Source organism: Halalkalibacter akibai JCM 9157, assembly GCF_000513135.1.
In the GTDB taxonomy this organism is placed as follows: domain Bacteria; phylum Bacillota; class Bacilli; order Bacillales; family Bacillaceae_D; genus Halalkalibacter; species Halalkalibacter akibai.
Genome location: NZ_BAUV01000029.1, coordinates 1 through 53,865 on the forward strand (window position 1 = coordinate 1; position 53,865 = coordinate 53,865).

General features: G+C 36.0%; 51 protein-coding genes and 2 pseudogenes. 36 read left to right on the forward strand and 17 right to left on the reverse strand.

What is annotated here, in order from left to right; genetic code table 11:
- Nucleotides 1-150 precede the first annotated feature (150 nt).
- The gene (locus JCM9157_RS14895) at nt 151-330 is read left to right on the forward strand and encodes a hypothetical protein (RefSeq protein WP_035665883.1); all 180 of its coding nucleotides are present in this window, start codon (nt 151-153) and stop codon (nt 328-330) included.
- Nucleotides 331-417: 87 nt separating this feature from the next.
- Here the strand turns inward: JCM9157_RS14895 and JCM9157_RS14900 are convergent, their stop codons facing one another.
- The 6 genes from JCM9157_RS14900 to JCM9157_RS14915 form a co-directional block, all read right to left on the reverse strand.
- On the reverse strand, nt 418-1,269 hold the full coding sequence (locus JCM9157_RS14900; protein WP_081734200.1) for a glycosyltransferase family 2 protein: 852 nt from the start codon (nt 1,267-1,269) through the stop codon (nt 418-420).
- A complete protein-coding gene (locus JCM9157_RS23510) occupies nt 1,158-1,442 on the reverse strand; it encodes a glycosyltransferase family 2 protein (RefSeq protein WP_052013177.1) in 285 nt (94 codons plus the stop codon). Before JCM9157_RS23510 ends, JCM9157_RS14900 begins: the two co-directional genes overlap by 112 nt.
- Before the next feature lie 322 nt (nt 1,443-1,764).
- Entirely contained in the window at nt 1,765-1,923 is a 159-nt protein-coding gene (locus JCM9157_RS24695; protein ID WP_156321500.1) for a hypothetical protein, read from the reverse strand.
- A gap of 136 nt (nt 1,924-2,059) precedes the next feature.
- Nucleotides 2,060-2,368 carry a protein YxiS gene (yxiS, locus tag JCM9157_RS14905; protein ID WP_035665885.1) on the reverse strand — a complete coding sequence of 103 codons (309 nt, stop codon included), beginning with the start codon at nt 2,366-2,368 and terminating at the stop codon, nt 2,060-2,062.
- Nucleotides 2,308-3,069, reverse strand: a complete 762-nt coding sequence (locus tag JCM9157_RS14910) for a hypothetical protein (protein ID WP_035665887.1) — start codon at nt 3,067-3,069, stop codon at nt 2,308-2,310. Before JCM9157_RS14910 ends, yxiS begins: the two co-directional genes overlap by 61 nt.
- 15 nt (nt 3,070-3,084) lie before the next feature.
- A complete protein-coding gene (locus JCM9157_RS14915) occupies nt 3,085-4,467 on the reverse strand; it encodes a hypothetical protein (RefSeq protein WP_052013178.1) in 1,383 nt (460 codons plus the stop codon).
- 164 nt (nt 4,468-4,631) lie between these two features.
- Here JCM9157_RS14915 and JCM9157_RS14920 point away from each other — a divergent pair, with 164 nt between their 5' ends.
- A complete protein-coding gene (locus JCM9157_RS14920) occupies nt 4,632-5,201 on the forward strand; it encodes a nitroreductase family protein (RefSeq protein WP_035665892.1) in 570 nt (189 codons plus the stop codon).
- A gap of 50 nt (nt 5,202-5,251) precedes the next feature.
- Here JCM9157_RS14920 and JCM9157_RS14925 read toward each other — a convergent pair whose 3' ends face one another.
- Nucleotides 5,252-5,896, reverse strand: a complete 645-nt coding sequence (locus JCM9157_RS14925) for a M50 family metallopeptidase (protein WP_035665895.1) — start codon at nt 5,894-5,896, stop codon at nt 5,252-5,254.
- A gap of 128 nt (nt 5,897-6,024) precedes the next feature.
- Here JCM9157_RS14925 and JCM9157_RS14930 point away from each other — a divergent pair, with 128 nt between their 5' ends.
- From JCM9157_RS14930 to JCM9157_RS25440, 7 genes and pseudogenes are all read left to right on the forward strand, one after another.
- Nucleotides 6,025-7,314: a LysM peptidoglycan-binding domain-containing protein gene (locus JCM9157_RS14930; RefSeq protein WP_035665897.1), complete on the forward strand. Its 1,290-nt coding sequence runs from the start codon at nt 6,025-6,027 to the stop codon at nt 7,312-7,314.
- A gap of 154 nt (nt 7,315-7,468) precedes the next feature.
- Nucleotides 7,469-8,914 carry a cardiolipin synthase gene (gene cls / locus JCM9157_RS14935; RefSeq protein ID WP_035665900.1) on the forward strand — a complete coding sequence of 482 codons (1,446 nt, stop codon included), beginning with the start codon at nt 7,469-7,471 and terminating at the stop codon, nt 8,912-8,914.
- Nucleotides 8,915-8,949: 35 nt separating this feature from the next.
- Nucleotides 8,950-10,353, forward strand: coding sequence for a sigma-54 interaction domain-containing protein (locus JCM9157_RS14940; protein ID WP_035665901.1), 1,404 nt, complete (start codon nt 8,950-8,952; stop codon nt 10,351-10,353).
- A 16-nt stretch (nt 10,354-10,369) separates the two neighbouring features.
- Nucleotides 10,370-11,227 (forward strand): putative beta-lysine N-acetyltransferase, encoded by an 858-nt coding sequence (ablB, locus tag JCM9157_RS14945; RefSeq protein ID WP_035665904.1) that lies wholly within the window; start codon nt 10,370-10,372, stop codon nt 11,225-11,227.
- A 280-nt stretch (nt 11,228-11,507) separates the two neighbouring features.
- Nucleotides 11,508-12,512, forward strand: a pseudogene (locus JCM9157_RS14950) (KamA family radical SAM protein); the annotation flags it as partial.
- A gap of 90 nt (nt 12,513-12,602) precedes the next feature.
- Nucleotides 12,603-13,322, forward strand: a complete 720-nt coding sequence (locus tag JCM9157_RS25435; protein ID WP_235715026.1) for a recombinase family protein — start codon at nt 12,603-12,605, stop codon at nt 13,320-13,322.
- A gap of 46 nt (nt 13,323-13,368) precedes the next feature.
- The gene (locus tag JCM9157_RS25440) at nt 13,369-14,169 is read left to right on the forward strand and encodes a recombinase zinc ribbon domain-containing protein (RefSeq protein ID WP_235715027.1); all 801 of its coding nucleotides are present in this window, start codon (nt 13,369-13,371) and stop codon (nt 14,167-14,169) included.
- 23 nt (nt 14,170-14,192) lie between these two features.
- Here JCM9157_RS25440 and JCM9157_RS14960 read toward each other — a convergent pair whose 3' ends face one another.
- The gene (locus tag JCM9157_RS14960; RefSeq protein ID WP_052013179.1) at nt 14,193-14,435 is read right to left on the reverse strand and encodes a LexA family protein; all 243 of its coding nucleotides are present in this window, start codon (nt 14,433-14,435) and stop codon (nt 14,193-14,195) included.
- A gap of 341 nt (nt 14,436-14,776) precedes the next feature.
- Here JCM9157_RS14960 and JCM9157_RS14965 point away from each other — a divergent pair, with 341 nt between their 5' ends.
- The 3 genes from JCM9157_RS14965 (at nt 14,777) to JCM9157_RS14975 (ending at nt 17,415) form a co-directional block, all read left to right on the forward strand.
- Nucleotides 14,777-16,216, forward strand: coding sequence for an aminotransferase-like domain-containing protein (locus tag JCM9157_RS14965; protein WP_035665906.1), 1,440 nt, complete (start codon nt 14,777-14,779; stop codon nt 16,214-16,216).
- Nucleotides 16,217-16,642: 426 nt separating this feature from the next.
- Nucleotides 16,643-16,831, forward strand: coding sequence for a hypothetical protein (locus JCM9157_RS14970; RefSeq protein WP_035665908.1), 189 nt, complete (start codon nt 16,643-16,645; stop codon nt 16,829-16,831).
- A gap of 50 nt (nt 16,832-16,881) precedes the next feature.
- Nucleotides 16,882-17,415, forward strand: coding sequence for an MEDS domain-containing protein (locus JCM9157_RS14975; RefSeq protein WP_035665910.1), 534 nt, complete (start codon nt 16,882-16,884; stop codon nt 17,413-17,415).
- Between the two features lie 241 nt (nt 17,416-17,656).
- Here JCM9157_RS14975 and JCM9157_RS14980 read toward each other — a convergent pair.
- Nucleotides 17,657-19,205 (reverse strand): annotated as a pseudogene (locus JCM9157_RS14980) (IS3 family transposase).
- Between the two features lie 170 nt (nt 19,206-19,375).
- Between JCM9157_RS14980 and JCM9157_RS23515 the strand changes: the two are divergent.
- Nucleotides 19,376-19,912: a histidine kinase dimerization/phospho-acceptor domain-containing protein gene (locus JCM9157_RS23515; RefSeq protein ID WP_052013180.1), complete on the forward strand. Its 537-nt coding sequence runs from the start codon at nt 19,376-19,378 to the stop codon at nt 19,910-19,912.
- Between the two features lie 99 nt (nt 19,913-20,011).
- On the forward strand, nt 20,012-20,395 hold the full coding sequence (locus JCM9157_RS23520) for an ATP-binding protein (RefSeq protein ID WP_052013181.1): 384 nt from the start codon (nt 20,012-20,014) through the stop codon (nt 20,393-20,395).
- A 477-nt stretch (nt 20,396-20,872) separates the two neighbouring features.
- Here JCM9157_RS23520 and JCM9157_RS14995 read toward each other — a convergent pair whose 3' ends face one another.
- The 3 genes from JCM9157_RS14995 to JCM9157_RS15005 are packed head-to-tail and all read right to left on the reverse strand — an operon-like array spanning nt 20,873 to nt 24,462.
- Nucleotides 20,873-21,976, reverse strand: a complete 1,104-nt coding sequence (locus JCM9157_RS14995) for a Ger(x)C family spore germination protein (protein ID WP_035665913.1) — start codon at nt 21,974-21,976, stop codon at nt 20,873-20,875.
- Nucleotides 21,969-23,045, reverse strand: a complete 1,077-nt coding sequence (locus tag JCM9157_RS15000) for a GerAB/ArcD/ProY family transporter (RefSeq protein ID WP_035665914.1) — start codon at nt 23,043-23,045, stop codon at nt 21,969-21,971. Before JCM9157_RS15000 ends, JCM9157_RS14995 begins: the two co-directional genes overlap by 8 nt.
- 34 nt (nt 23,046-23,079) lie before the next feature.
- Nucleotides 23,080-24,462 (reverse strand): spore germination protein, encoded by a 1,383-nt coding sequence (locus JCM9157_RS15005; RefSeq protein ID WP_158318626.1) that lies wholly within the window; start codon nt 24,460-24,462, stop codon nt 23,080-23,082.
- A 717-nt stretch (nt 24,463-25,179) separates the two neighbouring features.
- Here JCM9157_RS15005 and JCM9157_RS15010 point away from each other — a divergent pair.
- The 15 genes from JCM9157_RS15010 (at nt 25,180) to JCM9157_RS15075 (ending at nt 44,355) form a co-directional block, all read left to right on the forward strand.
- The gene (locus tag JCM9157_RS15010) at nt 25,180-28,119 is read left to right on the forward strand and encodes a substrate-binding domain-containing protein (RefSeq protein WP_035665920.1); all 2,940 of its coding nucleotides are present in this window, start codon (nt 25,180-25,182) and stop codon (nt 28,117-28,119) included.
- A gap of 162 nt (nt 28,120-28,281) precedes the next feature.
- Nucleotides 28,282-29,004 carry a LytR/AlgR family response regulator transcription factor gene (locus JCM9157_RS15015; RefSeq protein WP_035665923.1) on the forward strand — a complete coding sequence of 241 codons (723 nt, stop codon included), beginning with the start codon at nt 28,282-28,284 and terminating at the stop codon, nt 29,002-29,004.
- A 298-nt stretch (nt 29,005-29,302) separates the two neighbouring features.
- A complete protein-coding gene (locus JCM9157_RS15020) occupies nt 29,303-30,307 on the forward strand; it encodes a LacI family DNA-binding transcriptional regulator (protein WP_035665927.1) in 1,005 nt (334 codons plus the stop codon).
- Nucleotides 30,308-30,529: 222 nt separating this feature from the next.
- Nucleotides 30,530-31,339, forward strand: coding sequence for a sugar phosphate isomerase/epimerase family protein (locus JCM9157_RS15025; RefSeq protein WP_035665930.1), 810 nt, complete (start codon nt 30,530-30,532; stop codon nt 31,337-31,339).
- 27 nt (nt 31,340-31,366) lie between these two features.
- On the forward strand, nt 31,367-32,209 hold the full coding sequence (locus JCM9157_RS15030; protein ID WP_369384758.1) for a substrate-binding domain-containing protein: 843 nt from the start codon (nt 31,367-31,369) through the stop codon (nt 32,207-32,209).
- Nucleotides 32,185-32,556 (forward strand): type 1 periplasmic-binding domain-containing protein, encoded by a 372-nt coding sequence (locus tag JCM9157_RS26110; RefSeq protein WP_369384759.1) that lies wholly within the window; start codon nt 32,185-32,187, stop codon nt 32,554-32,556. The genes JCM9157_RS15030 and JCM9157_RS26110 overlap by 25 nt, the downstream gene beginning before the upstream one ends.
- Nucleotides 32,557-32,583: 27 nt before the next feature.
- Complete coding sequence (locus JCM9157_RS15035; RefSeq protein WP_035665933.1) at nt 32,584-33,768, forward strand: levoglucosan dehydrogenase; 1,185 nt, start codon at nt 32,584-32,586, stop codon at nt 33,766-33,768.
- 50 nt (nt 33,769-33,818) lie between these two features.
- Nucleotides 33,819-35,315, forward strand: coding sequence for a sugar ABC transporter ATP-binding protein (locus JCM9157_RS15040; protein ID WP_035665935.1), 1,497 nt, complete (start codon nt 33,819-33,821; stop codon nt 35,313-35,315).
- A complete protein-coding gene (locus JCM9157_RS15045) occupies nt 35,296-36,270 on the forward strand; it encodes an ABC transporter permease (protein WP_035665939.1) in 975 nt (324 codons plus the stop codon). The genes JCM9157_RS15040 and JCM9157_RS15045 overlap by 20 nt, the downstream gene beginning before the upstream one ends.
- Nucleotides 36,271-36,306: 36 nt before the next feature.
- Nucleotides 36,307-37,485, forward strand: a complete 1,179-nt coding sequence (locus JCM9157_RS15050) for a Gfo/Idh/MocA family protein (RefSeq protein ID WP_035665943.1) — start codon at nt 36,307-36,309, stop codon at nt 37,483-37,485.
- Nucleotides 37,482-38,453: a sugar phosphate isomerase/epimerase family protein gene (locus JCM9157_RS15055; RefSeq protein WP_035665946.1), complete on the forward strand. Its 972-nt coding sequence runs from the start codon at nt 37,482-37,484 to the stop codon at nt 38,451-38,453. Before JCM9157_RS15050 ends, JCM9157_RS15055 begins: the two co-directional genes overlap by 4 nt.
- A gap of 69 nt (nt 38,454-38,522) precedes the next feature.
- Nucleotides 38,523-39,245: a LytR/AlgR family response regulator transcription factor gene (locus JCM9157_RS15060; protein ID WP_035665948.1), complete on the forward strand. Its 723-nt coding sequence runs from the start codon at nt 38,523-38,525 to the stop codon at nt 39,243-39,245.
- A gap of 802 nt (nt 39,246-40,047) precedes the next feature.
- A complete protein-coding gene (locus JCM9157_RS15065) occupies nt 40,048-40,950 on the forward strand; it encodes an alpha/beta fold hydrolase (protein ID WP_035665953.1) in 903 nt (300 codons plus the stop codon).
- 282 nt (nt 40,951-41,232) lie between these two features.
- Nucleotides 41,233-42,456, forward strand: coding sequence for a substrate-binding domain-containing protein (locus JCM9157_RS15070; RefSeq protein WP_035665954.1), 1,224 nt, complete (start codon nt 41,233-41,235; stop codon nt 42,454-42,456).
- Nucleotides 42,457-43,923: 1,467 nt separating this feature from the next.
- Nucleotides 43,924-44,355 carry a cell wall hydrolase gene (locus JCM9157_RS15075; RefSeq protein WP_035665956.1) on the forward strand — a complete coding sequence of 144 codons (432 nt, stop codon included), beginning with the start codon at nt 43,924-43,926 and terminating at the stop codon, nt 44,353-44,355.
- Nucleotides 44,356-44,596: 241 nt separating this feature from the next.
- On the opposite strand, the gene JCM9157_RS15080 is transcribed toward JCM9157_RS15075, so the two are convergent.
- The 3 genes from JCM9157_RS15080 to JCM9157_RS15090 are packed head-to-tail and all read right to left on the reverse strand — an operon-like array spanning nt 44,597 to nt 46,340.
- Nucleotides 44,597-45,733: a zinc-dependent alcohol dehydrogenase gene (locus tag JCM9157_RS15080; RefSeq protein ID WP_035665965.1), complete on the reverse strand. Its 1,137-nt coding sequence runs from the start codon at nt 45,731-45,733 to the stop codon at nt 44,597-44,599.
- A gap of 25 nt (nt 45,734-45,758) precedes the next feature.
- Nucleotides 45,759-46,118 carry a spore coat protein gene (locus tag JCM9157_RS15085; protein ID WP_035665967.1) on the reverse strand — a complete coding sequence of 120 codons (360 nt, stop codon included), beginning with the start codon at nt 46,116-46,118 and terminating at the stop codon, nt 45,759-45,761.
- A 15-nt stretch (nt 46,119-46,133) separates the two neighbouring features.
- Complete coding sequence (locus tag JCM9157_RS15090) at nt 46,134-46,340, reverse strand: hypothetical protein (protein ID WP_035665970.1); 207 nt, start codon at nt 46,338-46,340, stop codon at nt 46,134-46,136.
- A 165-nt stretch (nt 46,341-46,505) separates the two neighbouring features.
- On the opposite strand from JCM9157_RS15090, the gene JCM9157_RS15095 reads away from it, so the two are divergent.
- From JCM9157_RS15095 to JCM9157_RS25445, 5 genes are all read left to right on the forward strand, one after another.
- The gene (locus JCM9157_RS15095; RefSeq protein ID WP_035665973.1) at nt 46,506-46,712 is read left to right on the forward strand and encodes a hypothetical protein; all 207 of its coding nucleotides are present in this window, start codon (nt 46,506-46,508) and stop codon (nt 46,710-46,712) included.
- On the forward strand, nt 46,709-47,005 hold the full coding sequence (locus tag JCM9157_RS15100) for a spore coat protein (protein WP_035665975.1): 297 nt from the start codon (nt 46,709-46,711) through the stop codon (nt 47,003-47,005). The genes JCM9157_RS15095 and JCM9157_RS15100 overlap by 4 nt, the downstream gene beginning before the upstream one ends.
- 787 nt (nt 47,006-47,792) lie before the next feature.
- The gene (locus JCM9157_RS24445) at nt 47,793-47,993 is read left to right on the forward strand and encodes a hypothetical protein (RefSeq protein WP_148296888.1); all 201 of its coding nucleotides are present in this window, start codon (nt 47,793-47,795) and stop codon (nt 47,991-47,993) included.
- An 89-nt stretch (nt 47,994-48,082) separates the two neighbouring features.
- On the forward strand, nt 48,083-48,235 hold the full coding sequence (locus tag JCM9157_RS24450) for an SOS response-associated peptidase family protein (protein ID WP_158318627.1): 153 nt from the start codon (nt 48,083-48,085) through the stop codon (nt 48,233-48,235).
- Between the two features lie 160 nt (nt 48,236-48,395).
- Nucleotides 48,396-48,524 (forward strand): SOS response-associated peptidase, encoded by a 129-nt coding sequence (locus JCM9157_RS25445; RefSeq protein WP_148296890.1) that lies wholly within the window; start codon nt 48,396-48,398, stop codon nt 48,522-48,524.
- 245 nt (nt 48,525-48,769) lie between these two features.
- On the opposite strand, the gene JCM9157_RS15110 is transcribed toward JCM9157_RS25445, so the two are convergent.
- Nucleotides 48,770-49,210 carry an Rrf2 family transcriptional regulator gene (locus JCM9157_RS15110; RefSeq protein ID WP_035665977.1) on the reverse strand — a complete coding sequence of 147 codons (441 nt, stop codon included), beginning with the start codon at nt 49,208-49,210 and terminating at the stop codon, nt 48,770-48,772.
- Nucleotides 49,211-49,404: 194 nt separating this feature from the next.
- On the opposite strand from JCM9157_RS15110, the gene JCM9157_RS15115 reads away from it, so the two are divergent.
- Together JCM9157_RS15115 and JCM9157_RS15120 are read left to right on the forward strand one after the other, a co-directional pair.
- Entirely contained in the window at nt 49,405-50,268 is an 864-nt protein-coding gene (locus tag JCM9157_RS15115) for an SDR family oxidoreductase (RefSeq protein WP_035665979.1), read from the forward strand.
- A 1,789-nt stretch (nt 50,269-52,057) separates the two neighbouring features.
- Nucleotides 52,058-52,384, forward strand: coding sequence for a hypothetical protein (locus JCM9157_RS15120; RefSeq protein WP_235715030.1), 327 nt, complete (start codon nt 52,058-52,060; stop codon nt 52,382-52,384).
- A gap of 114 nt (nt 52,385-52,498) precedes the next feature.
- Here JCM9157_RS15120 and JCM9157_RS15125 read toward each other — a convergent pair whose 3' ends face one another.
- Complete coding sequence (locus JCM9157_RS15125; protein WP_235715028.1) at nt 52,499-53,554, reverse strand: C40 family peptidase; 1,056 nt, start codon at nt 53,552-53,554, stop codon at nt 52,499-52,501.
- Nucleotides 53,555-53,865: the final 311 nt, after the last annotated feature.

The window sequence follows — 53,865 nt, forward strand, 5'->3', positions numbered from 1 at the left end:
TTTTTTGTGTGTAAGACAATTACGAATAAACATTAGTACCACTCCATCCTAAATGTTCGTATCTTTCTATATAATTATAAATAAATATTGGAAGAAATAGTATGATAAGTTTCATTGATTTGTTATATTTTTTATGAGGGGGCCAAAAAGATGTCAGCTGAGCGAGTATTAATTCTGATCGGTTTTTTCTTCGTTAACGGTATGTTGATAGGCAGCTTATTTACAGGCAGGGATTATATTATTGAAGTGATCCTATTTTCTTTATTACTCAATGTACTTTTTATAGGTTTGTTATTTTTCTCGAGAAAAAGATCGCTTCAGAATAGTTAACGATGAAAACAAAGCAGCTTAATAAAAGGCTAGATAGTAAGTTGAGTCCTACACCTATCTAGCCTTCTTTATGAGGAAGAGTTATCCCTATTGATAATAAAATTCTTTTGCTAATGATTTCCATTCTTGATTCATATTCTTATATTTTTTCTTTTTTCCTTTCTTTTTTAATTTATCAAGTGACCTTAAATGATCCTTGTAAAGAGCAATGTTGTCATATGCAGGACAAAAAGAGAAAAGATTTAATTCAGGATCGGAAAACCCAAATTTTTCAAACATATATTTTAAGTTTTCATTATTTCCATCGGCTTCCGATTGTGCTTTTGGATGCTCCTGGTGATACCCCACTCTTTCGCGCATGCTAACAAAAGAAACGCCTTCAAGATGAAGACGGTATCCTAGTTCCCAATCTTCAAGTCCATATTTCTTAAAACGCTCATCAAACCAGCCAACCTTATCTAGATTTCTCCTCTTAACCGATACGCATCTTGTTACAAACAATAACCAGGGTGCATAAGTGGTTTCTTCATATTCTTTAATCGTTCTCTCATCCACTTTTTCCTGAAAAATGAAATCTTCAATCTTATTAAAATCCTCAGTTAATTGCTTTGGGGTTAATAGTGTTTTGATTTGGCTCTCATCACCCCAGTATTCATTTTTCCATAAGCCTTTATCATAAAGAGTGTGGTATAAAAGACTTCTTTGTTCTAGCGTAAATTGAGGATAATATTGTGTGAAGACCATGTTCCACGAGTTTGGTATACCCGAAACAACGGAATCCGGATGCTTCGTATGATACTTTTCTAAAATTTTTAAAAAAGTGGGGATCACAATAAAGTCAGCATCACAGAAAATAATAAATTGACCTTTTGATTTTGCAATTCCTTGATTTCTAGCGTAAGATCTCCCTCCCTTTTTCCTGTTGAGATATAAAGCAATCGGTAGGATGCTTGGAATTGATCAATTGCTTCTCGGGTTTGATCATCTGAACCATCGTCTACTACAATGACTTCAAATTGATCATGGTCGAACGATTGTAAGTTAAAAGCTGTCAAAGTCATTATTAATTGTTCAGCCCGATTATGAGTTGGTATAACGATACTAAATTTCATTTAAGATTAGACCCCTCCAATATAATAGACAAGGCCACTGAAAAACCCCTTGAAAGTTGACTCAAGGAAGCAGCAATGGCTCTACACGTTGCGCGCCTGCTATGAAAAACTACTCATAGCAAGCTTAGCTTAAGAGCTTGCAACGGTTCCTCTCATTGCTTAGAATCCACTGAGAAAAGGTGAAAAACACACCTTTTTCAGTGGCCTTATAATAGACTAATGATTCTTTTTATACAGTATGCAAGGCCTATTATATTTGAATGAGTATTTGTCCATTAAAATCGAGGATTCTCTTATGGATATGGAGTATTTGAATTTAAAGTTATATTAAAAAAGACAAGGCAATGATGAAGATGGATGCTTGAAATAAAAGGTCTAATAGGTTATTAGTCCATCTTCTATTCAGCATTTGTATGAATACATAACCAGAGCGAATAACAATAATAACTAACGCAATCTTAATTAATAGTGTAGGGATCATTTTATTATCCTCCTCCATTAAGGTAATTTATTGTATGTTGTCTTTAACTTGGCTTATTCCGAAATACAGAATAATAAAAAGAGGATGGTTCAAAGAGGTTCTTCGTTAACCTTTTGAAACATCCTTTAGTATATTTTTATTTGTTTTTTATTTCTCGATTTTTTACTAATTCAGTTACGACGAACGCCAAATCTTCATTGCCGAATAATGATAAAACCCCTAGTAATGTTTCGTCTGCAATATGTTCAGATTCATTTTTGGATACAGTTAAATCAAGTGCATATGTTAGTGCTTTGTTGGCTGATTGATGAGGATACGCTTGATTGTATAGTTCAACTGGGTCTAGGTCATTATTGATACACCATTGTGCAAATACTAAAATCATCATCTCCTCATCTTTCTGATAATTAGCGATGATTTGTTGTTCCATTTCTTTTTTATCCATTTTATTCTCCTATCTTCTGACATTAATTTTGTTAGTTGTTTGAAAAAAGCTTCGTTATATTTGGTGATAACATGCATTCTTGCTTTTTGAAGGGGAATCTGTGTTTTACATGAACGAGATCTACACTGCACCTCTAGTTGATCAACATTAACTAAATATTTTCTTCGTTTCTTACAAGTCGGACAAGTCGCACTTATTAATTGTACAGAAGCGCCTTTTGCAAATTCGCCTTCGGTTACGTCTTTTGTTTCTTTTGTAAGTTCTTGAAACAAAAGAGCATTTGTAGCTGCTTGACTAGTACGTTTCACGAGTGTATCTAGGGTTAAGATCGGTTTAGGATTTCGTACAGGTCGTTTCTTTACAATTATTTTATCAAATTCGTCTATTTCTAGTAGCCCATATCCATTCGGGACTTCTTCCGTAGCTAGAAGTCCAGGTGGAGTCATGATGTAAGCATAATGGGCGATGTGGTGATATCCATAATTAGCATGAAGTACTTCATCACGAAGAAAGTCAGCACGGGTAGCTTTGACCTCAATAATTCTTGCTTCTTTACGCTTGATGTTAATGCCGAGGGCATCTGCTTTTAGTCGTTTACGCCGAACAAATAACTTCACTTCGTTAGCGCATAAATCTGTCATTTTCTCTTTTAACCAGTATAGTGATTGTTTCTTAAGGTGTTTGTGAATATGACTTTCCATTGATACAGTTCCTTCCTATAGCCATCCAATTAAGTGAAATCCGTATAAAATTGCTGGTAGTATGATAGCTAATAAACAAACGAATATAATATTCTGTTTTACGATAACTTTTGTCGACTGTTCCATAAGTTTTGAAGCCATAAGTACTTGACCAGAAAACGGTGATAGTTGTGTCGAGACGGTCCAAGATACAAGTAAGATTAAAGCTAAATACTCCGGGCTCACTCCGAATAAATCAGGTGTTAAAGAACTACCTATACCAATAACAATAATGACCGGATGAATTCCCACCTGAGCTAAAATGGTAGCAAGCACAACAAGTAATAAGCTTAGTAAGTAAATTGAGCCGAACGAAGATTGAAATAAAAATAAAGATAACATGGTTCCAACTTCAGTTTGAGACATGGCTAATCCTAAAAAACCAGCACTAATAAAAACTGCTAGCTCATTTTTCAATCGAGTAAACGAATTCAATACTTGTTCAGTGACATCCTGGACAAATGAAGTGAGAATTCCTGTTACGGTTGCCCAGAGGAAAGGTAACATGATAGCCAACAATGATACAATAGTTAACATTTTTACAGTTAACATTATATCTAGTATAAAAGATAATCCAACTAGAGCAACAGTAAATAGTAAAAAAGGCTTTAGTGACATGCTAAAATCACTATTTTCCGGTCTATATTCTTTTTGCTCCTTGATTTGATCGTCAGGGAATGAAATGTACTTAAACATACACGCAGAAATGATCAAATAAACAAGTGCTAATACTAAACCAAATCCACTTATATCAAACCAAGAAACATTGAATAGTACTAATACTAAACCGACATTGACAAAATATGGTGACCATAGCATTGAAACCGCAAAACCACGCATAATCATTAAGGTTATTTTTTTGTCTTGGTAAGTTGAAAAACTCTCCTCAATGATCCGTTTTACAATTGCCATTGAACCAAAATTTAATAATATTCCGATGGTTGCAGTTAAAGCGAAGCTGAATGAATATGGATGCTGACCAATCGACCGATGTCTCTTCTGGACAAACTGTTTTAGAGCAGTTAAATAGCCAGCAGTTGACATGAATGTACCAATAAGTGGAATAAGAAGAAACAAAGAGAGTAAGTTGATATTTTCGCCAAAGCCTAATACAGCCGTTAAGAAACTAGCATTCTCATAATTAAGACAGATAAACCCAATGATTAGAAGGATTAGAATAATAACACGATTAATCGTCGTTAAAAAAAAGAAGGCACAAACGAGCAGAATAGCAGCCAACAAACTATATATGATTTGAAGTGTTAAACTAGGAATAAACAACTCAATTAAGTATAAAACAGTTGTTAAGTAACAAATAACACCTAAAATTTTAGTGAACATTTTAATCGTCTCGGTCATCTCCTTTGACCTTGAATTTAAACAATGGTTACATTTTACTGTGAATATTAAGGTAGAGTAAAGGAAAATAACTTCTTATTTGTCTAGAAAGCACAGAAGTAGGCAGACTTACATAGAATAAAAGCAGAATCGAACTCTAGTAATCTATGAGGGGAGTTATCAAGTTGGAGCTGTATGAGGCATTATTATCTAGGAGAAGTATTGGAATTGTCAAAGAAGACCCAGTACGAAAAGAAATAATTGAAAGAATATTGCAGGTTGGAACATTTGCCCCTAATCATTTTAGAACTGAACCATGGAGATTCTTTGTTTTAGAAGGAGATGCGCGTAAGAGGTTAGGTGATGTCTTTGAAGAAATAACTACTCTGGAATTAGAGGATATCACGACTGAGGAGAGCAAAAAGAAACTTGAAAAAGTAAAACAGAACCCATTAAGAGCTCCAGTTATTATTGCGGTTGCAGTTGAGCCTCAATTAAAAAAGAATGTTATTGAAATAGAAGAATATGCTTCTGTACACGCAGCCGTGCAAAATATGTTACTTGCGGCTCACGACCTTGGGTTAGGAGCTATTTGGAGAACGGGTGCTCTATGCTATCACGAGAAAACAAAAGAGTTCTTTCACTTATCTAGCAATAGTCAACTTGTTGGTTTTATTTACATCGGATACCCGAGCAAAAACCTTCCAAAAGCTAAAAAGACATCCTTTGAACATAAAACTACCTGGCTTAATTAACATAATTCCCCCTCGGACCTTGTAAATGGGTAAGGGGGATGCATAGAAAATCAAATAAAAAACAATATGACATAGTAAGTGGCAGCAAAAGATTGAATTAAAAAGACGGCTCCCCAGACAAAGCTAGGAATAAAGGTTAACTTTTGTAATACGTTTGCATCATTTGATTGATTCGTGGAAGAGAGACTCAAAAAGCAAATAATGAAAGATGATATCATCGATTGAATTAAAATAATACTTGATAATATATAAGTAATCATCTCTTTAATGAAAGACAATTGATAGTAAATCAAAAAGGCAGATGCAATAACATAACCTAGCAACCAGCTTAGACCGAATGCATTGCGGACCCATAAAAGTAAATTAATAAGGGCTAAAGCAAAAAAAAGATAAAATAAAATTAACACGTGGCCATTGGCGATTAAATAAAATGCTAATAATGCGAATAGAGAAGAGAATGTATAGCCAGCGTAAGCAACGATAATAGAGCTAAACCTAGATCTAGAGCCCGTCGTAGCTATACCATCCGTGGTTGAATACAAGGAAATGGAATAGACTTTTCCGCTCGTTGCTAATGCTGCAAGTGCGTGCCCTGTTTCATGAATTAATGTGTGGATAGTACCAAAAAAAGATCGTACATAAGGAATGAAAGAGATAATAATGGCTATAGCAAGATATTTATACATAAACTCCATTTGACAACCTCCTAACACCATCATATCCACTTTCATGAAATGTTACTACCTCGAACCTTTTAGAATAGGACAAATTAAATATTCATACAGTGAAGGGAATAAAGTTTCACATGAAATGAGGGGATCGTTTGCAAATCCATATTGTTCAATCTGGAGACTCTCTTTGGAACATAGCGCATACTTATCAGTCATCTGTTGCAAACATCATTCAAGCTAACGACATACCAGATCCGAATAGACTCGTTGTCGGTCAGGCTCTGGTTATTCCAATATGGGGTGAATTTTACTGGGTTCAACCCGGGGATAGCTTATGGGCTATTGGACAAAGATATGAAATAAACTATTTAACTTTAGCTGAAATTAATCAAATTGATGCTAATCAACCGTTGCGTGTTGGCCTTAGAATATACATTCCTCCAAGACAAAGAAGAAGGGCTGAAACGAACGCCTATATAGAACCTAGAGGAACGACTGTCAGTCAATCATTGCTTAATGAAGCGAGAGCTGTTGGACCTTTCCTAACCTATTTAGCGCCTTTTAGCTATGAGGCTAGAAGGGATGGTTCATTACAGGCACAACCATTAACGGGGATTCCGGAAGTTGCACAAGCTAGTGGTGCTTCCCTTATGATGGTGGTGACCAACTTAGAAGGAGGGCAATTCAGCGGAGACCTTGGCAGAGATATACTTCAAAGTACTGCCGTACAAGAGCTATTGTTAAACAACATTATCGCAGAAACGCGGAGAGTCGGGCGCTTCACAGATGTTCATTTTGATTTTGAATTTCTTCCGGGTGATCAACGACAAGCTTATAATGCGTTTTTAAGACGGGCAGTAGAGAGACTAAGAGCGGAGGGTCTGTTGATCTCAAGTGCTCTCGCACCAAAAACTAGAGCGGATCAACCTGGTCAGTGGTATGAAGCGCACGATTACCGAGCGCATGGAGAAATTGTGGATTTTGTTGTTCTAATGACATATGAATGGGGGTATTCTGGTGGGCCTCCGATGGCCGTTTCACCAATAGGTCCAGTTGAGCAAGTGATTCAATATGCACTCACAGAGATGCCCGCTTCTAAGATTATGATGGGACAAAATTTATATGGATATGATTGGACTTTGCCCTTTGTTCCGGGCGGTCAGTATGCAAGAGCGGTTAGTCCGCAATTAGCTATTGAAATTGCAAGGGATTATAATGTTTCAATTCAATATGATCAACAGGCACAAGCTCCACACTTTGATTATGTAGATGAACAAGGCAGGTCTCACAAAGTATGGTTTGAGGATGCAAGGTCTATTCAGGCCAAATTTGATTTAATTAAAAGGCTAGGACTTCGTGGAGTGAGTTATTGGAAGCTCGGTTTGCCATTCCCACAAAATTGGCTGTTAATTCAAGAGAATTTCGAAGTAATAAAAAGATAAGCGAGAATGAGGCTGATGAAAAAGAGCTACCATGATTAATGGTGTAAATAGCTTCTTTTACGATCAGCCTTTTTTTGTGAACATTTGTCAATAAACGGAAACGTGTTATCCTAGTCATAGATGTAAAACAGTCTAAAAGTGGAGGATTTATAAAATGAGCATTACGACAGTCATCATATCCATTGTTTTTATTTTAAATACAGCACTAATTTTAACGATTATTTTTCTTGAAAGACGAAATGTAAATTCAATTTGGACTTGGGCACTGGTTTTGACTCTTCTTCCAGTTGTTGGCTTTCTCTTGTATATTATTTTCGGCCGTAATTTAAGTAGATCTAAATTATTTAGGTGGGATAAAGAAAGTTATGAACTAGTCAAAAAGGTAGTATCGAATCAAATAAACCAATTAAATGATCACTCATACAAGATGGAAGACCCTGTTATTTCGAAGTATAGAGATTTTATTTTAATGAATCTTAGCCATAGCGCTTCATTATTAACAGAAAATAATCAAGTAACGGTTTATACAAAAGGAGCAGACAAGTTTGATTCTTTACTTTCTGACATTAAACAGGCCAAATCCCACATACATATCTTATATTACATTATTCGTGATGATGAATTAGGAAATAAAATTGCTGATGCATTAGCTAGTAAAGCCAAAGAAGGGGTTGAAGTCCGACTTTTATATGATGACCTAGGTTCAAGAAGGCTTAGTAAAACATTCATTGAAAAGGTTAAATCAGCTGGTGGAGAAATAGAAGCTTTCTTCCCTTCAAGAATCCCATTTATTAATCTGACCCTTAACTTTAGGAACCATCGCAAACTAGTAGTGATAGATGGCGAAACAGGTTATATTGGTGGGTTTAATGTAGGTGATGAGTACTTAGGTTTGAACCAACGTTTTGGTTATTGGCGAGATACTCATTTGAAAATTAAAGGAGAAGCAGTAAATCATATACAAACGCGATTTATTCAAGATTGGAACCAAGCGTCTAAGAAAGAAATAACCATTAAAGAATATCTATATCCCTTCACCAAGCAATACGGGAAATTTGGTATCCAAATTGTATCAAGTGGTCCCGACTCTCAACTAGAACAAATAAAAAAAGCTTATATTAAGATGATATTAAAGGCAAAAAAGTATGTTTACATTCAAACTCCTTATTTTATTCCTGATGAAAGTTTATTAGATGCATTAAAGATTGCTTGTTTTTCTGGGTTGGATGTCCGGATCATGATACCTAACAAACCTGATCACCCATTTGTTTACTGGGCTACTTATTCAAACATTGGAGAACTGTTGAAAATTGGTGCAAAAATCTATATTTATGATAATGGTTTTTTACATTGTAAAACGATCGTAGCTGATGATGAAATTGCTTCTATTGGAACAGCTAACATTGATGTACGTAGCTTTAGGCTTAATTTTGAAGTGAACGCATTTCTTTATTCAAGCAAAGACGTTAAGCCATTAACTGAAATATTTCATGAAGATATGAAACATTCGCGAGAGCTTACTAAAGAGGACTATAACAAACGTTCTTTAAAAATTCGCTTTAAAGAATCGGTCTCAAGATTGTTATCACCCATTTTGTAGAAGGTATATCCACTTTGTTTTGTAAGGGGGATGTTATGTTCTTTAAGCCTTTTGAAACGAAGCCGATGCTAGAAGCAATCCTAGGATCTATAGATGAAGCTATCCACGTTATTAACGCCGAAGGAATAACTATTTATTATAATCTGGTTGCCGCGAAGAATGACGGAATAGAAATAGAAGATGTATTAGGGAAACACGTGTTAGATGTGTTTCCTTCATTAAATAAACATTCAAGCACGCTTTTAAAGGTAATCGAAAATGGGAAGCCGATTTATCAACAATCTCAGTCTTACCAAAACATAAAAGGTCAATTGATTGAAACTGTAAATACTACGCTACCGATTCGAGTGGGTTCAAACATCATTGGGGCTGTTGAAATTGCAAAAGATCTTACAACAATCAAAAACCTTTCTCATAGTCTCCTTGATTTACAAGAAAAAGTGAATCTTCAAAGAACAAAGCCCGTTAAAATGACGGGGGCTAAATACGACTTTGATGATATCGTGACACAATCTCATTCAATGAAAAAAATAAAAGAGTTGGCTAGAAAAGCAGCTCGTACATCTTCTCCCATTATGATTTACGGGGAAACTGGCACTGGAAAGGAACTACTCATTCAATCTATCCACAATTCGTCTGGTCGTCGAAATGAACCTTTCATAGCTCAGAATTGTGCAACTCTACCTACTTCTTTACTAGAGAGTACGTTATTTGGAACGAAAAAAGGCAGTTTTACAGGCTCACTCGATCGACCAGGCTTATTTGAGTTAGCGCATAGAGGGACATTATTTCTAGACGAGATAAATTCAATGTCAGTTGATTTTCAATCAAAACTACTACGTGTACTTGAAGATGGAATCATAAACAGAGTGGGTGGTATTGATTCATATTTAGTAGACGTGAGAGTCATAGTTGCTATGAATGAACATCCGCTAACATGTATTGAGAAACAACAACTAAGAACAGATCTATATTATCGCTTGAACGTCATTTTCATTGAAATACCACCACTTAGAAATAGAAAAGAAGATATCCCAGTATTAATTAAGCATTTTATTAAGAGATTTAACTATAAATTTGAGAAGTTAGTAACTGAAATAGAAGAAGAAGCAGTTCAGGTTCTATTAGATTATAATTGGCCTGGAAATATAAGAGAATTAGAACATGCGGTTGAGTACGCAATGAATATGGTAGATCAAGATATAATTACGCTGGATTTGTTGCCTCATTATCTTCGTGATAAAAACGAGAAAAAATCTATTAACCCTCGCACATTCACTTCGTTAAGGGAAACTGTAGAGAAAACGGAGAAGCATTTAATTACGAAAAGTTTACTTCAGACCGATTTTAATATTCTACATGCTGCCAAATTACTAAATATACCTAGACAAACACTTCAATATAAAATGAAAAAATATCAAATAAGTAATGCAGAGTAAGAAAGGAGTGTAATATATGCTTCCTAGATCCGAAACAAAAACGATATCCACCTCGCAATTTTGTGTTCAACTATATTTAGATTATTTCAACAAACGATTAAAGGTTACTAACTATAGTGGATGTCTGGATAAAATGCTTGTAAATATACAAGATCTAATTGATGATAAACGGTTCACAAAAATTATTATTCATAGCAAACAAAAAGATATAATAAAATTCTTATCTGAAGGTTATTCTTTTGAAGCTATATTTAGTGGTTTTTTCAATGGGAGTGATAACTATGTGTTAGCTTTTTATAAGACTAACGAACGTAGAAGTAGTGTCAACTGGGTAAAAGAAGATCAGATTATAAAAGATGTTGTTTCTAAGGGACGTGACTACCAGTTATCTGCAGTACCATCCGCTTACCATTTTAGACGAGCGAATGTAAGAGATGCTAGACAGCTAGCTGAATTATATGCAAAAGTGTTTGATGTTTATCCTACTCCTATGAATGACTGGAATTATGTTTCAAAAGTATTAGAAGGCGATACTATTTTCTTTATTGTGGAAACAGAACATAAAATAGTAAGTGCAGCTTCAGCAGATATTGATCGGGAATTTGGAAATGCTGAGTTAACAGATTGTGCTACTTTACCTGAACATAGAAAATACGGCTTAATCAAAAGGTTATTAATTCGGTTAGAAGATGAGTTAAGGCAGGAGCATATTTACAATGCGTATTCAATTGCAAGAGCGTTATCATTCGGGATGAATGCCGCTTTCTATCAATTGAATTATTCTTACAGAGGAAGATTAATAAACAATTGTTACATTTATGATAAGCTTGAAGATATGAATGTCTGGGTAAAGGATTTGTCGAAGTCGACGTGATGCCTAATATTCAGCAGTTCCTGCTGGGATTTTGGCACGTATTAACCGATTTGTATATACGTTTAGGAAAGAACTGCCCAATAATAGGCAGTTCTTTCGTTTATCTTATGGAAAGCTGTTTTCGTAAAGACTGTTGCTCTTGAAAATGGTTTTTGCCTCCACGTGGAAAACGAGGCTGTAGTGGAATAAGACGATCATGATCATAAATTGTTTTTAAGCAAAATGAAAATGGCACGGAAATTGCATTGTCTTTTTCAAGCAGGTTAAAGGAGGTTCTAACATGAAAATGGATTTATATAAACCAAACAGACATTGGAAGGATATTGAATTATGGAAAGATGTTACTGAGGAACAGTGGAATGATTGGATATGGCAACTAACCAATACGATTCGGACGTTAGAGGATTTGAAAAAGGTTATTAATTTAACTCCAGAGGAAGAGGAAGGGGTTCTAATATCAACCAAAACAATTCCTTTAAATATTACACCTTATTATGCTTCACTCATGAATCCAAATGATCCAAGATGTCCAATTAGAATGCAATCAGTTCCTATTGGAAAAGAAATCCATAAAACAAAATATGATATGGAAGATCCCCTTGAGGAAGACGAAGATTCTCCTGTTCCAGGACTAACGCATCGTTATCCAGATCGCGTATTGTTTTTGGTTACAAACCAATGTTCCATGTATTGTCGTTATTGTACCCGTCGTCGTTTTTCCGGACAAATTGGAATGGGGGTACCAAAAAAACAATTAGACGCCGCTATTAATTATATTAGGATGACACCGAAAGTTCGAGACGTTCTCCTTTCTGGAGGTGACGGATTATTAATTAATGACAAGATACTTGAATATATATTAAAGAACCTTCGAGAAATACCACATGTTGAAATTATAAGAATTGGCACGAGAGCCCCTGTTGTTTTTCCGCAGCGGATCACTGAAAACCTATGCAATATATTGAAAAAGTATCATCCCGTTTGGTTAAATACTCACTTTAATACTTCGATTGAAATCACAGAGGAATCAAAAAAAGCTTGTGAGATGTTAGTGAATTCAGGTGTACCTGTTGGAAATCAAGCGGTTATTTTAGCTGGTATCAATGACAGTTTAGCGATTATGAAGAAGCTAAATTTAGATCTTGTGAAAATTAGAGTCCGTCCATATTACATTTATCAATGCGACTTGTCTGAGGGAATCGGTCATTTCCGTGCTCCTATTTCAAAAGGGTTGGAAATTATCGAAGGGTTACGTGGTCATACGTCTGGTTATAGCGTACCTACATCATTTCTTATTAAGAGTAAAACCTTCAACTGCTATTCTATTACTAAATTAACGATGTAACCTCTGAAATAGAAAGGAATTGATGGTCGAATGTCAGCTTCTTCAAAGGATATCCGACACGTTGCGATGTATCTTCGTATTTCACAAGAAAAAAAGTCTGAAAATTTCGAAACCCTCGCAAATCACCGAAATCTTCTTAAAGAGTTTGCTACAAATAATGGTTACACGTTTGAAACATTTGAAGAAGTTCTATCAGGAGGAGCCTCCGAACTTGGCCAAAGACCCCAATTGCAGAAGTTATTAAATGAGGTTGAAAAATTCGATGCGATCTTAGTTGTTGAATTATCTCGTCTATCAAGAAATGGGCTAATCTCTGAAACAGTTCTCCAATATTGTAAGGACTATGATAAGCCAATTATCACCCCAGATAAAGTATACGACTTGGCCAATAGTGATAATGATGTTCTCACGTTTCGATTTGGGTCCCTAATTGCATCACAGGAACATGCCTTAATTGGAAAGCGCTCGAAATACAATAAAATACAAATGGCTAGAGCTGGTTTACATATTTCAGGCAGCATTCCTTTTGGTTACGTGCGAAGTTCAACAACGAAAAAACTAGAAATCAATGAAGAGGAAGCTAAAACCGTCCGATATATTTACAGCCTTCATACGCAAGGATTAGGCAGTTTTAGAATTAGAGACATCTTAAATATGGAAGGTTATAAATCTGCTACAGGAAAACACTTTAATTTGCCATCTATTAAACGCATTCTTAGAAATCCCGTTTATAAGATGGACCGTTTTTAACGATAGGAAGAAAGTAAAAAAGAATGGTAAATTTGTTCATGAAATTATGGAGACAATTATATGTAAAGATGCTCATCCTGCAATTGTAAGTGAGAGAGTTTGGGATGTAGCGAATAAAGATAGAGAAGAAAGAGCAGAAAAGTCAGTAATTTCTCGTGAAAAGCCGGCAGTGAAAACAGGTGTAACCATGTTAAAGGATTTAATTTATTGTTCAGAATGCGGAAAGAAGATGACGATTCGAAAAGATAATAAATTAAAAATGCATACCATTAAGAAGTGTGAGTATTTAAAAGAGTCTGGTGAAAAATGCATTAACGCCGGTATCAAGCTTGAACATGTAGAGAGGAATGTCATGTTGCATCTTCGGCAGTACAAAGTAGAATTAAAGCAATTTTTAGAAACATTAGATGATGGGGCAGGCTCTATGTTAGAAGCAGATCAAAAGCAAAGATTGATTAGACTAGAAAATGAAATTAAACAAGTGGAAGAGCAAAATAAAAATCTCATTGAACTGGCCTTAACAGGGATTTTTACACATGATGAATTAAAAGAAAAAAAACAGGGATTAACGCAAAAACTAGTATATCTTGAGAAACAGCATGAAAATCTTCTCTATGACATGAATAATATGTCGGTGGAAGATAAGCAGATTCAAATTGAAGGAACTCTCTCAAAAATTGAAACTATCGAAATTAAAAACAACCCTGAGATATTAAATCATACGTTGAAAACAATGATCAAAAAAATTTATTATTCCCGTGTTATCCCAAAAGAACTTTTAGTAAGATCTACAAGATGTGAGGAGCGAAAGAACTATCCATTTGAGCTCATGATAGAATATTTTTAAAATCATAAAGGTACAGGTTATGCTTACATTGGAGTAAACATAACCTGTACGACTTTACCATAAATACGTGCATTTCCTTCTTGGACCAACATCGGTCCACATTTGGTGTTGTCTGGATAAAGAACCACATCACTATTATTAGATTTCTTGACGCGCATTAGAGTATCATCTTCTCCTTCGATGCCTACAACTGCAATCTCTCCAGATTCTATCTCGGTTTGTTTCTGTACGAGTACACGGTCGCCCTTGCATAGATGACGGATCATGAAGCTAGCACTTAAAGCCATTTCTGTTCGATACCAAATGTAACTAGGCTTCAACTGGAGGTTCGTATGAATTATATAAGAGGAATCAATGCCTTTATATGATCAGCAGGAGACGAATCCGTTAAGCTCATCTGGGATTGCTCTATTGGGTATGCCCTTATGCACATACGCAATAAAGCAGGATGGCCAATAGTTTTTGCCGTGGCTGAACTTGGTTAAAAAAACAAAATATGGACACAGTTGACGAAAAGGCTTGTCTAAAGTAAATGTTATTCTTAATTTATTAAAGGGATCAAAATGAATAAGATACTTTTAATAAAAATGAACAAGGGTGATAAAAAATGGACTGGAAACCAGATAGAAATGATAAAAAACCAATATATAAACAAATAGTTGAGTATATTGACCAAGGGATTTCCTCAGGCTTGTTTCCAGCAGACAGTCTATTACCTTCGGAACGTATTCTAGCAAAAGAATTAGGTGTAAATCGTAGTACGGTTGTGTCAGCTTATGAGGAGCTACAGGCCCTTGGAATCGTTGAACGTAAAAAGGGTAGTGGCACTAGGGTTAGTACAGATATATGGGGGGGATCCCATAAGCGTGTACCGAATTGGGGCCGCTATGTAGAAGATGGTTCGTTCTTACCAAATCTTCCGTTAGTCCAGAAAATACGTACAGAAATTCAAAATAATAACTTAGTGAACTTAGCAAGTGGGGAATTATCAGCTGATATGATGCCGACAGAGGCTTTCCAGAATATATTTTCAAGTCAACCCTTTTTAGAGAGCCTTGGTTACGACCATCCCCTGGGGAACAAAGCTCTTAGGCATACTATAGTATCTCATATAAGAGAATATAAAAAGATTGACACTGACGCATCATCAATTCTTATTACATCGGGTGCACAGCAGGCTCTACATTTAATAGTAGAGTGTTTACTTAAACCAGGTGATGCTGTTGCAATTGAGGATCCATCTTACTGTTATTCTCTCCCTTTATTCCAATCAGCTGGATTACGAACTTTTCTTCTGCCAGTTGATAAACAAGGTGCTAATCCTGAAGATTTATTGGCATTGCATAAAAAACATCGTATTCGAATGGTTTTTTTAAATCCAGATTATCAAAATCCTACAGGGTCTGTTATGAGTATTTCAAGACGTAAGAAATTTCTCGAATTATCAACGGAATTAGGTATCCCTATTATTGAGGATGATCCGTATAGCCTTACTTCATATAACGGTGAAGTGAATCCTACTCTTAAATCCTTGGATACAAACGGAAATGTTTTATACGTCAGTTCTTTATCTAAGATTGTTGCATCAGGACTTCGAATTGGTTGGATTATAGGACCACCACAGGTTATCCAACGCCTTGCAGATGCAAAACAGCAAGTCGATTTTGGTCATAGTATTTTCCCTCAATGGATCGCAAATGAATTTTTAGGATCTGAATATATTCATTCACATATAAAATTGATTCGTACACAACTAAAACTTCGAAGAGATGAGATTGTATTAAGTTTAGAAGAGATCATGGGGAATCAAATTGAATATTTGAATCCTGCAGGAGGAATTCATTTATGGTGTAAAATTGATCCGTCGATAAATAAACACAAATTACTTGAAGAATCGATTAGGAATGGAGTGGCTTTCGTCCCTGGAGCCATTTTAGGTTCCCAAAAAGGTTATGTCCGCTTTACTTTCGGACGAGGGGAAATAGGTTTAATCCGTCAAGGAGTTATAAGATTCGCTGAAGCATATTGTACGGTTAAGAAGGACTAATATACACAAAGAGTTAAATGAAAATAAATATGGAATATGTGTCAAAAATAACTATATTTAGAAAGATATATATAAAGTTGTGAAACTAGAGGTTTTTAGAACGCTGGAATTATTTTAATTCTAGCGTTTTATTATGTGGTGATGCTAATGCTCTTTTACATGTGACAAGTAAAGGTAGAAACAATACGACTGAATGAGCCTGCAAGACATTTACCTAGAGGTATAGTTTCGGAAGCCTCTCCGATGATATCGATTAAAAAAGTGATGAATAAAAAACGATAATAAATAACGTTATTAAAACAAATTTTGTTACACGTTACAAAAATGAAAAAGTGGATGAGGAAATTAGTTGCGAAGTGGATGGTCTCAACTTTACAAATAGTAGGTAAACTTAAGTGTCATAACAAAGACTTACAGGGAGGAAATATGACTTATTTAATCATTCTAGTGGCAATTGTTTGTCTTGTGGCACTAGTCATTACATTATCACTTACAAAAGCAGAAGACACAAATTACAGTAGCGACCGTAGTATTAATAATCAACTAATTATGTATATTATACTAATTCCAGTTATTGCTCTTCTTTTAGTTCTTGGTTGGGTGTTTTTATTCTAATTAACTAGAACGTTATAGTAGAAATTTAAATAGAATTAGGAGAAGGTAGCATGAATGAATTTCAAACAATTAGTCATTTGACAAATGATCCTTCTTTTGTAAAAAAAGGCTCTCATATTCTCTATATGTATAATGAGCTTGATAAATATATAGAAAATACTGTTCAATTTATCTATGAAGGTTTAAAACAAGGTTCAATTATATTGTTAATTGAATCAGTAGAAATATTTAGAAGAATTAAGGATCGGCTACTAATGATAGGTGTTGAGGATGACGATTCTAATAAAGTGAAATTCTTTACAACAGATGAGTTCTATTTTAATGGTGAAGAGTTTGATGTTAAAAAAGCTGGATCAATCCTAATAGAAAAATTCCAGCCATATTTAGACAAAGGGTATGCAATTCGGACTTGGGGAAAAGTCCCGTTACCAGATCAAGGCTCTGGATTAAAGCAAATTATAACTTACGAATGTGAGTGTGAAGATTTTATTTTTAATAAAAACATTACCTCTGTTTGTAGCTATCATGATTTATCTACACCTGCATGTTTACAAAATGAACTATTAAAAACACATACACATTGATGACAGTTGATCTGTATTGTTTGTCCCCCTTTTATAATCAAAAGAATCATCAAGCTCCTTCAGATGCGGTGTTTGTCAATATAGTTGTCGTATTTAGTTACTTTAGTGATTCAAAAAATGTCTTCAATCCCCGAGTTCAGTCAAGGCTACCGCGCTGCGCTTGCTGGCCTAGTGATTTGAATCGAAAGAAAACCACGTTTTCGATTCAAATCACTAGGGACATGGGAATAGTAAGATTTTCTCAATGCTTTTGCCCCTCATCTCGCATTGGATTGAGCGCAACTTGTCCCTTTGGTGTCCAATTCCCTTGCGCTTCGTGCCCAACGCTCTGGATGCTTTGCCTTTGCTACTTCGTATACATCTTTTCGCTTTTCTAATATGGCAACGTGTTCTCCTGTATGATACTGTACAGGCGTCACAAAATTCAGCCCGCTATGCAGGTGAACCTCGTTGTACCAATGGACAAATTGCTGTGCCCATTGTCTCGCTTCCTCGAGTGATGCAAAACCTTTATGTGGAAAGTCTGGTCGGTATTTTAGTGTCCGAAACATCGCTTCTGAGTAAGGATTATCATTACTCACACGTAGTCTTGAAAAGGAGCTCTGGATGCCTAATTTCTCTAGTAAACTCAAGAAAGTCTCTGCTTTCATCGGGCTCCCATTATCTGAATGCAACACAAGCGGGCCCCTTGGATTTTCTCATTGATCACAGCTCTTTTCACAAGGGTTTCCGCATGTTTTGCCTCTTCTGTTTCCCAAACTTCCCAACCAACTGCCTTTCTACTAAATAAATCGAGAATTAAATAAAGCCGATAATAGAGACCTTTTACAGGCCCGCCAAGCCAAGTGATATCCCATGTCCATACCTGGTTTGGCAATCGTGCCAGGTGACTCTCAGGAATTCTTCGTTCTGGCTTTTGACTACGACCACGGTGATGTTGCATTTTTTCTTCACGTAACACCCGATAAAATGTGGATTCTGATGCAATGTACGTTCCTTTGTCCGCAAGCTTTGGAACAATTTGTGTAGGGGGCAAATCGGCGTATTCTTCCTGTTTGACAACCGTCAATATTTCCTCTTTTTCTTCCTCAGATATCTTATTTTTCGGAACGGGTCTTTTCGCAAGTGGACGCTGATCGACCTTCACATCACCGTCTGCCACCCACCGCTCGTATGTTCGAATGCTGATATGAAGTTCCTCGCAAGCCTTCGCTAATCGAGCACCGTTTTGATTGGCTTCTTGGATGAGTTCGACAGCTAATGTGCGATTTGACGGGCTAATCATTCTTCCTCGTCGTCCCCCCAAATCGCTTGGGCCTTTTTTCGCAAAAGTAATAACGCCGCCGCTTCTGCTAGTGCTTTTCTTTCTTTTGTAAATCTTTTTCTAATTGTTTGGCGCGCTTCTGTTCTTCCTTTAATGCACCATTCAACTGTTTGGCTTGGTCAAATGCCTGACCATTTGCCTTAAGGCATACACTCTTCCACGCTTCAATCTGTTCACGATACAAACCTTTCTTTCGACAATACTCCACTAAGTCGACCTCATTCATGGCGAACGTCTCCATCACGATTAAAAACTTATCTTGGCTACTCCATTTATGACTTGTCTGCCCATTCCCTGGTGTGGCTACTCCAGCTGCACGAGCCTCCTTACGCCACTTGTACAACGTCACTTCTGTGATGTTTTCTTCTTTGGCAATTTGTTTCACTGATTCATTATTTGGTGGCATCATGCGCTTCACAATGGCTTCTTTTTGTTCCTTTGAATACCGTACTCTATTTCCTGTCATATCGATCGACCTCCGTGTTATTTACTTAAGTATAACACTAAAGCATCCTACGACATTTATCCTAACAGAGGGGGGATGAAAAAGTAGAAAAACTTAAAAGAATCGAAAGAGAAAACGTAGAACTCAAACAAAAAAATAGTAATTTAGCTTTGGAGAATAACCTTGTTAGGATGAAAAATGAGTATTTTAAACAAAGTGAAAATAAAGTTAGAAAAATAATAAATAAACTTCAGATACCTATTATCATTCGACTGGATACGTACGTACTTTTGGCAAATGAGATCGCTCAAAAGCAATTTATGGTGAATGAAAAGGAGCCTGTTCTTCAATTATTTTTTGAAAAGTTTGATCAAAACTTTAGGGATTCTCCTGATAATAATCAGAAGGAGTTTCATTTTACTACTAATGACAAAAAGAAGTTTTACTTAGTAAACTCTATTAAAGTTTCCTTTGAAGAAGAGAAAGCAATCTTGCATTCATTTGTTGATATTACTCATGAGAAGGAAAACGAGCAATTAATTGTACGTTCGGAAAAGATGAATATAGCAGGTGAACTTGCTGCAAGTATTGCACATGAACTTCGAAATCCATTGACTGCCATTAAGGGCTTTTTCAAAATATTAAAAGAGAGTGAAGATAACGGCCAAGAACTGTATTACAGGGTTATTGAAGATGAACTTTCTAGAATCGAACAAATCTCAAGTTAATTATTAACATTAGCAAAGCCCCATTCTGATAACAAGAAAAGCCATAACATTGTTAATCTTATAGAGGAAGTTAGATTATTATTAACGTCCCAAGCAAATATGAAGTGCATTGAAATCATAATAACAAGTACGAATACAGAAATAGATATTAATTGTGAATCCACTAAAATCAAGCAAGTTTTTATAAACTTAATTAAAAATGCAATTGATGCAATGGAGAATAACGGAGAGATAAGGATAATAATAGATAAAGTGAGTGATCATATACAAGTTCGAGTTATTGACCAAGGGGCAGGTATTCCTCAAGAATTATTAATGAAAATAGGGGAACCATTTTATACTACAAAAGAAAAAGGGACAGGTCTTGGTCTTATGGTTTGCTATCAAATAATTGAAAAACATGAAGGTACAATACATGTAGATAGTAAGGTTGGAGTTGGGACGACATTTACCATTACTTTTCCTATACCAAAAGCAACTTAACATCCATACGATTTGTAAGTGTTTGTTTAATGAAATTCATTTGCAACGCAGATCAATCATACTAGTTAAGAATATATATTTAAACGCGATCACTAAAGTGGTCGTTTTTTCATATTTGACTCTTGCTGTGCAATAATAAAGAGCTAAAGCATTACATTAATATGTAGAAAAGATAAATTATATGGGGTAACAAGCCCAATTGCTGTGCATAGTCCAGGAGTTTAAGTTTTAAAATAAGAGTTTGCAAGATATGAACAAAATTATGTAATGACACAAGACACAAGACACTCAAAAAGAGGGTTGCTATCCATGCACTTTCAATAAATTGAACTATTAAGAATACAATTGCAGTACAACGATTCTGAGGCGACCACCTTTGGTGTGGGCATCTCTACAGACTAAGGGAGTGACTAGATATAAGTGTAATTATTGGTTAATTTATTAAATAGTTATTTGTTTTTTGCATTTTTAAAATACTTATTTACTAAATAATCCAATATCTGAAATATCAACTGTTATCTTAGGGTGAATCTCAATATTTGAGATTGATTCTGGCCAATTTAAATTTTCCCATTCCTCAAATGGTAGGTCGTTCCGTATATATTGCCCAATTCCTAGATTATCGATTTTGTGTTCTTGCATAATAGAAATAATTGAGTCGACTTCGTTAGCAATATAGGCTGCAATCTCTTTTTCTAATTTATGTATCTCTACTTCTTTAAATAAATCTTTATCACCTTGATACTCTAATAAATATCCACCAAATTTAATATCTACTGTCACATCGATTTTCTTTGGATTGTCAGTATTCACTGAAATCTTTCTTTTGTTCGTAAGAGTACTAAATAAAGCTTTTTGATTATTGAGTTTTATACTTAGATCTCCTTGTTTAAAATCTCCTAGCATTAAAAAAAGGATACGTGATTGAAAGGGGTCCAAATTCGTTATATACTTATCGTTTCTTAGCAGGGCTACTCCGTCCGTAATCATACCTGCTTCCCCTATTGATATTATTGGAGCTATAGGGGCAACTCCGTCATCTAAAAGATCTTTAACAAATCGTTGTAAATTAATTTCTGGAATCGTATTCAATTTTGATTCTTTATCCAACAATGAATTAATTGCATTGTCCAATTCTGGAAAGTAGGGATACTTTTTTGTCAATAAATCATGCGCTCGACCATCAACAATAGAGATCTTGACTCTTGTTCCTATATTAGGATCTCTTTTAAGAGTATCAATTACATCCCAAAAACCTTCATTAGCAAGTTCTTTACCGATTAAAACACTGCGAAGTTGTCCTGAAACTAGATGCTTATCTGTCTGTCTCGAAAGAAGCATTCTAGCTTCCTTACTCGTTTCAGAAGTAGATGAAATTGTCTGTCTTGGTAATCCTTCTTTATGGTATAGAGGGTATGATACAGTCACTAGTAATAGTTTCTCTTCATCCGCCTCAGACTCAGCTCTGTCATATCCAATTGTATGAATTAAGCCCAATTCTTCTATTATTTGTTCGTCTTGACATCCCATCATAAGCAGGATAGAACAAACGTATAATAAGATGATCATTTTCTTATCCATAACTTTTTCTCCTTTTGGAAAGTAAATAGGTAAAAAGAAACAATGGGAGAGCGATAGAAATGAGCGTTTGAACAAACGCCATATTAGTCAACCAATAATCAATTTCAAATCTAGTTACAAACGGGTATGTACTACAGAATCCAATTACCGCTAAAACAATAGGGATATAATAAGGTTGAATAGATTTATTAACACGTGACAACATTTGTATTGAAACATATAAGTACATAGTAGATGTAACAAGTATTTTCATGAGAAAGAACAAAAAGTATAAGCTATCCAACCGTTCAATAAATGGCAACTGAAGATACCGTAATAAATGGATTAATGGGTACACTGTATGTGTTAGTTGCTCAAAGCTATTAGTTCCGTAGCAAAGTAAAGTGACGGCTAAGTATATAAATGTTGTATATAAATTACCTAAATAAATATATTTCATTACCTTAGGTGATTTCTCAGCATGGTGCCAGAAGAACATCATAAGCTCGAAACCTAAAAACGCTGAATAGATCTCGAGACTTCCTGTTAACAAGTCACCTTTATATTGAAAAATGTATGAAGTAAGACGAACAAATTCAAATTCTGGTATAAAGAACACTAACATCAGAACCATCCATATCGTTAAAAAAAATAAAAAAGTGGTCATTCTTACAATGCTTTGAATACCGCTTGTGACCAAATAGTAAATAAGAATGGTTATGATCAGCATTAACAAATGGATATTCGTTAATGGATAGTATAGAAATTTAACAAGATAAGCGTATTTTTTGGCGATCATAAAAGCTAGCAGTGTCCAAAACAAACTAAGTAGAATGTAAACCATGTTATATAGTTGTTTAGGTAGCATTTCTTCTATTAGTGTGTAGATCGAAATTCCATGACTCCAATTGTAAATGAAATGGATAACAAATAGGATGACAAATACAGCCATGGCTATGATTAAAATCGCTAGCCAACCATTTGTACCAAAGGTTTCAGCAGTAACTCGCGGTAAACTAAATAAGATAAGCCCAGATTGAGTCATATAAACTAAGAAAAAAAAGAATATCGGATGGAATCGTTCAGACATACACTAACTCCCTACACTTATTTGATGTATTCCTTTATTTATCGTTCGTTTGACTTGGTTTATTATTCAACGCTCTTAGTGGCACTCGTATAAATGTATCTCTCCAATCTGAAAATGGAGCTTTTGGTATTACGAAAGAAGTATCAAAGCTTGTTCTTCTTGACAGATGAATAAGAAATATAATTAATCCAGTAATTAGACCAAAGTTTCCTAACAGTCCAGCTAATAATATAAGTCCAAACCTAGCCATTCGGAGGGAAGCGCTCATAATAACATGAGGAATAACATAGGAAGCCATCGCGGAGATAGCAACGATTACAATAAGAATGTTACTTGTAAATCCTGCTTGGACAGAGGCTGTACCAATAACGATGCCCCCTACGATTCCAATTGTTTGGCCTATTTTAGTCGGTAATCTAGCGCCTGCTTCCCGAAGTAACTCTACAATAAATTCTATAATGATGGCTTCGTAGATGGGAGGGAAAGGCACCTTCGAACGTGACTCTAACAAGCTCTTTAGCAAATCAACAGGTATCATTTCGTAATGAAACGAGACGAGTGCTACATACAAGGCAGTTAAATTTGTCATTATTATTAGTGCGATGAAACGTAAAACTCGGGAAAAAGTCCCAAAAACCCAACCTCGGTTATAATCATCTGGTGACTGAAAAAATTCCCAAAATGTTGTTGGAGCTGTGAAGGCATAAGGGCTACCGTCGAATAACCCAATCACTTTTCCTTCTAATAATTTAGATGCGGCGACATCGGGACGCTCAGTTGTCAATAACTGTGGAAATAAAGAATAAGGATTGTCATCGATATGTTCCAATAGCATATGGATATCTTGAACACCGGTAATCTTTAAGTGTTTAATTTTTTCTCCTACTTGCTTAATCACATCTCTAGGAGCTAATCCCTCAATATAGACAAGATTGATTTTAGTATTTGTTAGAGAGCCGACCTGAAGATCAACTACTTTCAATTTCTCTGATTGAATACGTCTTCTTATACAGGATAAATTTATTTCGATTGATTCAACAAAAGCTTCTCTTGGTCCAACAATACTTGTCTCAATTTCAGCTGCTGTCACGGCACGTGTTTTTGGGACATAAATATCTATTAAGTAAGACTGGTTTTTTTTATGAAATATAGCTGCTTTACCTGCTAGTATTCCTTTTATGACCTTACTTGAATCATCACAACTTTGATATTGAGAACGACCTAATAAATGAATAACCTCGTCCTTTTTTATTTGGGCTATAGGTGTTAAGACGTCTTGGTCAAGTTCTTCTGTACCTACTAAGTGACCGATATACAGTATATTGATATCCAGTTCAGGAAACGACCTTTTAACAAGATCATCACAATTAGTTAGTTTTTTTAACACTTCATCATACATATATTTTTGATTATTCATTGTAATCATCTTTTCTTCTTTGAATTTAATATTTCTCCTAGTCTTCCCAATTTGTAATGTAATAATTTATTGGTATTAATATATTGTTAAAGGAAATAAAGAATGAAAAAGTGTTAATACAATTTATAAATAAAGGAATTGGACTATCAGAAGAAAGACAAAAAAAGTTATTCCAACCTTTTTATGCAACCAAAGAAAAGGGAACAGGAAACGAATTATAGATATTCATCAAGGTGCAATTGAAATTAAAAGTAAGTCAGGAGTAGGTACACTCCAAAAATCATTAATTGATTTGAATGAAATAGTCCCTCGTAAATGTTATGTAAGACTTTTATAAGATTTATTTACTTAAAGTAAAGGGTGGACATTTGGTAAGAAAAAAGACTTCCTAACCTTGACGGCTAGTAGGGAGAACTCATAAAATAATGAAACATCACATCAATCCTTAAAACGAAGTGTTGTATAAGGGCTAGATTGTGAGGCGGATTCGTCGGAATGTAAGGAAGGAATAAATTGGATTAGCTGTCTAGTATAGTAGATCATTATTTAAAACCTGATAACCCTTGTTCAGAACAGTGATGGGGTTAATGGAACTCAAGGAATTTTAATCAGCAATTTTTTATACAGATTAGGTTTACTTATATATTATTTTCAAAAAGAATAAAAGCACAGATAATTTTGTGCGGCCTCTAACACCGTAGATTAGGAGGGAAATGAATGTCTGACTCTATCTCTAATACGACGCCAGTAAGTGTTACTAAAAGGGGACTGGTTTGTAAATTCACCAAAAGAAAGAACACCTTTATTTTTACGTATTGTGATGGTCTTTTGCTCTACAATTGGGGATTTAACCAAGAAGATGTGAATGGAAAGAAACTAGAAGATATATTACCTAGCAAATTGTCCGGTATAATAAACAAGTATTGCTACCAGGCTTGGAAAGGTCAATTTATTCAATATGAAACAAAATTACAAGGCAAAGATTACGCAGCTTTTTTAGCACCTTTATTTAATAATGGTGAGATAGTCGAAGTTATATGCACTTTCATCCAAAGTAACAAACCATCTATAGAAGATGAGCAAGTCTATACAAACTCATTATATGAAGACGTTCTTCAAACGATGTCAGAAGCAGTTATCATAATTGAAAAAGATGGTAAAATCACCGCTTTAAATGATAACTTTCAAAAAATGATCGGCTTAAAAGGTGATTATACATATGGGTGGACGGAAGTAGAATATGTAGCAGAGGATGGATCCCATTTACCTTATTCTGAACTACCTGGAGTAAAGACACTAGAGAAGGGCATTTCCTTCCATAACTCGATTGTTGGAGTAAAGGACAACAAAAATAATCAAATTAAATGGCTTTCAGTTAACTCAAAACCTCTTACAATACGTGATCATAGTGATCGCGCCTCACTTGTAAGTATTTCTGATATTACAGAAAGAAAAGAAATGGAGAACACCTACATACAAGCAAAAGAAGAGGCTGTAAAAGCAAATAGTGCTAAATCGGACTTTCTTTCTAAAATGAGTCATGAATTGCGCACACCGTTAAATGGGATTTTTGGTTTTGCGCAGTTATTAGAACTTGATGACTCTTTAAATGACCAACAACGGGATTATGTGCAAGAGATCTTAAAAGGGGGAGGTCATTTATTAAATTTAATTAATGAAGTATTAGATTTATCGAGAATTGAAACTGGTAAAATAAAAATTTCGATAGAAGAGGTCCCTCTTTTAAACATTATTGATGAATGTATCAATATAGTTGAACCACTCGCTAAAAAGAATAATATTCATATTCAAAAACAACTAGATTCACAGCGTGAAATGGTCGTTCTAGCTGATCCTGTTCGACTGAGGCAAATACTCCTTAACCTTTTAGAAAATGCCATTAAATATAATCTTCAAAATGGAAACATCATGATCAACAGTTATTTGGAAGGAGACAGTCAATTTGTTCATATTGTTGATACGGGTGTTGGTTTTTCAGTTGAAGAATATCACAAAATATTTGTTCCGTTTTACCGAGTGGAAGGTGCAAAGGAAGAGGGAACAGGAATTGGTTTGGCTATAGTTAAGCAGCTTGTGCAACAAATGGGCGGCGAAATAAGTGTAAGAAGTAAAAAGGGACAAGGCAGTGACTTTTGTTTTAGCCTGCCTGTCCCCAAAGATTTAAAGCCTGTTATACGCTGGGAAGACGAAGTAGAATTGGTTAAGAAAGTAGAGGGAAGGTCAGAACACTATCGATTATTATATATTGAAGATAATGAATCTAATCTGAACTTAGTCAAAAACATTATTAAATCTCATCCTTCCTATACACTGTTAACAGCTAACAACGGGAAAAAAGGGATAGAAAAGGCTGCTTTAGAAAAAGTAGATCTAATATTGCTTGATCTAAATCTCCCGGATATGAGTGGTTATGCAGTGTTTGATATATTAAAAGCAAAGGAACAAACAAAAGGGATCGCTGTTATTGCTGTTAGTGCAAATGCGATGCCTAAAGATATTCAACATACTTTGGACAAGGGGTTTGATAACTATTTGTCAAAACCAATTCATGTTAAAGATTTTTTGAATACTGTAAATGAGACATTAAACAATACGATTACACAAAATATTCCGCATCATAGGATATTAAGTACAGGCCCGTATGGAGAAGAGGCTGTTTCTGCAAAGACGCTTCAATTAACTTTAACAGAGCTAAAAAAAATTAAGGAAAAGAAGTATAGGGCGGCTATATCAATGCACTATGCTGACAATGATTGGTCAAAGTCTCAAATTGCAGGTATAACTTCAACTTTTGAGAAAATGGGGGTTGAGGTAATTGCTGTAACGGATGCACAATTTAAATGGGAAAAGCAAGTTGAAGACATTGAGACCATTTTGATTGAAAAGCCAGATATCATTGTAAGTATTCCAGTAGACCCAATCTTTACCGCAAGTGTTTATAAAAAGGCTGCTAATGCAGGCGTAAAGCTAGTATTTATGGACAATGTTCCAAAGGGGCTAGAGCATGTTAAAGATTATGTTAGCATCGTATCTGCTGATAACTTTGGCAATGGTATAGAGGCAGCTCATATTATGGGTCAAGAATTAGGAGGAAAAGGGAAGGTTGGCATGATCAATTACAATGCTGATTTGTTTGCAACAAATCAAAGAACAGAAGGTTTTGTAGAGACGATTAAGCAGAGATTTCCCAGTATTGAAATAGTCGCACGTGCAGGTATCACTGAACCAAGCGATGGAGAAAAAGTGGCTGTTGATATGATTAGAAAAAACCCTGACATGAATGGAATGTTCGTTGTATGGGATGTACCTGCAAAAGGAGCTATGAAGTCAAATGAAGCTGTAGGAAAAAGTGATTTGGTCATCACGACGATTGACTTAGGCTTTAATGCTGCACTAGAAATAGCTAAGGATGGAAGCATAAAAGGAGTGGGTGCCCAGCTTCCATATCAACAAGGTGTTGCAGAAGCAATATTGGCAGGGTATGCACTTCTTAAAAAACAAACACCACCTTATGTGGCTGTTCCAGCTCTAAGAGTAACAAAAGAAAATCTTTTAGACGCTTGGAGGCTTGTTTACAATGAGGATGCTCCCGAACTTATTCAACGTACATTAAAATATGCCAAGTATCTAGAGTAATTAGTACAATTAATAGGAGAAGTATAAATAACATGGAACGCTCTTCCTTATTTACTAAAATAAATACTGCGATTAATATATAGAAAAAATCTTTTTTCATAGTTTTCCTTATAACGTTCATAAAAAGTAATAGGTTAATTTTCTATTGGAGGGTACTTACAAATGAAAATATTGATTGCTGAGGATGATGAGGCTTCAAGAAAACTATTAAAGTGCTTTATCGAAATGCTTCCACAGTTTCAAGTTATTGCTGAAGCAGCTGATGGAGAAGAATTAATCCGCTCTGTCATGGAGAACAAACCAGATATTGCCTTAGTTGATATTGATATGCCTTTATTGAATGGACTAGAAGCAGTTAAATCCTGCAAAAAGCTATTTCCCTCATTAGAAGTTATTTTTACAACAGGACATGATCAATATGCTTTAGAAGCTTTTGACGTCAGCGCTGTTGATTATATTGTTAAACCGATCAAAAGGGATAGACTGTATACAGCTTTAGAAAGAGTGGAAAAAAGGTTATATCAAAGCGGAATAACAAGTGAAAATGCTTCAAAAAATAAAGATATCATGATAAAAAGAAACAATCAAATTACTTTTCTTGCACCTGAAGAGATTCTATTTATTGAAAAATTGGACAGGAAAACGGTTATTCATACGAACGATCAAAAATATGAAACAAATGAGCCATTAGTGACTTACGAAAACGTTCTAGGGCCCCGTTTTATGACAACACATAGGTCTTATCTTATAAATCTAGATCAATTAACAAGAGTAGAAACAGCTGGTCGAATGTATAAGGCTTATTTCAAAAACTATCACGAAACAGCAAGGGTTTCAAAGCAAAAATTAGTAGAATTACAACATTCAAAATCTGTATCTAATTAGAAATGAAATCCCAAGTGGCTATGTGCGCAAAATTTATGGAGATAGACGAGAGGGTCAGCCTCTAACTTAAGAGAACATACGGTAGACTAGCAAGCCCGTAATCGACAAAAGTTGATTACGGGCTTTAAAATTCTCATAATTTGTGATTATTTTGTCTGACTGAGTGAAATTCGTGTCTGAATTAAAAGTAAGCGCTACCGAAATTGATAAAATGGTGCCTGAAGCGAATTAGACACTGATTCTGAATACGTTTACAATGCAAGCATAAAGTTTAAAAAAAGAAATGAGAGAACAAAAAATGGTTAGAATCATTGATGTAGCCAAAAGGGCTAATGTTTCTACTGCAACAGTTTCAAGGGTGTTAAGCAGTCCCCATACTGTTAGGGAAGAAACAATGGGAAGGGTTTTGGAAGCGATCAAAGATTTAGATTACCATCCCAATATATTAGCCCGCCAGTTACGAACGCTAGAAACAAAGACAGTCATTGTCGTTGTTCCAGATATTTCAAATCCATTTTTCTCGAAGGTTCTTAGAGGGATCGAATATGTTGCAGCCGCAAATGGTTATCAAGTTTTATTAAAAGATACAACCAATGACTTAGAGTTAGAGAGTGGTTATGTAGATCTTCTTAGACAGAAAAAAGCAGACGGCATGATTTTTTTAACAGTAATGAATTCAGAACTTGTAAATATAGTAGAAAATCAATATCCCGTCGTTCTAGCTTGTGAATATATAGAAGGTTCAAATATTCCAACAGTATCAATTGATAATATCAGTGCTGCAAGAAAAGCGACCGAATATTTGATTCAATTGGGACATAGACAAATAGCCTGTATATCAGGACCAACTGCCAGCGTTCTCGGACAGGATCGGCTAAAGGGATATTATCAAGCATTGTCCCAATATAATGTAACCGTTGATCCGGTACTTATTCAAGAAGGGGATTTTACTTATGAAAGTGGCTTTAATGTAATGAATAAGTTGCTGGCTCTAAATCAGCTTCCCACTGGAGTGTTTGCCGCTAATGACGAAATGGCACTTGGGGCCATTAAGGCAATCAAGTCTAAACATTTTCGAGTTCCTGCTGATATCTCAGTCATAGGATTTGATAATATCAAGTTTTCAACAATTGTCGAACCAGAGCTTACGACGATTGCTCAACCAGCTTTTGAAATTGGGAACAAAGCGATGGATCTGCTTATCAAGCTGATGAAAAATAAAAAGATTATTAGAAGTCAATTTATTTTAGATGACAAGCTTATAATCAGAAATTCTTGCGTGAAAAGGTCTGATAAAATGTAATCCTTTACAAAAAATAAACACAATCATTCTGCTATTCCAAGTTAACAGGGAATTTTAGTTTGATAAAATGTAATCCATTACAAATTACACCTATTTTTAAGTGGGATTATTATATTTTTACTGTTTAAATTGTAATCCTTTACATTCTTTAAGTGGGGTGATGCAAGCAATCGAATCTTTGAAAACTGTACAAATTACTTAATTTGAATTGGAGGAGAAAATATGAAACTAGGATACCAAACAAATACATGGGGTGGCGTTGTTGGTCACCCGGCAGGAGTTACATCAATTAAAGATGGTTATTATTTAACAAATGGTTCAACGGAAAAAGCATTAGAGGATCTTTCCAGTGTAGGATATCAAGGCCTTGAAATTTTCGATGGAAATCTGATGCAATATGAAAATAAGAAAGAAGAGTTTCAAACATTGATGGACTCTTTAAAGCTAAAGTTGATTGGTGTTTATTCTGGAGGAAACTTTATTTTCGATGAAATCCTCGAGGAAGAGCTAGCAAAAATTGAAAAGGCCGCAAGTCTTGCTGCTGAATTTGGCGCAGAGCATTTAGTCGTTGGCGGGGGAGCGCTAAGAAGTACAGGAATTTTAGAAAGCGACTATGAAAAGTTAGGGCAAGCTCTAGAACGAGTAAGTGAGATTGCGAAAGCAAATGGGTTAGTTGCGAGCTATCATCCGCATTTAGGTTCTTTGGGAGAGTCTCCAGAGCAGGTCGAGAAAATTGCACAATTTACATCGATTAACTTTTGCCCGGATACAGCCCACATTGAAGCTGGCGGCGGAGATCCGATTGAATTTATTAAAAAATATAAGGATCGTATTCCTTACGTTCACTTAAAAGATTTAAAAGGTGGAGACTTCCTGCCATTAGGTGAGGGAGAGCAAAACTTACAAGGAGTAATTGAAGCGCTTCAAGTAATGAATTATGACGGATGGGTAACGGTGGAATTAGATAGTTACGATAATCCAAAGAAAGGTGCAGAAATTAGTTTAGATTTCTTAAAGAAATTTTATAAATAAAACTAATGAACAATTGGGGGAATTTTTATGAAAAAGTTTAAAAAGTTAGCAATCGCTTCCCTAGCAGCAGGAATGTTTGTTTTAGTTGGCTGTAACACTGAAGGCACATCAAACAGTAGTGACGAACGACAAACACCTAACACCTCTGAAATAACAGAAGAAGCTAAATTAGAGCCAATTAGAATTAACCCAAGTATTGATGCGGATGCCGTTATTCAAAGTGAAGGACCCCATGGAGAGACAGCTGTATCAGCTAGCACACTTGAGCTTACAGCCGAAGACATTGAGAAGATTAGAGAAGGAAACTATTCAGCGGCACTCGTTATGCACTACGCAGGAAATGACTGGTCGAATGCACAAATAAACGGGTTGAAGACGACTTTTGAGAAAATGGGAATTGAAGTCATTACCGTGACGGACGCGCAATTTAGCGCAGAGAAGCAAGTGTCCGACCTTGAAACAGTAATGGCAAGGAACCCTGATATTATTGTTAGTATTCCAACAGATCCTGTTTCCACTTCTTCTGCATTTAGAAGGGCAGCTGAACAAGGGATTCACTTAATATTTATGGATAATGTACCAAGTAATTTAAATCATGGTGAGCATTATGTAAGCGTTGTTTCCGCAGATAACTATGGAAATGGAATTGCTGCTGCTGAAGTGATGGCAGAAGAGCTTGGTGGAGAAGGGAAGATCGGTATCGTATATCATGATGCAGATTTCTTTGTAACAAAGCAAAGAACGGAGGCATTTGAGGCTACCATTCAAGAAAAGTATCCAAACATTGAAATTGTTGCCCGTAGTGGAATTAGTGTCCTGATGATGGATTGCAGGTCGCTTCAGCCATGCTTACGACAAATCCTGAGTTAGACGGAATTTTTGGAGTGTGGGATGTACCTTCGGAAGGAATTTTAGCTGCTGCTAGAACAGCAGGTAGAGAAGATTTGGTCATTACGACCATTGATTTAGGTGCAAATGTTGCCTTGAATATTGCAAGGGGAGGTTCGATTAAAGGATTAGGAGCTCAACTTCCTTTTGACCAAGGGGTCGCAGAAGCCATCTTAGCGGGTTACGCATTATTAGGGAAAGAAACGCCATCTTATGTAGCAGTACCGGCTTTAACTGTAACACAAGAAAATATCCTTGACGCATGGGAGATGGTTTATTCGACACCAGCTCCACAAGAAGTTCAAGATGCATTCAATAATAACAAATAATGAGACATTTAGAGGAGGAATTTCAAAATGAAAACATATAACGTAGGTTTAATCGGTGCAGGATTTATGGCAAAAGCACATTCACTAGCATATGCGGGGATGCCAATGTATTTCTGGCCAGCTCCAGGACTGACACATCGCAAAATGGTGGCGGATGTAACAGAAGAGTTAGCAAAAGACGCAGCGGCTAGACTGGGATATGATGAATATACAAGTAATTGGATGGATATTATCAATAACCCTGATATTGACATCGTTGATATCGTAACTCCGAATGATTCTCATGCAGAGATTGCGATTGCAGCAGCAAAAGCAGGAAAACATATTATTTCAGAAAAGCCATTAGCTCGTAATGCAGCTGAGGCGAAAACGATGCTCGATGCGGTCAAAGAAGCAGGAGTTAAGCATATGGTTGCATTTAACTACCGCAGAACACCTGCTGTTGCCCTTGCGAAAAAATATATTGAAGAAGGTGCGATCGGAAAAGTATTAAACTTCCGTGGAACGTATCTGCAAGATTGGTCTGCAGACCCGAATTCTCCACTTTCTTGGAGATTTAAAAAAGACATTGCTGGTTCTGGTGCATTAGGAGATATCGGGACACATGTCGTTGATTTTGCAAGATATTTAGTTGGTGAGATCACTGATGTAATGGCACATACACAAACATGGGTAAAAGAAAGACCGATCCAAACGGGCGGTGTTGATAAATTAGGAACCGTAAAGTCAGCGGGAGATGTACCAAAAGGACAAGTTGATGTTGATGATGAGTTAATGACACTTTTAAAATTTGAAAATGGAGCCGTTGGAAGTATTGAAGCAACTCGTAACGCTCACGGAAGAAACAACTTCCTTACATTTGAAATTCACGGGGAGAAAGGTTCACTTATTTTTAACTATGAGCGTCGCGATGAATTACAAGTTTTCTTTGCCGATGACCCAGCAGACCGCAAAGGATTTAGAACGGTATACACAGGTCCGGCACATCCATACGGAGAAGGACTGTGGCCGATTCCTGCCCTCGGTATTGGCTATGGAGACACGAAAATTATTGAAGTGTATGATTTTATCAAAGCCATCGCTGAGGACACAGAGGTTTACCCTAACTTTGATGATGGATACCAAATTTGTGTGATTAGTGATGCAATCTTGGAATCTGCTGAAAAAAGCGAGTGGGTAAAAGTAAACAAATTAGCAGTTACAACTCCTTAATTACAATGAAGGGGGTAATTCGTTACCCCCTTTAAACAAAGGGTGATTTTATGACAAAGCTAGCACTACGAATGTCTGAAATATCAAAATCTTTTAATGGGATAAATGTACTTGATCATGTTGAATTTGAGTTAGAAAAAGGCGAAGTTCATGCACTAATGGGTGGGAATGGAGCTGGAAAGTCAACGTTAATGAAAATTCTAACGGGTGTCTATCAGAAAGATAGCGGGAAAATTGTCATTAATGACAAAGAGGTAGAGATTGAAAAGCCACAAGATGCACAAGAAAACGGTGTAGCGATGATTTTTCAGGAATTTAGTGTAATCCCTTCCTTAACGGTGAAACAAAACATTTTCTTAAATCGTGAATTAAAGAAAAGCAACGGGTTTTTAGATGAAAAAGCAATGTACGTAAAAACAGAAGACTTGTTAAAGCAATTAAATGTAAACATTAGTCCAGATATGTTAATTGAAAATCTAAGTGTCGGCTTTTGGCAAATGACTGAAATTGCCAAGGCCCTTGCTCAAAAGGCAAGTATCTTAATTATGGATGAGCCAACCGCAACCTTATCGAAAAATGAAACCGAAACATTGTTTGAGTTAATTGAGACATTAAAGTCAGAAGGTATGTCAATCATATATATTTCACACAGAATGGATGAAATCTTTCAAGTATCGGACCGCATAACTGTACTGCGGGATGGCAAATTTGTGATTACTAGCCCAACAGCTGATTTAACCATGGAAGAACTTGTTCAACATATCGTTGGTAAATCGATGGAGTCAAGCTTTGGTTGGAAGCCTCGTTCATATTCAAAAGAAGAAGTGATGTTAGAAACGAAGGCCTTACATTCAGGATCGAAAGTAAATGGAGTAGATCTCCATGTATATAAAGGAGAAATTCTTGGTATTGCTGGTTTAATGGGAAGCGGCCGGACAGAACTAGCGCAAGCGATATTTGGTATCAATCCAATTACATCTGGCGAGGTCCTTGTTGATTGTCAAACTGTCAGAATAAAACAGCCGCAAGACGCCATTCGCGCTGGGATTGCGTTAGTTCCAGAAGATCGACGAGTACAAGGATTAGTACTGACCCACGAAGTAAAAGAAAATATCATTTACCCAATCTTAAGCAAAGTATCGAAATCTGGGTTTATTAATAAGAAGAAAGTAGATCAAGTATCGGAGCAGTTCGTTGAAAAGTTAAATATTAAAACGGATAGTATCTATAAGTCTACCAATCTCTTATCAGGTGGCAATCAGCAAAAAATTGTTCTTGCAAAATGGTTAGCAAACGAACCTAATATATTAATCCTTGATGAACCGACAAATGGAGTTGATATTGGTTCAAAATCCGAGATTATTGAAATTATTCGTGAGTTAGCTGATCAGGGAAAAGCCGTTATTGTCATTTCTTCTGAACTAGCAGAGCTTTTAGCTGTTTCAGATAGAATTATTACTTTAAAGAATGGCAAGGTAACAAGCGAATTATCGCGTGAGGATATTAAATCAGAGGAGGATTTAGAACATGCAATCCAAAATCATTAATACTACTACAACTGCAACAAAACGTCCTGCCTTTGATTGGCGAAGTTATATTGTCTATATAGCTTTTATCGGAGTTTTTATCACATTCTCAATTACGCTTTATGATTATGGATTTTTAACGACAAATAACCTTTTAAATATAGTTAGACAAACTGCAATGATTTCGATTATGGCTGTAGCGGTGACATTCGTTATCTCAACTGCTGAAATTGATTTATCTGTTGGTTCGATTGCAGCCTTATCTTCCTTAACAGCCGCATTAGCTATTCAGTCATTTGGTGTCGTCGGTGGAATCCTTGCTGGACTTGGAACAGGGGCGATTATTGGTTTAATTAATGGACTTCTTGTTACGAAAGTATTAATTCCATCATTCCTCGTAACGCTCGGAATGATGATTATTGTGAAAGGGATTGCGATGTGGATTACAGGAACATCTCCTGTACCAATCTTAAACGAAACATTTATTTTCTTATTTGGTTCTGGAAGCTTAGGACCAATTCCGATGCTTTTTGTATGGACGATTATAATAGCGGTCTTCGGTCATATTGTGTTAAGAAAAACAACATTTGGCAGACAAACTCTAGCAACAGGAGGAAATGAAAGCGCAGCTAGATTCTCAGGGATCAATACAGCTCGTGTCAAACTAATCGCTTTAGTATCTTCAGGGATGATGGCTGGTTTTGCTGGTATGTTATATGCTGGTAGACTTGAGGCCGGTCGTTTTACATTCGGTGAAGGGGCAGAGCTTTCTGTTATTGCTGCTGTTATTCTTGGTGGTACGAGTCTATTCGGCGGAGTTGGAACAGTGGTTGGAACGATTTTTGGTTCAATTTTAATTGGAACGATTAATAATGGCTTAATCATTATGGGCTTAGATGTCAGTCAGCAAATGATGGTTAGTGGCTTGATTATTATTTTAGCAGTAGCGTTTGGACGCAAAGCAAAGAAACATTAAAAACAGTTTTCAAAAGGATAGGAGAGGTGAGTTAGTATGAATAAAATCAAAGTAGGTGTCATTGGAACAGGATTTATAGGACCAACTCACATTGAAGCGGTCAGACGATTAGGATTTGTTGAGGTAGTAGGACTAGCAGAATCGAGCCTTGAGGTGGCTGAACAAAAAGCTGCTGAGTTAGGCATTCCAAAAGCATACGGAGATTACAAGGAACTGCTGCGCGATGAAGAGATTCAAGTTGTACACAATTGTACACCAAATCATCTGCATTTTGCGATAAATAAAGAGATTATTTTAGCAGGTAAACATGTTTTATCAGAAAAACCGTTAGCGATGTCAAGTGAAGAATCAAGAGAATTGCTAGAGTTAGCTAAAGAGCATGGTGTTGTTAACGGGGTTAACTTTAACTATCGCCAATTCCCTATTTTAAAGCAATTAGAAACGATGATTAAAAACAATGAATTAGGGAAAGTAAATCTTGTTCACGGAAGCTATTTGCAAGACTGGCTTTTATATGAAACAGATTATAACTGGCGATTAGCACCAGAAGCAGGTGGGAAGTCGCGTGCGATCGCCGATATTGGATCGCATTGGTGCGATACGGTTCAATATGTAACAGGTAAGCAAATTGTTGAAGTATTCGCCGATTTAGCAACCATTATCCCAGTAAGAAAGAAAGCTATCGGAAATGTGGCTACGTTCGGAGCTCAAGAGACGGCGGATCAACAGTATGAAGAGGTATCAATCAACACAGAGGACTATGCATCCGTTCTCATTCGCTTTGATGACGGTACAAGCGGTGTCTTTACTGTATCGCAAGTAAGTGCAGGACGTAAAAATCGATTAAGCTTTGAAATTAACGGAAGCAAAAGTTCCGCTTATTGGAATCAGGAAGAACCAGAGAAGCTATGGATTGGGCATCGTGGCCGCGCAAATGAAACTCTTTTAGCAGATCCAGCTTTGTTTAGTAATGAAGCGAGGGACTCGATTCATCATCCAGGTGGTCATAACGAGGGCTGGCCTGATGCGTTAAAAAACAAGATGAAAAACTTCTATACTTTTATTCGTGAAGGAAAAGATCCATTAAAAGATCAAACGAACTTTGCGACATTTGCAGATGGCCACCTTTCCATGTGTATTACAGATGCGATTCTAGAGAGTCATACAAACCAAAAGTGGGTAAAAGTGAACGTAGTACAGGAGGTCAAGTCGTGAGATTAGGAGTCTTTACCGTCCTCTATCAAAATCTACCTTTTGAAGAAATGCTAGATAAAGTTGCTGAAATGGGGATAGAAACAGTCGAGTTAGGTACTGGAACCTACCCTGGGACAAATCATTGTAATCCAGCAGAATTACTAGATAACTCTACGAAATTAAACGAATATAAAAAAGCTATTGAAGCAAGAGGCCTTAGCATTAGCGGGTTGAGCTTCCATGGCAACCCACTTCATCCTAACAGGAAGTTTGCAAATGAATCCCATGAGTCATGGCGAAAAACCGTTTTATTAGCAGAACGTTTAGAAGTACCCGTTGTAAATGGATTTTCCGGTTGTCCAGGTGATCACAAAGATGCAAAGTTCCCGAACTGGGTTACTTGTTCATGGCCGCCTGAATATAGCGAAATGCTTGAATGGCAGTGGAATGAGGTTGTTATTCCATATTGGAAAAAAGAAGCAGCATTCGCCGAATCACATGGAATCAACCAAATTGCCTTTGAGATGCATCCTGGCTTTGTTGTCTATAATCCAGAAACATTGCTGAAATTAAGGGAGCAAGTGGGCCCTAGTATTGGGGCAAACTTTGATCCAAGTCATCTCGTATGGCAAGGAATTGACCCAGTTGAAGCAATAAAAAAACTTGGACGTGAAAAAGCTATTTTCCACTTTCATGCAAAGGATACGTATTTAGATCAAGCGAATATCAGTGTAAATGGCGTCCTAGATACGAAACATTATAGTCAAGTCCTTGATCGTTCATGGACGTTTCGAACGGTAGGATATGGTCATGACGCAAAGACGTGGCACGATATGATCAGTGCACTTCGGGCAGTTGGCTACGACTACGTCCTCTCAATTGAACACGAAGATACGCTTGCATCGATTGACGAAGGACTTGGGAAAGCGATAGCACTATTAAAAGCAGCCCTATTTAAAGAAGAAATCTCGGAAATGTGGTGGGCGTAAGGAGAAGCAAGGGGCATTTCCCTTGCTTTTTTATATATAGTTTATATTTGGGAACTTGGAGGGTTCATAATGAAAGTATTAATTGCTGAGGATGACAAGGCTTCAAGAAAACTATTAAAGTGCTTTATTGAAAATCTTCCACGCTTTCAAATCGCTGGTGAAGCAGTAGATGGAGAAGAGTTCGTTCGCTTAATTATGAATGAAAAACCAGATATTGCGATAGTAGATATTGAAATGCCTTTTTTGAATGGAATGGAGGCAGTTAAAATATGCAAAAGACTTCATCCGTCTCTTGAGGTAATCTTTACATCAGGTTATGACAATTTTGCTTTAGGTGCGTTTGAGGTAAGCGCTGTTGATTATATTCTCAAACCGATCGATATAGAAAGACTATTCATGGCTCTAGAGCGTGCGGAAACCAGATTATATCAAAATCGAATCACTATTGAAAAAGGTTATGCAAATAAAGATTTAATGATTAAAAGAAACAATCAGATCACCTTTCTTTCACCTGCAGAAATCCTATTTATTGAAAAATCTAACCGGAAATCGATTATTCATACAGAGCATTATAAATATCAAACAAACGAGTCATTATCCAGCTACGAATATCTTCTTGATTCCCGTTTTATGACCGTACATCGGTCGTATATCATTAACTTGGATCACTTGACTAGAGTGGAAACAGTAGGTCAGATGTATAAGGCTCATTTTAAAAATTATTCGGAGACGGCAAGGATATCGAAGCATAAGTTGGTAGAATTGCAGAGTTTAAAGGCGGGAGTGGGGTAAGGGAATACTTACAGAGAACTTATAACTTAATAATAATGAAAGATTACTAAACCCAAGTTGATTTTAAATTAGCTTGGGTTTTAAATTTTTATTTATTTTTCTGAAATTTATGGTTGTTTTGTCTGTATGGATTGATGGTTCGTTTCATTTAAAAGATAGCCTATTTAAAAGGAAGATTAAAGTGTCTAAGGGTTATTAGACCTTACTATGTAAAAATTTACAATTCCACGTATATACTGTCCATGATGTAGGAACTCATCGTATGCTTAGAGCCTTGTACATCAGGGTTATATGACAGCACACCATCTCTTAAAAGCTTATTCAGTTTGTAGTAGCAGCTTACAAAAGTCTAGTTCTGCAGAATAATATGTTTAGAACTTCATTAATTGTTTACGTAGTTGGTAGAGTCTAAGGCGGTTGCGAGGTAACAAAGTGAAATAGAGGCGGTTATTGACGTAAAATATGAAAGATGAATGATCCCAGTTGATTGAATGTAAATCAGATTGAGTAATTTTTTTTTTTGAAACTTGTGACTTTTTTGTCTAGAAGAATAAAGGATGTGTCTAACTAGACAGAAAGCGACCATAAACAGAGAGATACGGTGTCTAAAGCTCATTAGACACTTTTAATAGATCCCTATACAATTCAAATATAGCAATTAAAACCTAATAGAAAGGAGTTTAGTAGAAGAGGTTACATAAAGAATGTAATAAAGACGTAATAATCTAATTTGCGTAACCGTTTACAAGTTGTTCACAATCTATTAATTGGTTAAAAAAATATTAAGAAAGAGGCGAAAAAAATGGCACAAATCATTAAAGATCACAATGGAAACAGAGTAACACATGGTCGTGAAACAGTTAACGGAGTACGTCTTCACTATTACACAGCCGGATCTGGAGAGCCTATTGTTCTTTTACATGGTGTACCGAAAACATCTTATTACTGGCGGAATGTAGTACCGAATTTGTCATCAGAATACACGGTTATTGTACCAGATCTTCGTGGTTTTGGTGATTCCGGACGTACTCTAGCTGGATATGACATGCCAAATATGGCTGAAGATATCGCTCAACTGATGACTGCTTTAGGTTATGATACGTTCCACCTTGTAGGGGAAGACTGGGGTGCAGCAGTTGCGTATGCATTAGCAGCACAATACCCGAATAGAGTGAAAAAACTAGTTTATCAGGAAATGCTTCTACCGGGATTCGGATTGGAAGAATGGTCACATCTAACACCAGAAAATGTTAAAACAAATGCTTGGATTTGGCATATCAACTTTTATAATGTACGTGATTTTCCTGAGCTTCTTATTTCGGGTAGAGAAAAAGCATATTATTCTCACTTCATTAAGCATGAGTGCTACGATCCGACTGCCGTAAGTGATGAGGCGATTGACGAGTATGTAAGATGTTACTCAGCACCAGGCGGTTTGCGTTCTATGTTTGAAGTATATCGTGCTACGTTCCAAGATGCTGAATTTTTCCTAGAGGCAGCTAAGACCAAGTTGAAAATGCCGGTGCTGGCCTTAGGCAGTAAGTATTTTATCGCTGAGGAGAATACTCGCGAAATGAACTTAGTAGCAGAGAACGTTGAGGAAGTGATTCTACCATGGGGACATCAATTAGCTGAAGAGTGTCCGGAAGAATTAAGTCAAGTGTTGCTTGAATTTATTAAAAAAGAAGAGCCGGTTTTACGGTAACGATTTGTAATAAATATTAAGACTGGCTAACAACTGTAGTAAAAAAGTTATGAATAAGTAGTTTCATCTGATGTAACCGGTTACGGATAGGGAGAGCTTTTCCCTCTCCGTTCAATCGGTTTTTAAAATATAGAAAAAGAAATAAAAATAAGTAATTAGAGATAATCCAGAAGAAGATCTTTTCCTATCTCTATTTCCATCTAAAACGATATGAAAAGTCAAATAAAATCTGTATTTATGATTCTAGTTTTCGTCATTTAATTAAACATATAGGGGGGCATTATGAAAAAAATTAGTTTCTATAAAGGGAACTTAAAGTTAATGTCACTGTTGTTTCTTTCTTTTGGATTAATTGACTGCAGTAATAATGTAGAGCAAGTTAGTAGAGACGCAACGATTGATTCAAACAAAGATATTGAAGTAACCCATCCGGCATGGTATGAGGAACCTTCTGAGGAACAACTTAAAGCAGCTAAAATGGACAACGTTTCTAATATTATTGTAAGTAATGGACCTCATGGGGAAGAAGCAGTTTCGGCAAGTGAAATTGTCATCATGGATGAACAAGCTGAAAAAATAAGAGAAAGTAATATTACTGCTGCTATTGCAATGGGATTTCTGGGAGATGATTGGTCTGAACAACAGCTGGCTGGTATTAAATCTGAATTTACCAATTTAGGGATTGAGATTATTTCTGAAACAAATGCAAACTTTGATGATACGAAACAGATTTCAGATCTTGAGACTATAGGAGTAAGAAATCCAGATATTCTTGTCAGCATTCCTCTTGATGGACAGACAACAGCCGGCGCTTATAAAGCTCTTGCTGAAGCCGGAACAAAAATTGTATTTATGGATCAGCCGGCAGCGGGAATGGAACCAGGCAAAGATTATGTATCAGTTGTTTCAGCAGATAGTTTTGGCCTTGGGATGAATATTGCTGATGAACTGGCAAATGCACTTGGGGGCGAAGGTGAAGTTGCCGCACTGTATTATGCACCAGACTTTTATGTAACAAATCAGCGCTACCAGGGGTTTGTTGCTAGGCTGGAGGCAAATTACCCTAATATTAAACTAGTTACAGTACAAGGGTTTCAAGACCCGAATAAATCTCAAGAGGTTGCTGCTGCTATTTTGACTAGATATCCTAATTTAGAAGGAATGTATGCTAGCTGGGATATTCCTGCAATGGGAGCTTTAGCCGCTGCAAGGGTTGCAGGAAAATCACCGCAAGAATTTAAAGTTGTGAATGAAAACTTAGGGAATGAAGTAGCTTACGCTATGGCTAAAAATGAATTTGTAGCTGGAATTGGATCGCAACGCCCGTTTGACCAAGGCGTAGCAGAAGCTAGATTGGCTGCCTTGGCGATGATTGGTGTAGAAACTCCTCCTTATGTAGCTGTTCCATCATTGGCTGTAAATCGTTCTAATTTGGCAGAATCATATGAGGAAATTTACCATCAAGAAGTAAGCGGTGAAATACAAGAGGCGTTGAATTCCAATTAAATTACTGTTAGAACCTCCTCAAGATAGGTTTTCCGCTGAGGAGGTTTTATTAAATGAGAACTAATATATACTTCACTGTCGTCTTTTTCAATTCTTTTGTGTAAAAGAAGTTTTGCTTTAGGTCTTGTAATTGCATTAATGAGTGTAGGTATATTAGCTGTGTGTAGCCGTATTTAGCATTTCTGTAGTGCATTATTTTCAACAATCCAAAGTGATACAAGGGATGCCATTATAATTAAAGATATGGTCAAGAAATGGGTATTACGCGTTTTCGTCCCACTTCTAAAGCTTTAAAAAGCTTAGAGTACTCATGGCTAGCCATATTGTAATGTTAAGCGTCTTGTTAGTTCTATTAACAAAATTAATCGTTGGGTAGTCGCGCTTATTATTAAATTTGGAACTCATGAAAGACGGCCTTCCACCAATTGTTATTAAAGTCGCCTAGCTTATTACGAGGCAGTAGATAAGAGCACATACACAGAAAGAATTTGATGACTTATTAAGTTAGTCACAATGGAAGTGAATGGTTCAGTAAACTTGTATTTAAGTGCAGTAAATAAAAAAGCTTAGAAAAATTAAAATTTTCTCTGGGCAAATTAGGGGTAAAACACAACTACATCAATCTATCTGCGATCACCATTCAAGCTATAGGGAGACAGTTGCTATAATTGAATTGAGGAATGAGAATCGGAAATAATCACAGACCACTTTGTATTAAGTGGTCTGTGATTATTTGGGATAGAATGATATTAAGCAGCGTCTTTGAAATTTGGCGCCTAGTCCCACTGACTAATAACACATTACTATGCGGGCGATTAGGGACCTTTCTCTTTATTTCAGATACGCATTCAATTATCACCTTCTTTTAACTAGGTTGCTACAGTAGAACTAACCATATCCTGATTTTGTTTTCAGCTAACATTTGTTGAGCATTATTGGACTCTTAGAACTCTAGAAATATTGATATGATTTCACAGCTCTATGCCTTACTCCATTCAGACTAGGTCGAAGCTTCACTTCAAATGTTAGGATAAAAGACCTTAGTCAATTGGTCATATAGAGCTAGTCCTTGTTTGAAACATCAACAAGGACTATGGCTTTGGGAAGACGACGCATTAACTCTAAATGACTGTTGTTTTTTTAAAATATTAAAGAACAAAATTTGTTGAATAAATGTAGTCATTTAAAATATTATTCCTTATTTAATTTGCTGATCAGCTTAGAATGTTAATATGACATTATCTTAAATGCTTTCTATGTCTGTTCTTTTCAAAATCTTACTTGTATAAAATGAGTTTATTAGACTTACCACTTGTACATTTTTCAACTACAAGTAAGATAAATAGGTTATCAACATCATATTAAATTTCCCGCTTGAAACAATCCATTACAGGAAATGTTCAAGTATGAAAGTGTATATTTCGACATATAATTTTATAAATTTCTCAAATCAAGGAGGAAATTCATTTGGCCGTCATAAAAACTAATGCAAATGACCGGAAATTGCTCGCAAGATTAATTAGGGCAGAAGCTGAAGGTGAAGGTGAACTAGGCATGTTGCTTGTAGCAAATGTTTGTGTTAACCGGGTTCGAGTAGGTTGTTTGGATTTTGTTGACGTTAATTCAATTGAAAGAATGGTGTGGCAATCGCCAGGAGGATTTGAAGCTGTTCATTTTCCTTATTTTTATCAGCGGGCAAGAGAAAAGGAAATTCGATTAGCTGAGAGAGTTATCAACGGAGAGAGACATAGGCCAGCTGAATTTGCTTTATGGTTCTTTCGGCCAGATGGTCCGTGTCCAGAACAATGGTGGGGCCAATGGAATTCCGGACGTTATAAGGAGCATTGTTTTTATATCCCAATTGAATCTGATTGTCCCGATGTATATGGTGTTTATTAAAGTCGAAAAATTGTAACGAAGTTCAAATAAAGTAGGGGAGTATAGACGAGGTATTCACCATCGTCTTTTACTCCCTTAACTATTGAATTTATTTTTATAATAAAGAAAATCAACCCTTTGTTTAGTATTCATTAACAGTGTAGTTAATATTGCTGTATAAATAGTTGTTAAGAGTATTGCGAATATTCCTAATGAATTGTTTTTTGGGGTCATGACTGAACCTCTCTTTTACATAATATTTTTATGGTTTTAAGACAACTTTAATACAATTATCCATTTTCGTGTCAAAAATTTCATACCCATGCTTCGCCTGATCTAGAGGCAAAATATGTGTAACAACATCCCCGGGGTCTACTTTCCCGGATGCAATTAAGTCATGTAAGTATGGCATATAGTGAATTACAGGTGCTTGTCCTGTTCTAATATTTACATTGCGTTGGAAAATATCTCCTAATGGAAAACCGTTATACCTAGATGAGTAAACACCTGTGATTTGAATGTTTCCACCTTTTCGTACAGCTTGACTCGCCATGACAAGTGCACTCATTGCACCACCATGCAGCTTTAACCCAGAGGCTAAAAATTCAATGTCGGTCATCTTTCCACTCATTCCTACACAATCGATGACTACATCTGCTCCGCCATTAGTTAAATCGTGTAAATAGGCACCGACATTTTCGTGATCCTCAAAATTGACCACTTCAACATTATTTGTACGCTTAGCATGTTCTAAACGATAGCCTACGTAATCAACAGCAATAACTCGCTTTGCCCCTTTTAGCCAAGCAAACTTTTGGGCCAAAAGTCCAACTGGTCCGCAGCCAAGAATAATGACGGTGTCTCCTTCTTTCATCCCGGAGTTATCAACACTCCAATATGCCGTTGAACCAGCATCAGCAAGTAACACCAATTTCTCATCTTCTACTTCACTATCCTCAGGAATCTTGAATGGGGTAAAATTTCCATATGGTACACGCATATATTCAGCTTGTCCTCCAGGAAACCCCCCTGTTGTTCCTGAATAGCCAAAATAAGCTCCCATCTCACCGTTATCGTTTGCAGTGTCACATTGGCTTTCTAGCTCATGCTCACAGAACCAGCATTTACCGCAGCTTACATTAAACGGGATAATGACACGGTCACCTTTCTTTAGCTTTGTAACTTCGGGACCGACTTCTTCCACAACCCCCATTGGTTCATGTCCAATAATATAATCTTCTTGTAAATTCGGTATCATTCCATGTATTAAGTGCAAATCAGATCCACAAATGGCTGTATGTGTTAATTTGACAATGATATCATCAGGTTTTTGGATACTTGGTGCCTTTACATCTTTAACGATAATATTTTTAACACCTTGAAAGGTAACTGCTTTCATGAGTAATCCTCCATTATTTTCATAATCACTGTGGTGGGGTAGGGAATAATCCTTTACGATTTGTATTACCTGGGAAGAGATTAAGACCGGCAATATCCACTGCTGTTTGCGCGGCTTGAAGGTCCAGTTTCTTTTGCTCAGATATGTTATAAGGATGGAACCACTTTTTCTCCATCATCAGTTTCGATACTTCTTCGTGGTAATCAATCGCTACTTCCATTTGATTACGTAATGTCATTCTAAGCTCTGGGCTCGCAGCTTCCGTCAGAGCAATGGCATAATTTCTAACTGCTTCTTTTGCTGTTAATAATAAATCAAGCGCGATTCCTGAATCCGCTTGCTCGGGCATCCCAACCGAGTTAATTGGATCTAAATAATCATTCACTTTCTATCACCTCACTTAATGAGTTTTTGCCTGTTGATAAAGGGCTTGAAGTTCTTGTATATCTTTTATTGATTGTTGAACGTTTTTTTCCATCATTGCTTTTAGATCTTGATCAAATACGATCCCTTGCATCATTTTTGATTTTAGTAAGCCGACTGTTTTAAAATTTAATAGCTCGTGTGTCTCCATTGTTTCGTGGTAAGCAAGATTTCCTGGTTGCATGATTTCACCTCCTGTCTTGACAAAGTTTATTTTATCTCTAAAGGTTGGGAATATCCGGATTTATAAAAATCTTCTGTCACCATAATCGCTAAAAATTTTTGAATAATAAAAATAAAAATACGTAACATAACTGAGCAAAAGCCTTATAACATTAGGAGTGAGAAGATGACTACAAAGTATGCGCTTCATGAAACTTTAGAATTACATGAATTACTAACCTTTAAGAACCTTTGTTTGACGAAGTCGTCAACAATGAGTAGCTTGGTTGAATGTGAAGAATTAAAAGCAATTTTAACAATGGATGTCACAACAGGAAAGCAACATGTACAACAATTACAAGAATTACTACAAAATGGGGGTCCTAATCTATGACGAATTTGCTGCAAAATATGGCTGGAATGGCTGCACTGACGGATCAAGTGATTGCTACCGATTTCTTAATTACTGCAAAAGCAGGGGTTAGAAATACAACGTTTGCTTTAACGGAAGCAACCACCCCGGAAATAAGAACGGCATTGCGTCAACAATTAAACGACGCGATTGAGGCGCACGAAAAAATATATCAATATTTGGTAGCTAAAGGATATTATCTTCCTAGTGATTTAAAAGAGCAGTTAAAGGTGGACCTAAATGCTTCTGAGATTGCAATGAATTTATCAAATTAATGTTGTATGGAGAACTTAAATGGTTCTCCTTTTTGGTATTTTAAGAAGGCCACTTATAACAGCCTTATCTTAGTTACATAACAGGAAGCAATTGATTCTGGAAGAAATTAATCTCGATTATTCGAGATTGATCGTCAATTGCTAAAGAAAAGTCAGTTAGATATTAATCAAGCCTAAGTTAAATATCATTCGACATTACTACGAAAGACAAAACAGGAAATTAGTATGATGAGAATTAACATAATAAGAGAGGCAAGTATCATCTTGTAATTCTTTTATTCTAAAGAAGGGAAGTCTGTGATCACATTTTGATTACAGACTTAAATAATTTAAGTTTTCTAGAGTTAATTAGAATTTTTACCGTCTTCTGAAACCCGCACTACAATAAGATTTATGTATTCTCTTTTTTTCTTCGTGAACTAGTAACTCGACCTTGACAGGATGGAGCTCACTGATCGAACCCAGTACGGACCTTTGTTGGTGGAAAAAATTGAGTGATTTAGCCGAATATGACGTTTTGGAAATGGACTATTCTAAAACGGGTAGAGAACTGAAAGGCACTACTAAATTGAATGTCTTCTTGTAATTGTGGAACGATAAGAGAAGTCAAAGGTTCGGCCTTTCAGGATGTCGCTTTTACAAGCTGTGGTTGTATGATTCATAATCGTCCATCGATACTATTATCAATGGACGATTATTCAACACAATAGAACTTGTATCAAAATAATCTATAGGCTTTGCCGATGCCAATTTTGAAGAGAACGAGAATCACTTCTAGAGAATTTGAATGTCGACAATCGTAATGCTGTGGTTGGCGCAAATTGCCTTTGATACAATGGGAATTATTAATTTAATAGACGTTATCGTGTGGAAAGGAATTTTGTTTAGAAATTATATTTACAATAGAAGAGAAATGAATCTATGTGTGCATGTTGCACAATCGCTACCGATATTACTACTTTACAGCATCAATTCTAATTTGAAATGAATCAAGAACTCACACCACGTTATAATATCGCACCTAGCCAACAGATATTAGAGCTAACTTGAGGAGGAGACAACAGAGAAGGGAATATGATGCAAAGGAATCTGATTCCTCCTTGGGCAAAAGATGTAAAGATTGGCTCTAAGCTTACCAATGCTACGGCGGAGACAGTTGATGAAAAGACTAATTTTAAACAAGCATTTATAAGAAGGCATTGTCTTGATTTTAAGCGATGGATTTTATGAATGGGAATAACAGCGATGGGCAAGTTTCCTTATCGTTTCGTGTTGAAGGACCGCAAACCGTTTGCGTTTGCTATAGCTGCTTATATGAGGAGTGGAGGCAATCACTTCTTGTACATTTATTACCACTAGACCGAACGAGCTAACGAAAAAGTGAATTAGAATGCCTGCAATAATACCTGACGATATATATGATATATGGCTTGATCCAACCTTTGATGATACAGAGTATTTGAAGTCGCTCTTGATCCCATATAACGCTGAAGACCAAGATCCAGCTCCATTAACTTGATCTTGGTTTTTTTAATGGGGTTCTTTCTTCCATTATCAATACTAATTATTTTTGTTTAGCTGTCTTAGTACTTAAGCTCAACATCAAAAGCGAGTAAATATAAGGTCTCATATCGAGGGACAATAGTGATTTTATTAGAAAAGAAGTCTAGTCTTTCAGATTTAGTATTAATATCAACTCTAAAACTCTTTAACTGAGACCCAAAATATTAAAGAATACAAAAGACTTTACAATTGTTAAAGTCTTTATAAACAGTCTGTACTCTCTTTTTTGACTATATCCTTCATCACATCTTCTAGTGTTACACTTCCTAAGACTTTCTCCATCGCTAGTTGAGCTGATACGAATAATGGCACAATGGCTTGCTGAATATTTTTGCCGACAGGACACTTTGGATTTGGTGTGTCATGTATGTTGAATAGTTCATTTTCTTTTACAACATTAACAGCCTTATACACGTCAAGTAAAGTAATGTCGGATAATTCTTTCACAAGTCTTGCTCCAGCAACACCAGGACGTACTTCGATTAATTCTGCTTTTTTTAACATTCCCATTATTTTTCTAATCACGGCTGGGTTCGTATTTACACTGGCAGCCATGTATTCGGAAGAACTTGCTTCTTCTTTATTAAAATCAATTAAAGTTAGTATGTGTATTCCTACTGAAAATCGGCTACTGATTGACAATTCAGCCACCATCCTATATTGAATCTTATTAAAAACTAATCTTATCGTGTAATTAATTTGATTACAAGTATATAGTATCAAATTAACCAAAATATATAATATCGTCTTAATCAGTTGACATTTCACCATCCTGTAACTAAAATAATTACATGTAACCGAATGAGTTACAGGAAATTAAGGATGGGGGATATATAATGAAATTATTAGTTACCGGAGCAACGGGGAAACTAGGTTCAAAGATAGTCGATACATTATTGAAAAATGTACCTGCTGATCAATTAGTAGTTAGTGTTCGTAATCCAGAAAAAGCAGCAGGATTACGTGCAAAAGGAATCGAAGTTCGGCAAGGAAATTTTGATAATCCGGAATCATTAGATTCAGCATTTGCAGATATTGACCGTCTATTAATTATTTCTGCCGATGGTGATAATGACACTAGAATAAAGCAACACACAAATGCTGTAGCCGCGGCTGAGCGTACCGGAGTTAACTTTATTGCATACACTAGTCTAGCTAACGCAACAGAAAGTACAAACTTAATGGCTCCACCACATGTAGCGACAGAGGCAGCAATCGTGAAAACTGGAATTCCATACTCTTTCCTACGTAACAACTGGTATTTGGAAAATGAAACAGATAGCATCAAAGGTGCAATCGCAGGTGTACCATGGATAACATCTGCTGGTGAAGGTAAAGTTGGTTGGGCGACTCAACAAGATTATGCGGAAGCTGCTGCAAAAGTTCTAGCTGAAGGTGGCCACGATAATACGATCTATGAGCTTTCTGGCCCCCTTTACACACAAGAAGAATTAGTCCAAGTGCTTAGTGAGGTATTAGGTAAAGAAATCCCCGTTCAACAAGTGACAGATGATGAATATGCTGAGGTTATGAAACATGCTGGCCTTCCGGATTTTGTGATTCCAATTGTCGTTGGTATCCAAGAAAGTATTCGAAACGAATCCTTAGCTGTTGAAAGCAATGACTTTGATAAAGTTCTAGGTCGACCTGTTACACCAATGAAAGAAGCTTTATCCCAACTGGTTAAGTCTGTTTCTTAAGAATATCTTAGGAACCGAAACCAAAGATGGCAACGTTCTTCTCTAAATTAGGGTAACTATGGTTTACAGGTGCACTGCAAGGCAAAGTCTATGGAGTATTTGTAATAACTTCAGCTTAACATGGAGGAGTTAAAAAATTTAGAGCGTTACAAACACCGCTGCAGCAGTAAATTCACTTTTATTGTAAACATGGCACCCGATATAGTGTCTTAATTGCTAATGTTACTTTTTTGCAAGAACAATTTTAAATTTGACAAGAACTTGATAACAGGATCTTTATCGCGTAGTACAACAAAGATACTGTAAACATTATTAAAGGCGATCTCTTTAAAGAGGTCGCCTTTGGTATTTGACGACATAAAGTACAGAACTAACATTAGCCAAGTGAAAAGGTAAGAATCGAGGATTTATCGGAATTTTTTTCTATAATAGTTATGGGAACTGAATAGAAAAAACAACGTGATTTGAAGGATGAGTTTTACTTTGAAACTGCTATGAAATATATTTTGAGGTGATAATTATGAAGAAGCAACTGCCTTTTGACGCATGGGTGAAGGACCATTTACCTTTGCGTTTTTTGTAGTAGTTTTTCATTTTTTAAAATTTTAAAAGTGTAAATTGTTATGGAAAATCATGATAAGTATTTTTATGGGAGGAGGTTACAACTCTAAAAGGTTGATGTTTAGTGTTTAGTGACTGTAGATACATAAACTATAAAAATAACTTAAATTTGAAGTTAACCTTACTAGTAAGTAACTACTAAACTGTGTAATCAAATAGCTAAGTTCTTAAAATAGTACAAGATGGATACATTGCTGGACTTGCAAGTTTACATAACAAATTGAATATGAATCTATTAAATAACTATTAAGGGTGATGCTGCGTGAAGAAACCTCCGTCGTCAGAACACCATGTATCCGGCCCACCTTGTACAATCATAGAAATTAATAAACCAAACATTGAACTAATGGCTAAAGCATTTTTGCAATTTTATAAACAGACTAGAAAGAGGGTTATTAGCTAGGTAACTATTTTATTATATGTACTTTTGAAGTGAGTGGACTTTGTGTCTGCTCACTCATTTTTTAGCAGGATTTCTGTGAATTGTATAATCTTGCTGATATTTAATGATTGAATGGTATGAATAACTTTACATTTATAAAAAAGGTGTTAAAAAAATTGTGCACTTTAATGGTATATTACATATTAATTAACACCCCGGCCTTAACTAAAGTAAAAGGGAAAAATATGAAGGTAGCTTTATTTCAATAATGGAATTGATGCTCAGTAAACTTACACGATTACACTGCAATGATAAATTGATAGTAAATTTAATCTGGAGCATAAAAGAGATTGTAAATCAAAGATGTACTTTTTAAAAAAATGTGACTATCTAACAGAATCTGGGCAAAAATGTAATAATGCAGGTATTAAGCTAACTTATGTTGAGAAAAATGTCCTTACTCTTTTTAAAGGGTACTTATAAGAAAAAAGAAAAAACTGATAAATAAGATAAATTATTTAGTACTGAAAAGAGATCAGTTGTTGAAAGAAATAAAAAGTCTTGAAAATGGCAGGTACAGAGGATACTGTAGAAGATTTGAATGAAATGTTGAGAACAGTGCTTAAAAAGGATTAATTATACGAGGTTGCTTCCTCATGATTTGCTAGGAAAGTCTACAATGGATCATGATCGTAAATTTTTTCCTTTTCGGTTGGATATAGAGTATCATTAGAAGCTAGTCTTGCTTAACGGACCAATCTAAAGAAAGGTTGATTATGTTTGGATGTGATTTTATATGATTTATTCTTGGTTCTTTTTGGAATTATTCTCGGTGTAATTGTCAGTGAACCATTAAAAAAACTGTTTACTGGTAAATATAAGGAAGAAGAACGTCAGAAAAAACGAGTCAAACTTCTTTTATATGTGCGTGAAAATCAAACAGAAACACTTACGACAGAAAAACTTGCGAACGCTGTATTTGGAGGTAAGTTAGATATTTCCTTAGTCAATAAGTTGTTGAAAGAAATTGAAGAAATAGGATTGATAAAAGGCATTCCCCCCAAAAGTGAAGATGTCACAAAGAAAAAATGGGTTTATGTAAAGAAGTATTAACCGAGTTACAGTAATAGTTAGAGACAAGATCTTAGATGTTCGTTAGATTAAATAAAAAAGAGGATGTCTTAAAAGGGTAAAATTGACCTTTTTTAGACATCCTCTTTTTTGAAATTAATTAATAACGCGCTTTGAGAATAAATAATTTGCACCCCAGTAGGAATTGCCTAAAACGTTTTCTGTAATGTTCACTCCTAGCGAACTAGATGCATGGATCATACTGCCGTCTCCCATGTAGATTCCTACATGACCAACTCTGCCATCTGAATATAACTCATTGTTTGTAAAGAACATTAAGTCTCCGGCTTTTAATTCTGTCACTTGATAACCAATACCTGCTTGGTCTCGCGAAACGCGGGGAATATCCACTCCATTTTGCTGAAATACAAGTTGGGTAAACGATGAACAATCAAATAAATTTGGAGCTTCATCTAAAGTAGCTCCAAATTTATACCCTGCCCCAATATATTGCATAGCTTGATCTAAGACGTTTTGGATTTGGGTATTAGGCTTAACTTCTTCTCGTTTAACCGGTTTTTGTTCTTTAATTGGTTCTACTTCTTTTACTTGTTTCCTCGGAGGTAGCTTTAACTTTTGATTGTCGTAAATGACATTAGTAGTCAATTGATTTACTTCCTTCAAAGCCTGTACGGTTGTATGATGGGCTTCGGCAATGGTCCATAAGGTATCTCCAGTTTCAACGATGTAGAATTGAGCCGGTTTCTGTACTTGGATTGAACCATTTTCTGGCTTGAAGTGGATGTTGGCATTGAATAAAGAACCAGCAGCTGTGAGCGAGACATAAGCGGTTTCGTTAATCCAACGGGGCGGTTCGATGTTAATATATTCGTCGCCTCTTCTTGCTTTTGTTCCTCCCATAGTAGTTCTAATTTTGGTAGAACCGTCTGTTACTTCAAACGTGGAGGTAGCTTGCTCAAATTTAATGTGATTGTAACCTAACGTTTTAGATAAATGAACGAATGGAAGGTGATATAGACCGTTCACTTTAATGGGATTAATTCCGTCGACAACTTCTCCGTTTACATAAAGACCTGCTGTTGGAATGTTTTGATACTGAGCACTGACACCAGTTGTGCTAGCAAAAAGTAAGACTAAAACTAACATTATAAAAGGAATTTTTTTGTTGATACACAAAATTAGTTTTTCCATAGCCATTCTCCTCGTATGTAAATTTTTAATCAATTGTTATATTGTGTCTGCATGTTCTTTTTATACCTTTATTGAATTTGAACTTTAAGGAATATTTGAGGAAAAAAAATAGGATTTTTGATTATGAATCAAGGAAAACAACAAAAAGGGTGGTGCCTTTTTATGAGTAATTTTAATCTAAAAAAGAATGGCTGAACCTCCTTGTCTCATTTTTAGAGGCCAACAAGCCAAACTTGGAGACTATGGATAAAGCTTTTATTAACTATTCTAAAAAGAAATCAATTAAACCAGCGAAAAAAATTCGCTGGTTT

What these genes read in the sequence shown, in the direction of transcription:
- JCM9157_RS15045 (WP_035665939.1), top strand. Translation starts at nt 35,296, where the DNA reads ATGCAATCCAAAATCATTAATACTACTACAACTGCAACAAAACGTCCT.
- ablB (WP_035665904.1), top strand. Translation starts at nt 10,370, where the DNA reads ATGCTTCCTAGATCCGAAACAAAAACGATATCCACCTCGCAATTTTGT.
- JCM9157_RS15125 (WP_235715028.1), bottom strand. Translation starts at nt 53,554, where the DNA reads ATGGAAAAACTAATTTTGTGTATCAACAAAAAAATTCCTTTTATAATG.
- JCM9157_RS15030 (WP_369384758.1), top strand. Translation starts at nt 31,367, where the DNA reads ATGAAAAAGTTTAAAAAGTTAGCAATCGCTTCCCTAGCAGCAGGAATG.
- JCM9157_RS15070 (WP_035665954.1), top strand. Translation starts at nt 41,233, where the DNA reads ATGAAAAAAATTAGTTTCTATAAAGGGAACTTAAAGTTAATGTCACTG.
- JCM9157_RS25435 (WP_235715026.1), top strand. Translation starts at nt 12,603, where the DNA reads ATGTCAGCTTCTTCAAAGGATATCCGACACGTTGCGATGTATCTTCGT.
- JCM9157_RS24695 (WP_156321500.1), bottom strand. Translation starts at nt 1,923, where the DNA reads ATGATCCCTACACTATTAATTAAGATTGCGTTAGTTATTATTGTTATT.
- JCM9157_RS14925 (WP_035665895.1), bottom strand. Translation starts at nt 5,896, where the DNA reads ATGGAGTTTATGTATAAATATCTTGCTATAGCCATTATTATCTCTTTC.
- JCM9157_RS15100 (WP_035665975.1), top strand. Translation starts at nt 46,709, where the DNA reads ATGACGAATTTGCTGCAAAATATGGCTGGAATGGCTGCACTGACGGAT.
- JCM9157_RS14895 (WP_035665883.1), top strand. Translation starts at nt 151, where the DNA reads ATGTCAGCTGAGCGAGTATTAATTCTGATCGGTTTTTTCTTCGTTAAC.
- JCM9157_RS15020 (WP_035665927.1), top strand. Translation starts at nt 29,303, where the DNA reads ATGGTTAGAATCATTGATGTAGCCAAAAGGGCTAATGTTTCTACTGCA.
- JCM9157_RS14965 (WP_035665906.1), top strand. Translation starts at nt 14,777, where the DNA reads ATGGACTGGAAACCAGATAGAAATGATAAAAAACCAATATATAAACAA.
- JCM9157_RS14915 (WP_052013178.1), bottom strand. Translation starts at nt 4,467, where the DNA reads ATGACCGAGACGATTAAAATGTTCACTAAAATTTTAGGTGTTATTTGT.
- JCM9157_RS15035 (WP_035665933.1), top strand. Translation starts at nt 32,584, where the DNA reads ATGAAAACATATAACGTAGGTTTAATCGGTGCAGGATTTATGGCAAAA.
- JCM9157_RS15080 (WP_035665965.1), bottom strand. Translation starts at nt 45,733, where the DNA reads ATGAAAGCAGTTACCTTTCAAGGTGTTAAAAATATTATCGTTAAAGAT.
- JCM9157_RS15090 (WP_035665970.1), bottom strand. Translation starts at nt 46,340, where the DNA reads ATGCAACCAGGAAATCTTGCTTACCACGAAACAATGGAGACACACGAG.
- JCM9157_RS15095 (WP_035665973.1), top strand. Translation starts at nt 46,506, where the DNA reads ATGACTACAAAGTATGCGCTTCATGAAACTTTAGAATTACATGAATTA.
- JCM9157_RS15065 (WP_035665953.1), top strand. Translation starts at nt 40,048, where the DNA reads ATGGCACAAATCATTAAAGATCACAATGGAAACAGAGTAACACATGGT.
- yxiS (WP_035665885.1), bottom strand. Translation starts at nt 2,368, where the DNA reads ATGGATAAAAAAGAAATGGAACAACAAATCATCGCTAATTATCAGAAA.
- JCM9157_RS15010 (WP_035665920.1), top strand. Translation starts at nt 25,180, where the DNA reads ATGTCTGACTCTATCTCTAATACGACGCCAGTAAGTGTTACTAAAAGG.
- JCM9157_RS14910 (WP_035665887.1), bottom strand. Translation starts at nt 3,069, where the DNA reads ATGGAAAGTCATATTCACAAACACCTTAAGAAACAATCACTATACTGG.
- JCM9157_RS23510 (WP_052013177.1), bottom strand. Translation starts at nt 1,442, where the DNA reads ATGAAATTTAGTATCGTTATACCAACTCATAATCGGGCTGAACAATTA.
- JCM9157_RS24450 (WP_158318627.1), top strand. Translation starts at nt 48,083, where the DNA reads ATGCAAAGGAATCTGATTCCTCCTTGGGCAAAAGATGTAAAGATTGGC.
- JCM9157_RS14940 (WP_035665901.1), top strand. Translation starts at nt 8,950, where the DNA reads ATGTTCTTTAAGCCTTTTGAAACGAAGCCGATGCTAGAAGCAATCCTA.
- JCM9157_RS24445 (WP_148296888.1), top strand. Translation starts at nt 47,793, where the DNA reads ATGTCGACAATCGTAATGCTGTGGTTGGCGCAAATTGCCTTTGATACA.
- JCM9157_RS15025 (WP_035665930.1), top strand. Translation starts at nt 30,530, where the DNA reads ATGAAACTAGGATACCAAACAAATACATGGGGTGGCGTTGTTGGTCAC.
- JCM9157_RS14995 (WP_035665913.1), bottom strand. Translation starts at nt 21,976, where the DNA reads ATGGATAAGAAAATGATCATCTTATTATACGTTTGTTCTATCCTGCTT.
- cls (WP_035665900.1), top strand. Translation starts at nt 7,469, where the DNA reads ATGAGCATTACGACAGTCATCATATCCATTGTTTTTATTTTAAATACA.
- JCM9157_RS14975 (WP_035665910.1), top strand. Translation starts at nt 16,882, where the DNA reads ATGAATGAATTTCAAACAATTAGTCATTTGACAAATGATCCTTCTTTT.
- JCM9157_RS14960 (WP_052013179.1), bottom strand. Translation starts at nt 14,435, where the DNA reads ATGATCCGTCATCTATGCAAGGGCGACCGTGTACTCGTACAGAAACAA.
- JCM9157_RS15005 (WP_158318626.1), bottom strand. Translation starts at nt 24,462, where the DNA reads ATGAATAATCAAAAATATATGTATGATGAAGTGTTAAAAAAACTAACT.
- JCM9157_RS14970 (WP_035665908.1), top strand. Translation starts at nt 16,643, where the DNA reads ATGACTTATTTAATCATTCTAGTGGCAATTGTTTGTCTTGTGGCACTA.
- JCM9157_RS23520 (WP_052013181.1), top strand. Translation starts at nt 20,012, where the DNA reads ATGAAGTGCATTGAAATCATAATAACAAGTACGAATACAGAAATAGAT.
- JCM9157_RS25440 (WP_235715027.1), top strand. Translation starts at nt 13,369, where the DNA reads ATGGAGACAATTATATGTAAAGATGCTCATCCTGCAATTGTAAGTGAG.
- JCM9157_RS25445 (WP_148296890.1), top strand. Translation starts at nt 48,396, where the DNA reads ATGCCTGCAATAATACCTGACGATATATATGATATATGGCTTGATCCA.
- JCM9157_RS15000 (WP_035665914.1), bottom strand. Translation starts at nt 23,045, where the DNA reads ATGTCTGAACGATTCCATCCGATATTCTTTTTTTTCTTAGTTTATATG.
- JCM9157_RS15060 (WP_035665948.1), top strand. Translation starts at nt 38,523, where the DNA reads ATGAAAGTATTAATTGCTGAGGATGACAAGGCTTCAAGAAAACTATTA.
- JCM9157_RS26110 (WP_369384759.1), top strand. Translation starts at nt 32,185, where the DNA reads ATGCTTACGACAAATCCTGAGTTAGACGGAATTTTTGGAGTGTGGGAT.
- JCM9157_RS23515 (WP_052013180.1), top strand. Translation starts at nt 19,376, where the DNA reads ATGAAAAATGAGTATTTTAAACAAAGTGAAAATAAAGTTAGAAAAATA.
- JCM9157_RS15015 (WP_035665923.1), top strand. Translation starts at nt 28,282, where the DNA reads ATGAAAATATTGATTGCTGAGGATGATGAGGCTTCAAGAAAACTATTA.
- JCM9157_RS15040 (WP_035665935.1), top strand. Translation starts at nt 33,819, where the DNA reads ATGACAAAGCTAGCACTACGAATGTCTGAAATATCAAAATCTTTTAAT.
- JCM9157_RS15115 (WP_035665979.1), top strand. Translation starts at nt 49,405, where the DNA reads ATGAAATTATTAGTTACCGGAGCAACGGGGAAACTAGGTTCAAAGATA.
- JCM9157_RS15050 (WP_035665943.1), top strand. Translation starts at nt 36,307, where the DNA reads ATGAATAAAATCAAAGTAGGTGTCATTGGAACAGGATTTATAGGACCA.